The organism is Mycolicibacterium psychrotolerans (assembly GCF_010729305.1).
Lineage (GTDB): Bacteria > Actinomycetota > Actinomycetes > Mycobacteriales > Mycobacteriaceae > Mycobacterium > Mycobacterium psychrotolerans.
On sequence record NZ_AP022574.1, the window covers coordinates 1,865,440 to 1,923,110 of the forward strand.

Annotated in this window: 49 protein-coding genes and 2 pseudogenes (2 of these 51 only partly in view); 30 read left to right on the top strand and 21 right to left on the bottom strand. The window is 69.1% G+C overall.

Translation table 11 applies throughout. The features are described 5' to 3' along the window. Together G6N45_RS09230 and G6N45_RS09235 are read right to left on the bottom strand one after the other, a co-directional pair. Positions 1–1,237: the 5' portion of a phytoene desaturase family protein gene (locus G6N45_RS09230; protein WP_163728105.1), read on the bottom strand. The gene continues 332 nt to the left of window position 1, outside the view; 1,237 of the gene's 1,569 nt are visible here — the first part of the coding sequence; it begins with the start codon at positions 1,235–1,237; its stop codon lies off the left edge, out of view. Then, on the bottom strand, positions 1,234–1,482 hold the full coding sequence (locus G6N45_RS09235) for a DUF2630 family protein (protein WP_163721818.1): 249 nt from the start codon (positions 1,480–1,482) through the stop codon (positions 1,234–1,236). The genes G6N45_RS09230 and G6N45_RS09235 overlap by 4 nt, the downstream gene beginning before the upstream one ends. A gap of 89 nt (positions 1,483–1,571) precedes the next feature. Between G6N45_RS09235 and G6N45_RS09240 the strand changes: the two genes are divergently transcribed. After that, complete coding sequence (locus G6N45_RS09240) at positions 1,572–1,934, top strand: FKBP-type peptidyl-prolyl cis-trans isomerase (protein WP_048419756.1); 363 nt, start codon at positions 1,572–1,574, stop codon at positions 1,932–1,934. A gap of 66 nt (positions 1,935–2,000) precedes the next feature. On the opposite strand, the pseudogene G6N45_RS28450 reads toward G6N45_RS09240, so the two are convergent. The 4 genes and pseudogenes from G6N45_RS28450 to G6N45_RS09265 all read right to left on the bottom strand — a co-directional run bounded on the left by G6N45_RS28450 (position 2,001) and on the right by G6N45_RS09265 (position 6,130). Continuing rightward, positions 2,001–3,134, bottom strand: a pseudogene (locus G6N45_RS28450) (IS30 family transposase). A gap of 86 nt (positions 3,135–3,220) precedes the next feature. Next, a complete protein-coding gene (locus tag G6N45_RS09255) occupies positions 3,221–4,564 on the bottom strand; it encodes a HAMP domain-containing sensor histidine kinase (protein ID WP_163721819.1) in 1,344 nt (447 codons plus the stop codon). Positions 4,565–4,600: 36 nt separating this feature from the next. Then, positions 4,601–5,311 (bottom strand): two-component system response regulator PrrA, encoded by a 711-nt coding sequence (prrA, locus tag G6N45_RS09260; RefSeq protein WP_163728108.1) that lies wholly within the window; start codon positions 5,309–5,311, stop codon positions 4,601–4,603. Positions 5,312–5,380: 69 nt separating this feature from the next. Further along, a complete protein-coding gene (locus G6N45_RS09265; protein WP_246228931.1) occupies positions 5,381–6,130 on the bottom strand; it encodes a potassium channel family protein in 750 nt (249 codons plus the stop codon). A gap of 87 nt (positions 6,131–6,217) precedes the next feature. Here G6N45_RS09265 and G6N45_RS09270 point away from each other — a divergent pair, with 87 nt between their 5' ends. The 5 genes from G6N45_RS09270 to G6N45_RS09290 all read left to right on the top strand — a co-directional run bounded on the left by G6N45_RS09270 (position 6,218) and on the right by G6N45_RS09290 (position 15,364). Further along, positions 6,218–8,206, top strand: a complete 1,989-nt coding sequence (locus G6N45_RS09270) for an ABC transporter ATP-binding protein (protein WP_163721821.1) — start codon at positions 6,218–6,220, stop codon at positions 8,204–8,206. Then, positions 8,199–10,103: an ABC transporter ATP-binding protein gene (locus tag G6N45_RS09275; protein WP_163721822.1), complete on the top strand. Its 1,905-nt coding sequence runs from the start codon at positions 8,199–8,201 to the stop codon at positions 10,101–10,103. The genes G6N45_RS09270 and G6N45_RS09275 overlap by 8 nt, the downstream gene beginning before the upstream one ends. Next, entirely contained in the window at positions 10,100–11,920 is a 1,821-nt protein-coding gene (locus tag G6N45_RS09280) for an ABC transporter ATP-binding protein (RefSeq protein WP_163721823.1), read from the top strand. Before G6N45_RS09275 ends, G6N45_RS09280 begins: the two co-directional genes overlap by 4 nt. Before the next feature lie 115 nt (positions 11,921–12,035). Next, positions 12,036–13,730: an AMP-binding protein gene (locus G6N45_RS09285; protein WP_163721824.1), complete on the top strand. Its 1,695-nt coding sequence runs from the start codon at positions 12,036–12,038 to the stop codon at positions 13,728–13,730. 5 nt (positions 13,731–13,735) lie between these two features. Continuing rightward, on the top strand, positions 13,736–15,364 hold the full coding sequence (locus G6N45_RS09290; protein ID WP_163721825.1) for an AMP-binding protein: 1,629 nt from the start codon (positions 13,736–13,738) through the stop codon (positions 15,362–15,364). On the opposite strand, the gene G6N45_RS09295 is transcribed toward G6N45_RS09290, so the two are convergent. After that, positions 15,361–16,464, bottom strand: coding sequence for an epoxide hydrolase family protein (locus G6N45_RS09295; protein ID WP_163721826.1), 1,104 nt, complete (start codon positions 16,462–16,464; stop codon positions 15,361–15,363). The genes G6N45_RS09290 and G6N45_RS09295 overlap by 4 nt on opposite strands. A 32-nt stretch (positions 16,465–16,496) precedes the next feature. On the opposite strand from G6N45_RS09295, the gene G6N45_RS09300 reads away from it, so the two are divergent. Beyond that, positions 16,497–16,955, top strand: coding sequence for a hypothetical protein (locus G6N45_RS09300; protein ID WP_163721827.1), 459 nt, complete (start codon positions 16,497–16,499; stop codon positions 16,953–16,955). Position 16,956: 1 nt separating this feature from the next. Here the strand turns inward: G6N45_RS09300 and G6N45_RS09305 are convergent, their stop codons facing one another. Continuing rightward, entirely contained in the window at positions 16,957–17,649 is a 693-nt protein-coding gene (locus tag G6N45_RS09305; RefSeq protein ID WP_163721828.1) for a hypothetical protein, read from the bottom strand. A gap of 91 nt (positions 17,650–17,740) precedes the next feature. Here G6N45_RS09305 and G6N45_RS09310 point away from each other — a divergent pair, with 91 nt between their 5' ends. From G6N45_RS09310 to G6N45_RS09320, 3 genes are read left to right on the top strand one after another with little or no spacing between them, the layout of a single operon-like run. Further along, positions 17,741–18,391 carry an ATP-binding cassette domain-containing protein gene (locus tag G6N45_RS09310; RefSeq protein ID WP_246229057.1) on the top strand — a complete coding sequence of 217 codons (651 nt, stop codon included), beginning with the start codon at positions 17,741–17,743 and terminating at the stop codon, positions 18,389–18,391. A 14-nt stretch (positions 18,392–18,405) separates the two neighbouring features. Beyond that, a complete protein-coding gene (locus G6N45_RS09315; RefSeq protein WP_179965355.1) occupies positions 18,406–20,400 on the top strand; it encodes a YhgE/Pip domain-containing protein in 1,995 nt (664 codons plus the stop codon). 1 nt (position 20,401) lies between these two features. Further along, a complete protein-coding gene (locus tag G6N45_RS09320) occupies positions 20,402–20,662 on the top strand; it encodes a hypothetical protein (RefSeq protein WP_163721831.1) in 261 nt (86 codons plus the stop codon). Between the two features lie 69 nt (positions 20,663–20,731). Here the strand turns inward: G6N45_RS09320 and G6N45_RS09325 are convergent, their stop codons facing one another. Further along, positions 20,732–22,204 carry an acetyl-coenzyme A carboxylase carboxyl transferase subunits beta/alpha gene (locus G6N45_RS09325; protein WP_163721832.1) on the bottom strand — a complete coding sequence of 491 codons (1,473 nt, stop codon included), beginning with the start codon at positions 22,202–22,204 and terminating at the stop codon, positions 20,732–20,734. Between the two features lie 25 nt (positions 22,205–22,229). On the opposite strand from G6N45_RS09325, the gene G6N45_RS09330 reads away from it, so the two are divergent. The 4 genes from G6N45_RS09330 to G6N45_RS09345 all read left to right on the top strand — a co-directional run bounded on the left by G6N45_RS09330 (position 22,230) and on the right by G6N45_RS09345 (position 28,184). Then, positions 22,230–22,964, top strand: a complete 735-nt coding sequence (locus G6N45_RS09330; protein WP_163721833.1) for an enoyl-CoA hydratase — start codon at positions 22,230–22,232, stop codon at positions 22,962–22,964. Further along, positions 22,964–24,076 (top strand): MBL fold metallo-hydrolase, encoded by a 1,113-nt coding sequence (locus G6N45_RS09335; RefSeq protein WP_163721834.1) that lies wholly within the window; start codon positions 22,964–22,966, stop codon positions 24,074–24,076. The genes G6N45_RS09330 and G6N45_RS09335 overlap by 1 nt, the downstream gene beginning before the upstream one ends. Positions 24,077–24,103: 27 nt before the next feature. Further along, positions 24,104–25,702: a serine hydrolase gene (locus G6N45_RS09340; protein ID WP_163721835.1), complete on the top strand. Its 1,599-nt coding sequence runs from the start codon at positions 24,104–24,106 to the stop codon at positions 25,700–25,702. Between the two features lie 94 nt (positions 25,703–25,796). Next, a complete protein-coding gene (locus G6N45_RS09345) occupies positions 25,797–28,184 on the top strand; it encodes a cation-translocating P-type ATPase (RefSeq protein ID WP_163721836.1) in 2,388 nt (795 codons plus the stop codon). Positions 28,185–28,335: 151 nt separating this feature from the next. On the opposite strand, the gene G6N45_RS09350 is transcribed toward G6N45_RS09345, so the two are convergent. Genes G6N45_RS09350 through G6N45_RS09360 form a run of 3 tightly spaced genes read right to left on the bottom strand, consistent with a single transcriptional unit; the run spans position 28,336 to position 34,219 of the window. Then, entirely contained in the window at positions 28,336–29,595 is a 1,260-nt protein-coding gene (locus tag G6N45_RS09350) for a glycosyl hydrolase family 8 (RefSeq protein ID WP_163721837.1), read from the bottom strand. After that, positions 29,592–32,912 (bottom strand): glycosyltransferase family 39 protein, encoded by a 3,321-nt coding sequence (locus G6N45_RS09355; RefSeq protein ID WP_246228932.1) that lies wholly within the window; start codon positions 32,910–32,912, stop codon positions 29,592–29,594. The genes G6N45_RS09350 and G6N45_RS09355 overlap by 4 nt, the downstream gene beginning before the upstream one ends. Then, positions 32,909–34,219, bottom strand: coding sequence for a glycosyltransferase (locus G6N45_RS09360; protein WP_163721838.1), 1,311 nt, complete (start codon positions 34,217–34,219; stop codon positions 32,909–32,911). Before G6N45_RS09360 ends, G6N45_RS09355 begins: the two co-directional genes overlap by 4 nt. 1,299 nt (positions 34,220–35,518) lie before the next feature. Between G6N45_RS09360 and G6N45_RS09365 the strand changes: the two genes are divergently transcribed. The 4 genes and pseudogenes from G6N45_RS09365 to G6N45_RS09380 all read left to right on the top strand — a co-directional run bounded on the left by G6N45_RS09365 (position 35,519) and on the right by G6N45_RS09380 (position 38,059). Beyond that, positions 35,519–36,844 (top strand): DUF7159 family protein, encoded by a 1,326-nt coding sequence (locus tag G6N45_RS09365; RefSeq protein ID WP_456093957.1) that lies wholly within the window; start codon positions 35,519–35,521, stop codon positions 36,842–36,844. A gap of 136 nt (positions 36,845–36,980) precedes the next feature. Beyond that, positions 36,981–37,315: pseudogene (locus tag G6N45_RS09370) on the top strand (HAD-IC family P-type ATPase); the annotation flags it as partial. A gap of 26 nt (positions 37,316–37,341) precedes the next feature. Beyond that, positions 37,342–37,599, top strand: a complete 258-nt coding sequence (locus G6N45_RS09375; protein WP_163721840.1) for an antitoxin — start codon at positions 37,342–37,344, stop codon at positions 37,597–37,599. 13 nt (positions 37,600–37,612) lie between these two features. Next, positions 37,613–38,059 (top strand): type II toxin-antitoxin system Rv0910 family toxin, encoded by a 447-nt coding sequence (locus tag G6N45_RS09380; RefSeq protein WP_163721841.1) that lies wholly within the window; start codon positions 37,613–37,615, stop codon positions 38,057–38,059. A gap of 70 nt (positions 38,060–38,129) precedes the next feature. On the opposite strand, the gene G6N45_RS09385 is transcribed toward G6N45_RS09380, so the two are convergent. Then, the gene (locus tag G6N45_RS09385; RefSeq protein WP_163728128.1) at positions 38,130–38,780 is read right to left on the bottom strand and encodes an NAD(P)H-binding protein; all 651 of its coding nucleotides are present in this window, start codon (positions 38,778–38,780) and stop codon (positions 38,130–38,132) included. Between the two features lie 152 nt (positions 38,781–38,932). Between G6N45_RS09385 and G6N45_RS09390 the strand changes: the two genes are divergently transcribed. Next, the gene (locus G6N45_RS09390; protein ID WP_407664313.1) at positions 38,933–39,778 is read left to right on the top strand and encodes a CE1 family esterase; all 846 of its coding nucleotides are present in this window, start codon (positions 38,933–38,935) and stop codon (positions 39,776–39,778) included. A gap of 2 nt (positions 39,779–39,780) precedes the next feature. Here G6N45_RS09390 and G6N45_RS09395 read toward each other — a convergent pair whose 3' ends face one another. Continuing rightward, positions 39,781–40,389: a TetR/AcrR family transcriptional regulator gene (locus tag G6N45_RS09395; protein ID WP_163728136.1), complete on the bottom strand. Its 609-nt coding sequence runs from the start codon at positions 40,387–40,389 to the stop codon at positions 39,781–39,783. Between the two features lie 138 nt (positions 40,390–40,527). On the opposite strand from G6N45_RS09395, the gene G6N45_RS09400 reads away from it, so the two are divergent. From G6N45_RS09400 to G6N45_RS09440, 9 genes are all read left to right on the top strand, one after another. Next, positions 40,528–40,974, top strand: a complete 447-nt coding sequence (locus G6N45_RS09400) for an MmpS family transport accessory protein (RefSeq protein WP_163721842.1) — start codon at positions 40,528–40,530, stop codon at positions 40,972–40,974. Further along, the gene (locus G6N45_RS09405; RefSeq protein ID WP_163721843.1) at positions 40,971–43,838 is read left to right on the top strand and encodes an MMPL/RND family transporter; all 2,868 of its coding nucleotides are present in this window, start codon (positions 40,971–40,973) and stop codon (positions 43,836–43,838) included. The genes G6N45_RS09400 and G6N45_RS09405 overlap by 4 nt, the downstream gene beginning before the upstream one ends. 106 nt (positions 43,839–43,944) lie before the next feature. Beyond that, entirely contained in the window at positions 43,945–45,264 is a 1,320-nt protein-coding gene (locus G6N45_RS09410; RefSeq protein WP_163721844.1) for an ammonium transporter, read from the top strand. A gap of 195 nt (positions 45,265–45,459) precedes the next feature. Next, positions 45,460–46,350, top strand: coding sequence for a thiamine pyrophosphate-dependent dehydrogenase E1 component subunit alpha (locus G6N45_RS09415; RefSeq protein WP_246229059.1), 891 nt, complete (start codon positions 45,460–45,462; stop codon positions 46,348–46,350). Then, positions 46,347–47,327: an alpha-ketoacid dehydrogenase subunit beta gene (locus tag G6N45_RS09420; RefSeq protein ID WP_163721845.1), complete on the top strand. Its 981-nt coding sequence runs from the start codon at positions 46,347–46,349 to the stop codon at positions 47,325–47,327. Before G6N45_RS09415 ends, G6N45_RS09420 begins: the two co-directional genes overlap by 4 nt. Beyond that, a complete protein-coding gene (locus tag G6N45_RS09425) occupies positions 47,324–47,581 on the top strand; it encodes a biotin/lipoyl-containing protein (RefSeq protein WP_057150595.1) in 258 nt (85 codons plus the stop codon). The genes G6N45_RS09420 and G6N45_RS09425 overlap by 4 nt, the downstream gene beginning before the upstream one ends. A gap of 13 nt (positions 47,582–47,594) precedes the next feature. Further along, positions 47,595–47,843, top strand: coding sequence for an acyl carrier protein (locus tag G6N45_RS09430; protein ID WP_163721846.1), 249 nt, complete (start codon positions 47,595–47,597; stop codon positions 47,841–47,843). Further along, positions 47,840–48,775 carry a 3-oxoacyl-[acyl-carrier-protein] synthase III C-terminal domain-containing protein gene (locus tag G6N45_RS09435; RefSeq protein ID WP_163721847.1) on the top strand — a complete coding sequence of 312 codons (936 nt, stop codon included), beginning with the start codon at positions 47,840–47,842 and terminating at the stop codon, positions 48,773–48,775. The genes G6N45_RS09430 and G6N45_RS09435 overlap by 4 nt, the downstream gene beginning before the upstream one ends. Continuing rightward, on the top strand, positions 48,768–49,496 hold the full coding sequence (locus tag G6N45_RS09440) for an SDR family oxidoreductase (RefSeq protein WP_163721848.1): 729 nt from the start codon (positions 48,768–48,770) through the stop codon (positions 49,494–49,496). Before G6N45_RS09435 ends, G6N45_RS09440 begins: the two co-directional genes overlap by 8 nt. Here G6N45_RS09440 and G6N45_RS09445 read toward each other — a convergent pair. The 7 genes from G6N45_RS09445 to G6N45_RS09470 form a co-directional block, all read right to left on the bottom strand. Further along, a complete protein-coding gene (locus tag G6N45_RS09445) occupies positions 49,484–49,900 on the bottom strand; it encodes a hypothetical protein (protein ID WP_163721849.1) in 417 nt (138 codons plus the stop codon). The two genes, G6N45_RS09440 and G6N45_RS09445, sit on opposite strands and share 13 nt — an antisense overlap. A 60-nt stretch (positions 49,901–49,960) precedes the next feature. After that, positions 49,961–50,116: a hypothetical protein gene (locus tag G6N45_RS27670; RefSeq protein ID WP_156394903.1), complete on the bottom strand. Its 156-nt coding sequence runs from the start codon at positions 50,114–50,116 to the stop codon at positions 49,961–49,963. Positions 50,117–50,192: 76 nt separating this feature from the next. Further along, complete coding sequence (locus G6N45_RS09450; protein ID WP_163721850.1) at positions 50,193–51,674, bottom strand: AMP-binding protein; 1,482 nt, start codon at positions 51,672–51,674, stop codon at positions 50,193–50,195. Then, positions 51,671–52,441 carry an SDR family NAD(P)-dependent oxidoreductase gene (locus G6N45_RS09455; protein WP_163721851.1) on the bottom strand — a complete coding sequence of 257 codons (771 nt, stop codon included), beginning with the start codon at positions 52,439–52,441 and terminating at the stop codon, positions 51,671–51,673. Before G6N45_RS09455 ends, G6N45_RS09450 begins: the two co-directional genes overlap by 4 nt. 1 nt (position 52,442) lies before the next feature. Further along, on the bottom strand, positions 52,443–53,945 hold the full coding sequence (locus tag G6N45_RS09460) for an AMP-binding protein (protein WP_163721852.1): 1,503 nt from the start codon (positions 53,943–53,945) through the stop codon (positions 52,443–52,445). Continuing rightward, on the bottom strand, positions 53,942–54,685 hold the full coding sequence (locus G6N45_RS09465; protein ID WP_163721853.1) for a GntR family transcriptional regulator: 744 nt from the start codon (positions 54,683–54,685) through the stop codon (positions 53,942–53,944). Before G6N45_RS09465 ends, G6N45_RS09460 begins: the two co-directional genes overlap by 4 nt. Beyond that, positions 54,682–56,265, bottom strand: a complete 1,584-nt coding sequence (locus tag G6N45_RS09470; RefSeq protein ID WP_163721854.1) for an SMP-30/gluconolactonase/LRE family protein — start codon at positions 56,263–56,265, stop codon at positions 54,682–54,684. Before G6N45_RS09470 ends, G6N45_RS09465 begins: the two co-directional genes overlap by 4 nt. 134 nt (positions 56,266–56,399) lie before the next feature. Here G6N45_RS09470 and G6N45_RS09475 point away from each other — a divergent pair, with 134 nt between their 5' ends. Together G6N45_RS09475 and G6N45_RS09480 are read left to right on the top strand one after the other, a co-directional pair. Beyond that, positions 56,400–57,245, top strand: a complete 846-nt coding sequence (locus G6N45_RS09475) for an SDR family NAD(P)-dependent oxidoreductase (RefSeq protein WP_163721855.1) — start codon at positions 56,400–56,402, stop codon at positions 57,243–57,245. Continuing rightward, positions 57,245–57,671: the 5' portion of an aromatic ring-hydroxylating oxygenase subunit alpha gene (locus G6N45_RS09480; RefSeq protein WP_163721856.1), read on the top strand. Its footprint extends 929 nt past the window's final position; the window shows 427 of its 1,356 coding nt (coding positions 1–427); it begins with the start codon at positions 57,245–57,247; its stop codon lies off the right edge, out of view. Before G6N45_RS09475 ends, G6N45_RS09480 begins: the two co-directional genes overlap by 1 nt.

A 57,671-nucleotide genomic window follows, 5' to 3' on the forward strand; every position in this document is an offset into this window, starting at 1 on the left:
GCGCGTCGCGCATCCGGCCGGGCGTGCCCGACGCCATCAACCCGTGCGGTGTGTGCAGTCCGAACACCGTCAGCGTCTGCGCGCCGGACTCGCGCAGTTCGTCGGACAGAATCGTCGGATCGGCCAACGAGTGGCAGTAGATCTCGCACGGAAGTGGTTCGGGCACAGCGCCGCCGGCGGCCTGCCGGTAGGCGGACTCGAGCTGGCCGTAGCTCTCGTTGATGTGGAACGTCCCGCCGAAAGCCTGCTCCGGGGCGACGCTCTCGTCCCGCAGTCGCGGCAGCCGGCGCAGCATCAGGTTCACCTTCACCTGCGCGCCGGGCGCGACGTCGGGGGCGTCCTCGCCCAGCAGGCGCGCCAGCACGGCCGGCGTGACATTGGCCAGGACCCGGTCGGCGACCACCCGATGCTCGGCACCGCCGCGCCGGAAGTGCACCTCACCGTCGGGGGTGACCGACTCCACCTCGGCACCGGTGACGATGTCGGCCCCGAAACCGGCCGCGGCCGCCGCCAGCGCGCCGCTGACCGCACCCATCCCGCCGATCGGCACGTCCCAGTCACCGCTGCCGCCGCCGATGAGGTGGTAGAGGAAGCACACGTTCTGCCGCAGCGACGGGTCGTCGAGCGCCGCGAACGTGCCGATCAACGCGTCGGTGGCCATCACCCCGCGCACGAGATCGCTGTGCACCGCGGACGTGATCGCCTCGCCGATCGGACGGTCGACCATCGCCCGCCACACCGCCTCCGCGTCGGTGCCGCCTGCGGCGATGACGTCGCGGCGCATCTGGGAGCGGGTGCGCAGCGGCTGGGTCAGCGTCGGCCAGACATGCGTCGTGACGGTGCGGCAGCGCCGGTAGAACTCGTCGAAGCCCGCCTCGTCGGCCGCGGCGCCGACCGCGCCGAACGTCGACTCCGGCCCGACCAGCAGTCCGGTGCGGCCGGCGGTGGCCGGGTCGGGGGTGTAGGACGAATACCGCCGCCGCACCAGCCGGATCCGGGCGCCGAGATCGTCGACGATGCGCTGCGGCAGCAGGCTCACCAGGTAGGAGTACCGCGACAGCCGGGCGTCGATGCCGTCGAAGGCGTGCGTCGACACGGCGGCGCCGCCGACATGGTCGAGGCGTTCCAGCACGCGCACGCGACGGCCCGCCCTGGCCAGGTAGCCCGCGGCCACCAGACCGTTGTGTCCGCCGCCGACGATGACGACGTCGGCGCGGGTGTCGGTGCGGCCGCTCAGTTCAGGTAGCCCTCGACCTCGTCGGCGGGGCGGACCTGGGCGGCAGCGGGGTCGCCACCGGTCTCGCGCAGCGCGCGGCGCTGGCGCAGCAGATCCCAGCACTGGTCGAGCTGGACCTCGACGGCGCGCAGCCGCTGATGCTCTTCGGACTCGTCGATCTCGTGATGCTGCAGCTTCTCGCGGAGTTCCTTCTCCTCTGCGACGAGCTGGTTCACCTGAGCGAGGATTTCTTCGTCTTTGGCCACGGCTACCAGTGTGCCTCCCCGCGCGATCTGATGACGGGGTGGGCGCGACCCCGCCAAGCGCGACGCCCCGGCGGTCTAGGGTGAGCGGCATGGCTACCAAACCCGAGATCGACTTTCCCGAAGGCCCGCCGCCCACCGAGCTCGTGATCGAAGACCTCGTCGTGGGCGACGGTCCGGAGGCGGTGCCGGGTGCCAACGTGGAGGTGCACTACCTCGGCGTCGAGTTCGACACGGGCGAGGAGTTCGACAGTTCCTGGAACCGCGGTGAGTCCATCGAGTTCCCGCTGCGCGGCCTCATCCAGGGTTGGCAGGACGGCATCCCCGGCATGAAGGTCGGCGGCCGCCGCAAGCTGACCATCCCGCCGGAGCAGGCCTACGGCCCCGCCGGAGGCGGGCACCGGCTGTCGGGCAAGACTTTGATTTTCGTCATCGACCTGCTCGGCACCCGCTGACCTTCCCGCCGAAACTGTATTCCGCGCGACCAGAACGCCCTCAAAGTCAAGTGGTCATGACAACGGTTAGGCCGCTTGGCTAATCAGTGCGGCCATGCGTTGGGCGGGTGTGTCGAGGTCCAGAGTGGGTCTGGGTCTGCTGTTGAGTTTGGCGGCGATGATTTTGAGGTCGTCGGGGGTGTAGGTGCTCAGATCTGCGCCCTTCTCAAACCAGTGGCGGAGCAGCCGGTTGGTGTTCTCGTTGGTCCCGCGCTGCCAGGGCGAGTGCGGGTCGCAGAAGTACACCGGCGCTTGTAGTTGTAGCGAAATGTCCTGCCAGCCAGCCATTTCGCTGCCCCTGTCCCAGGCCACGGATCGGCGCAGATGATGGGGCAATTCGCTCATGGCTTCGATCATGGCTGTGGCCACCGTTTCGGCGTGGTGATCGAGCGGCAGGTGCAGCAGGATCGTGAAGCGGGTGCTGCGTTCGACCAGTGTCCCGATCGCGCTGGCGCCGCGCGCGCCGATGATCAGGTCGCCCTCCCAATGCCCGGGCACGGCCCGGTCAGCGGCCTCGGCGGGTCGTTGACTGATGGTGATCACGTCGGTGAACTTGCCCCGTCGTTCGGTCTGCGTGCGGGGTTTGCGCACTGCCCGATGTGTGGACAGGCGTTTGGACAGATCTGCGCGCAACTGGCCACAGTCTGGAGAGAGGCTTTGCTTTCGGCTCACCTGTCATCATCGGCGTCAACACCGTCGAGATCAGCACTCCATCCGTCGACGTCAAGTGACACAACCGGCGATTGTCGGCAGCTTTGGGTCGGCGGGCCCGCTCGGCAGCACGGGTATCGGCCATGGCGTGATAATCAGCCGGTTTCGTTGCACCTCGCGCCATATGACCGAGCGATCCCGGCCCAGCCGGCGTCCAATCGCGGCGTAACTGAGGCCTGCGTCGAGGCCCCGCATGATTTCCACCCGCTCGGCGGCATCGAGGCGATGCCCTCGTCCGCCGATACCCACAGGATTGCCAACAGCGGCCACACCGCCCAGGCCACAGCCACCTTTACGTAGTTTCACCCCGCCAGCGTGGCGCCACCACAGCCAACCGGTCCGTCGCGCCACGCCGACGTTCACCGAGGCTTCCGTCGTGGTCATCCCACGACAGACCAGGTCGAAAAATTCTCGCTTGACCGAACGACCAACAGCTACCCCAGAGGGCATCGCAACTCCTCAAATCACAGAATGTTGCGTTGACCGTATGAATCCGCCGCCGGAAACAGCACGCGGAATACAGTTTCGGCGGAAAACTAGCGCGGGCCCGGGAGGCGCAGCAGCAGTCGCGCCCCGCCGAGTGGGCTCGCCTCCAAAGACGCTGTGCCGCCGTGCAATTCGGCCTGCTGCGCCACCAAGGCCAGCCCCAGGCCCGAGCCCGAGTGCGACGCCGTGGAGCCGCGGGAGAACCGCTCGAACACGACCCTGCGCTCCTCCTCGGGCACCCCGACGCCGTCGTCGTCGACCGCGATCTCGACCCCTGCCCGCGAACTGACCGCCGAGAGCTGCACGCGGGTGGCGCCGCCGTGCTTGACCGCGTTGGCGATCGCGTTGTCGACCGCCAGGCGCAGGCCGGCGGGCAACCCCACGATGATCACCGTCGGCGCCGGCACCAGGGACACCTCGAGATCGGGATAGACGCGCATCGCGTCGTGGGCGGCCCGGTCGAGCAGTTCGGTGATGTCGACGGGAACGTGATCGTCCTCGGTGGACAGTTCCCCCTGCGCGAGCCGCTCCAGCGCACCCAGCGTCGCCTCGATGCGCGTCTGGGTGCGGATCACGTCGCCGACGACCTCCTTGCGCTGCTCCTCGCCGAGATCCAGCGTCGCGAGCACCTCGAGGTTGGTGCGCATCGCGGTCAGCGGGGTGCGCAGCTCGTGCGCGGACACCGACGCGAAGTCGCGCGCCGATGCCAGCGCCGCCTTGGTCCGGCCCTGCTCCTCCCAGACGCGCCCGACGAGGCCCTTGATCGCGTCGGCGATCTCGACGGCCTCGGTGGCGCCGCGGATGTCGATGTCCGGTGCCTCGTCGCCGGCGTCGATCTGCCGGGTCTGCTGCGCCAGCCGTTTGAACGGGCGCACCGCGAACGCCGCGAGCAGCCAGCCGCCGAACGTGGCCGCACCCACGGCCAGCGTGCAGATGATCAGCACCCGACGGTGCAGGTTGTTGGTGTCGGTGATCGTCGCGTCGTAGGTGGCGCCGACGGCGACGGACATCGGTTCCAGGGTGGACAGCTGCACGGTGCGCACCCGGTAGCGCACCCCGTCGACGTAGGTGTCGGCGTAGCCGGGCTCCAGCTCGGGCAGCACCACCTTGCTGTTCGAGGTCACCTGTCCGTCGCCGCGCCGCACGGTGATCACGGCGTCCTGGTCGTTGGGCGACGGGGGGATCTCGTCGAGGCCGCGCGGCAGGAACGGGATCGCGAAGCCGGCCGCCTCGTCGAGGCGACGGTCGAGGCGCTCCTTGCGGTCCTGGGTGATGCCGACCCACACGACGGTGCCGACGATGCCGACGACGATCGCCGCGGCGATCGCGGTGGCGAACGCGACCCGCGTGCGCAGCGACGGTGTGCGCCGGAAGATGCGGGACACGACGATCATCGTCGTCGGTTCTTCGCGCGAGCGCTCATCACGTGTCTATTGCTGACGAAGGACGAATCCGACGCCGCGGACGGTGTGCAGCAGGCGCGGGGCGCCGTTGGCCTCGAGCTTGCGCCGCAGGTAGCCGATGAAGACGTCGACGACGTTGGTGTCGGCGGCGAAGTCGTAGCCCCAGACCAGTTCGAGCAGCTGCGCGCGCGACAGCACCGCGGTCTTGTGTTCGGCCAGCACGGCCAGCAGGTCGAACTCGCGCTTGGTCAGGTCGACGTCCACCCCGTCGACGCGGGCGCGCCGGCCCGGGATGTCGACCTCGAGCGGGCCGACGGTGATGGTCTCCGACGAGAACGTCGCCGTGGATCCGCGCCGGCGCAGCAGCGCCTTCACCCGGGCCACCAGCTCGGCCAGCACGAATGGCTTGACCAGGTAGTCGTCCGCGCCGGCCTCCAGCCCCGCGACGCGGTCGTCGACCGAGGACCGCGCCGACAGCACACAGACCGGAACGTCGTTGTCCATCGCGCGCAGCGCGGTCACCACGGACACGCCGTCGAGCACCGGCATGTTGATGTCGAGCACGATCGCATCGGGGCGCGTCTCTGTAGCGCTGCGCAGCGCCTCGGCGCCGTCCACGGCGGTGAACACGTCGAAACCGGACAGCCGCAGGCCGCGCTCCAGAGAGGCGAGCACGTCGGGATCGTCGTCGACCACGAGCACCCGGGGCGAGCCCACTCCACTGTCCATGCCCGCAATCTTGCCTGATGCGAGCCCCGAGCTGGGGGACCCTGGCTGCTGCCATGCGCGGTGTCCGCGCGGGGCACGCTACCGGCTGGCCTCGCGGGTTTCGCTACGCAGGCGGCGGACGTCTTCACGCAGCTCGTTGATCTCGCTGAGCAGCGCGTCGACATGCGCGGTGGTCACGGCCCGGCCCTGCTCGTCATCGTCGGACACCCGCTGCACGATCCACGACGCCAGCGTCGCCGTGATCGAGCCGACCAGGCTGATCCCGCCGATCATCAGGAACACGGCGATGACCCGCCCGGTGGTCGTGACCGGCGTCAAGTCGCCGTAGCCCACGGTGGTGATCGTGGTCACCGACCACCACAGCGCCTGACCGAAGTCGGTGATGTGCGCATCCGGTTGGCCGCGTTCGGCGTCGAGGACCGCCAGGGAAGCGACGAAGACCAGCAGCAACGCGCCCGAGACTGTGTAGAGCACCACCCGTCCCCGGATGGCGTCGCCGACCGCACGCTGCAGCACCGCGATCAGAGTGACCAGTCGGAGCAGCCGCAACGGCCGCAGCATCGGCAGCACGACGATCGCGAGATCGAACAGGTGTCGGTAGAACCAGCGCCACCGGTTCGGCGCCAGGGACAGCCGGACAACGTAGTCGATCACGAAGGCGAGCCAGCTAAATCCCGTGACCAGCCCCAGTGTCCACGCCGCCGCACCCTGAGGCTGCGCGAGCACGCCGACCGCGTAGGCGGCCAGGAAAAGCACCGCCACCCCGGCCAGCGGCAACTCGGTCCGACGCTGCCAGCTCTCCAGTCTCGCCTGTCTTGACTCGGTCACAGCAACGAAAGTTACCCGCCTGAGCATGACCGAACCCGCGCGGGAAGCCTTTGACCTCACCCATTGTTGAGGTTCTACGGTGATGAGATGAGCTTGGAAACGGTTGCCCGGCAGTCGCTGTACCGGCAGACCCATGCCCGGGGCGGTGATCTGCGTTCGCTGGCGGACCGTCGGCTGTTGGCGCGGATCTGGCGGTTCGCCGGCAGGCACCACCGCATGTTGTGGGTGTTCCTGCTGGTCAGCGTCGTCAGCTCGGTACTGACGGTCGCGACGCCGCTGCTGGCGGGCCGCGTGGTCGACGAGATCACAGGCGAGGGCACCGTAGGGGTGGTCGCGCTGCTGGCGGCGGTGATCGCCGCGGTGGCGGTCGCCGAGGCGGCGATGTCGCTGCTGACCCGGTGGCTGTCGTCGACGATCGGCGAGGGGCTGATCCTGGACCTGCGAACCGCGGTGTTCGACCACGTGCAGCGGATGCCGGTGGCTTTCTTCACCAGGACCCGCACCGGCGCGCTGGTGAGCCGCCTGGGCAACGACGTGATGGGCGCGCAACGGGCCTTCTCCGACACGCTCTCAGGGGTGGTGTCCAACGTCGTCACGCTGACGCTGACGCTCGCGGTGATGATCAGCATCTCGTGGCAGGTGACGCTGGTGTCGCTGGTGCTGATGCCGCTGTTCCTGCTGCCGGCCCGGCGCATCGGATCGGCGATGGCCAAGCTCTCCCGCGAAGCCGCGGCCCACAACGCGACGATGAACACGCAGATGACCGAGCGGTTCTCCGCGCCCGGCGCCACGCTGGTCAAACTGTTCGGGGACACCGGCGTCGAATCGCGGGAGTTCGCCGTACGGGCGGGCCGGGTCCGCGACATCGGCGTGCGCACCGCGATGCTGCAGGCGACGTTCATGAACTCGTTGACGTTGATGTCGGCGCTGGCGCTCGCGCTGGTGTACGGGCTCGGCGGCGCACTGGCCCTGGGCGGTCAGATGCAGGCCGGCGCGATCGTCTCGCTGGCGCTGCTGCTGACCCGGCTGTACGCACCGCTCACCGCGCTGGCCAATGCCCGCGTCGAGATCGCCACCGCGCTCGTCAGTTTCGAGCGCGTCTTCGAGGTGCTCGACCTGGTGCCGCTGATCCGCGAACGCCCCGACGCCGTCGCGATCCCCGACGGCCCCGTCACCGTCGAGTTCGACGACGTCCACTTCTCCTACCCGGCCGCCGACAAGGTCTCGCTGGCGTCGCTGGAGGAGGTCGCCGAACTGGACGACCGCGGCGGCGACGAAGTGCTGCACGGTATCTCGTTCACCGCGCACCCCGGCCAGATGGTCGCGCTGGTGGGGTCGTCGGGGGCCGGGAAGTCGACGACGGCGTCGATGCTGGCCCGGCTCTACGATGTCGATTCCGGCGCGATCCGGCTGGGCGGCGTCGACGTGCGTGACGCGACGTTCGCCTCGCTGAAGCAGACCGTCGGGATGGTCACCCAGGACGGGCACCTCTTCCACGAATCCATCCGGGCCAACCTGGCGCTCGCCGCTCCGGAGGCGACGGACGCCGAGATCTGGGAGGCGCTGCGGCGTGCCCGGCTCGACGAAGTCGTCGCCGACATGCCCGACGGGCTCGACACCGTCGTCGGCGAGCGCGGATACCGGCTTTCCGGCGGTCAGCGGCAGCGGCTGACCATCGCGCGGCTGCTGCTGGCCGCGCCGCGGGTGGTGGTGCTCGACGAGGCGACGGCGTCGCTGGACTCGGAGTCGGAGGCAAAGGTGCAGCAGGCGCTGGCCGAGGCGCTGGCCGGCCGCACGTCGCTGGTGATCGCGCACCGGCTCTCGACGATCCGGGCCGCCGACCTGATCCTCGTCGTCGAGGACGGCCGCATCGTGGAGCGCGGCACGCACACCGAGCTGCTGGCGCGCGGCGGCCGCTACGCCGAGCTGTACCGCACCCAGTTCGGCCACCAGTCCACCTCGGACCGCCGAACGTGCATTCCGGCAGGCCCGCACTCACACGTGCGCTGCCGGAATGCGAGTTCGGCGGAGGAGTTAACCGCTTGCCAGCAGTGGGAAGATCTCCTCAGTGGCTGACATCGGAGACAACGCGTTGCGCGCGGCGCCCGCGATCGCGCCGCCGCCCCGACGGGTGAGGCCGAGCTCGGACCTGTGGCGGATGCTGCCCTACCTGCTGCCGTACCGCGGCCGGTGGATCCTGATGTTCACCGTCGCCTTCGCGAGCCTCGCGGCGACCGTGACGATCCCGCTGATGACCAAGGCCGTCATCGACGGGCCGGTCCGCCATCAGGATCAGCAGGGGCTGTGGACGCTGGGCGCGGCGGCGATGGGGGTCGGCATCGCCGAGGCGGTGCTGTGGTTCATCCGGCGATGGCTGGTGGCCCGCGCGACGATGGGCGTCGAGGCCGACATTCGCAAAGACCTCTACGCGCGGCTGCAGATCCTGCCGATGTCGTTTCACGGCCGCTGGCAGTCGGGCCAGTTGCTGTCGCGGATCATGAACGATCTCAGCACGATTCGACGCTTCATGTCGTTCGGCCTGACGTTCCTGATCCTCAACGTCCTGCAGATCACCGTGGTCACCGCGATCCTGCTGGCGATGTACTGGCCGCTGGGCGTGGTGGTGCTGGTGTCGATCATCCCGATCACGCTCACCGTGCTGCACTTCCAGCAGGAGTACACCCGGCTGTCGCGACAGGCGCAGGATCAGGCCGGGCACGTCGCCACCCACGTCGAGGAGGCCGCGCTCGGGCTGCGGGTGGTGAAGTCGTTCGGCCGCGAGGACTACGTCTACGACCGGTTCGACGAACAGCTCACCGACCTCTACGAGACCCAGGTGAACCGGGTCACGGTGTCCGCGAAATTCTGGACGCTGCTCGAGATCATCCCGAACCTGACGCTGATCCTGGTGCTCGGCTTCGGCGCCTACGCCGCCGGGCACGGGTACGTGACGATGGGCACGCTGGTCGCGTTCATCACGATGATGCTGTCGCTGGTCTGGCCGATCGCGTCGCTGGGCTTCCTGCTGTCGATGACCCAGGAGTCGTTCACGGCGGCCAATCGCATCGCCGAGATCTTCGACGCGCCGCGCGAGATCACCGACGGTCCGCGCGAGCAGAGCCCGCGCGGCGGCCGCCTCGAACTCGTCGACGTCGGATTCCGGTTCCCGGACTCCGAGGACTGGTCGCTGCGTCATGTCACCGTGACCGTCGAGCCGGGGGAGACGCTCGCGCTCGTCGGCGCGACCGGATCCGGCAAGTCCGTTCTGGTGGGCCTGCTGTCCCGGCTGTACGACGTGACCGAGGGCGAGATCCGCATCGACGCACAGGACATCCGCGAGCTCAGCCTCGACGCGCTGCGGCAGGCGGTCGCGACGGCGTTCGAGGACCCGACGCTGTTCTCGATGTCGGTCGCCGAGAACCTAGCGCTCGGCCGTGCCCCAGACAATCCAGCGTCCGAGGACGAGCTGCGCCAGGCCGTCGAGGTGGCCGCCGCGCAGTTCGTCTACGACCTGCCCTACGGCCTGGACACCCGCATCGGCGAGCAGGGCATGAGCCTGTCCGGCGGTCAGCGGCAACGCCTTTCGCTCGCCCGGGCGATCCTGGCCGGCCCCCGCATCCTGGTGCTCGACGACACCCTGTCGGCACTCGACGTGCACACCGAGGCCGTCGTCGAGGAAGCGCTGCGCCGCGTCCTGCACGCGGTCACCGGCGTCGTGGTGGCCCACCGCGCGTCGACCGTGCTGCTCGCCGACCGGGTCGCGCTGCTGCAGAACGGCACCATCACCCACGTCGGCACCCACGCCGAACTGCTGGCCGAGGTGCCCGAGTACCGCTATCTGCTGGCCGCCGACGACGAACTCGACGACGGGTGCGAGCGCGAGACGGACTGGGCGGGTGAGCCATTGGCGCTGCCCGACGACGACGATCGTCGCCCGACGCTGGAGCGCGAGATCCTGGAGCGACGGCCGTGACCACACAGCCCGACTGGCGCGGCCGGTTCGACGAACACGACGATCTGCCGATCGACGAGTCGGTGCCGCGCCGGCGCGAGGCGCGGGCCCTCCTCGGCTCGCTGCTGCGGCCGTACCGCTGGACGGTGTTGGCGCTCGCTCTCGTCGTGGTGGTGGAAAACATTGCGCGCCTATCGGTTCCGCTGCTGGTGCAGAAGGGCATCGACAACGGGATCCCCCCGCTGCTCGACGGCGGCTCGCCGCGCACGCTGATGGTGATCGTCGGGGTGCTGTGCGTCGTGGTGCTCGTCCAGGCGAGCGCCCGGATGTTCTTCCTGCGCAGGTCGGGCCGCATCGGCCAGCGCGTGCTGCGCGAACTGCGCAGGCGGGTGTTCCGGCATTTCGGCCGGCTCGACATCGCCTTCCATGACCGCTACACCTCGGGCCGCGTGGTGAGCAGGTCCACCAACGACGTCGAAGCGATCCAGGACATGCTGGAGACGGGTTTCGACAGCCTGATCACCGCGGTGCTCACGCTGTTCGGCACCTCGGTACTGCTGATCACCCTGGACACGAAGCTGGGGCTGATGTGCCTGGCCGCGTTCCCGGTGCTGGTGGCGCTCGTGGCGTGGTTCCACCGCGAGTCGTCGCGGATCTACCGCGAGGTGCGCGAGATCTCCGCGCTGGTGATCGTCCAGTTCGTCGAGACCATGACCGGCATCAAGGCGGTGCAGGCCTATCGCCGCGAGCCGCGCAACCAGCAGATCTTCGAAGACATCGCCGACCGCTACCGGGTGATCAACGAGAAGACGTTCAAACTGCTCGCGATCTTCATGCCGGGCGTGAAGCTCGTCGGCAACATCACCACGGGCGTGGTGCTGCTCTACGGCGGCTACCGGGTGCTGCACGGGCAGATGACGATCGGCACGCTGGCCGCGTTCCTGCTGTACCTGCGAATGTTCTTCGAACCGATGCAGGAGATCTCGCAGTTCTTCAACACCTTCCAGTCGGCATCGTCGGCGCTGGAGAAGCTCGCCGGAGTGCTGGCCGAGAAGCCTGGTATCGCCGATCCGGCCGAGCCGGTCGAGCTCGAGTCGGTGCGCGGTGAGATCGCCTTTCACGACGTGCGCTTCGAGTACGTCCCCAACCGGCCGGTGCTGCCGGACCTCGACCTGGTGGTGCCGGCAGGCCAGACCGTCGCGCTGGTGGGAACCACGGGCGCGGGCAAGACCACGATCGCCAAGCTGGTCACCCGGTTCTACGACCCGGTCGCGGGCAGCGTCTCTCTCGACGGAGTCGACCTACGCGACCTCCGGCAGACCGATCTGCGTCGTCACGTCGTGATGGTCACCCAGGAGAACTTCATGTTCGGCGGCACGGTCGCCGACAACATCCGCTTCGGGCGGCCGGGCGCCACCGACGAGGAGGTGGGGGCGGCGGCCCGGGCCGTCGGCGCCGACGGTTTCATCGACGCGCTGCCGGAGGGTTACGACACCGATGTCGCCAAGCGCGGCGACCGGCTGTCGGCGGGGCAGCGGCAGCTGGTCGCGTTCGCCCGGGCGTTCCTGGCCGACCCCGCGGTGCTGATCCTCGACGAGGCCACTTCCTCGCTGGACATCCCGAGCGAGCGGATGGTGCAGCGGGCGCTGGAGACGGTGCTGGCCGAGCGCACCGCGATCGTGATCGCGCACCGGCTCTCGACGGTGCAGATCGCCGATCGGGTGCTGGTACTCGAGCACGGCCGCATCGTCGAGGACGGCTCGCCGGAGGAGCTGACGGCGCGCGCCGACGGACACTACGCGGCGCTGCACCGCTCATGGGTGCAGTCACTGGCCTGACATCGCGCGGGCCGCGCCATAGGCCCCAGCCGCCGAGACTGCGCGGAGATCGCGATCGCGACGCGAACGACGATCTGCCCGCAGTCTCGGCGGCTTTCGGGGCAGTATCGACGCCATGGCGACCAACACCGACCTTTACCGCGCCGCCCGCGACCACCTGGTCGAGGTGATCGGCGACTACGACAAGGCCGTCGAGACGTTCGAATGGCCCCGGCTGACGGGGCGGTTCAACTGGGCGACCGACTGGTTCGACGTCGTCGCCGGCGACCGGCCCGACGACGTCGCGCTGTGGATCGTGGAGCAGGACGGCCGCGAGGTGAAGGCGACGTTCGCCCAGATGGCGACACGATCGGATCAGGTCGCCACCTGGTTGCGCGGCCTCGGCGTCGGCAAGGGCGACCGGGTCATCCTGATGCTCGGCAACCAGGTCGAGCTGTGGGAGTCGATGCTGGCCGTGGCCAAGCTCGGTGCGGTGATCATGCCGACGACCGCGGCGCTGGGCCACGACGACGTCGCCGACCGGCTGCGGCGCGGGCGCGCGGGCTTCGTCGTCGCCAACGCCTCGGACGCGGCGAAGTTCACCGGGGTCGACGAACCGTTCACCGGGGTGGCCGTCGGCGGGGCCGTGTCGGGCTGGCACGCCTACGCCGACGCCGCCGACGTCGCGCCGGCCGGGCCGTTCGATCCCGGCACCGCCCCGACGGATCCGCTGCTGATCTACTTCACCTCAGGCACCACCAGCAAGCCCAAGCTCGTGGAGCACTCACAGGTCAGCTATCCCGTCGGCCACCTGTCGACGATGGCGTGGCTGGGGGTGCGGCCCGGCGACGTGCACCTGGCGATCAGCTCACCGGGGTGGGCCAAGCATGCGTGGAGCTGCTTCTTCGCGCCGTGGATCGCCGAGGCGACGATCTTCGTCTACAACTACGCCCGCTTCGACGCGGACGCTCTGCTCGAGCAGCTGCACCGTGGGGCGGTCAGCACCTTCTGCGCTCCACCGACGGTGTGGCGCATGCTGATTCAGGCCGACCTCGGTGAGCGGCCACCGCACCTGCGGGAGGTTCTGGGGGCGGGCGAGCCGCTGAACCCGGACGTCATCGCGCAGGTCGAGCGGGCCTGGGGATTGACGATTCGCGATGGCTTCGGTCAGACCGAGACCACGCTGGCTGTCGGCAACACGCCCGGCCAGCCCGTCAAGTCCGGGTCGATGGGCCGGCCGATGCCCGGCGTCCCCGTCGTGCTCGTCGACCCACTCACCGGTGAGCCTGCCGAGGAGGGCGAGATCTGCCTGGACCTGAACGCGACCCCGCTGAACCTGATGAGCGGCTACCTCGACGACGAGAAGCGCAACGCAATGGTCATGCGCGACGGCCGGTACCACACCGGGGATGTCGCCACCCGCGACGACGACGGCTACATCACCTACGTCGGGCGCACCGACGACGTGTTCAAGTCCTCCGACTACAAGGTGTCGCCGTTCGAGCTGGAGAGCGTTCTGATCGAACACCCGGCCGTCGTCGAGGCCGCGGTGGTGCCCGCCCCCGACGACACCCGGCTGGCCGTCCCGAAGGCCTACATCGCCCTCGCCGCGGGCTGGAGCGCCGACGCCGAAACCGCGCGGCAGATCCTGCAGTACAGCCGCGACCACCTGGCGCCGTATCTGAAGGTCCGCCGCGTCGAGTTCGCCGAACTGCCCAAGACGATCTCGGGCAAGATCCGCCGGGTCGACCTGCGCCGCCGGGAGCAGGACGCCCACAGCGCCGGTACGCCGATCGACACGGAGTTCCGCTACGAGGACCTGGTGAGGTGAGCACTATGACCGAGCTCTCCTACGACGCGGGACCCACCGACGCACCGATCCTGGAGGAGACGATCGGCGCGAATTTCGAACGCATCGCCGCCACGTTCGCCGACACCGACGCCCTGGTCGACGTCCCCACCGGACGGTCCTGGACCTATGCCGAGCTCGACGCCGAGATCAATGTCGTGGCAAGGGGTTTGATGGCACGCGGTATCGCACCGGGCGACCGGGTCGGGATCTGGGCGCCCAACAGCGCGGAGTGGGTGATCGTGCAGTTCGCCACCGCGAAGATCGGCGCCATCCTGGTCAACGTCAACCCGGCCTACCGCACCCACGAGCTGGTCTACGTTCTCGAGCAGTCGGGGCTGCGCACGCTGTTCGCCGCGACGTCGTTCCGGTCCTCGGACTACGTCGCGATGGTCGCCGAGGTCCTCCCGCAGGTGCCCGGAGTCGAGGACGTGATCTTCTTCGGCACCGACGACTGGGCCCGCCTGCGCGAGGACGCGGACTCGGTGGGCGCCGAGGATCTGGCCCGAAGGTTGGCCGGGCTGTCCAACAACGATCCGATCAACATCCAGTACACCTCGGGGACAACGGGTTTCCCGAAGGGCGCAACGTTGTCGCACCGCAACATCCTCAACAACGGCTACTTCGTCACCGACCTGATCCGGCTCGGACCGGGGGACCGGCTGTGTATCCCGGTGCCCTTCTACCACTGCTTCGGCATGGTGATGGGGAACCTCGGGTGTACGACGCACGGCGCCACCATCGTCATCCCCGCCGCGGGCTTCGACCCGGCGGCCACCCTGCGCGCGATCGCCGCCGAGCGGTGCACCGGCGTGTACGGGGTGCCGACGATGTTCATCGTGATGCAACACCATGCCGACTTCGCGGCGACGGATCTGTCGTCGCTGCGCACGGGCATCATGGCCGGCGCAGTCTGCCCGGTCGAGGTGATGAAGCGCTGTGTCGAGGACATGCACATGACCGAGGTCGCGATCGCCTACGGGATGACCGAGACGTCACCGGTGTCGTGTCAGACCCTCATCGACGACGACCTCGACCGGCGCACGTCGTCGATCGGGCGGGCCCACCCGCACGTCGAGATCAAGATCGTCGACCCCGACACCGGGGAGACGGTGCGCCGCGGTGAGCCGGGCGAATTCTGCACGCGCGGTTACTCGCTCATGCTCGGCTACTGGCGGGACGACGAGAAGACCAGGGAGGCGATCGATCCCGACGGCTGGATGCACACCGGTGACCTGGCGGTGATGCGGGAGGACGGCTATTGCAACGTCGTCGGCCGCATCAAGGACATGGTGATCCGCGGCGGTGAGAACATCTACCCGCGTGAGATCGAGGAGTTCCTGCACACCCATCCCGACGTCGAGGACGCTCAGGTGATCGGGGTGCCGGACGCGACGTACGGCGAGGAGATCTGCGCGTGGATCCGGATGAAGCCGGGCAGACCGGCGCTCGATGCGGCCGCGCTGCGCGAGTTCGCCTCGGACAAGCTGGCGCACTACAAGATTCCGCGCTACGTCCATATCGTCGACGAGTTCCCGATGACCGTGACCGGTAAGGTCCGCAAGGTCGACATGCGCAAGGACAGCATCGACATGCTGGGCCTGGAAAAGACTTAACGGAAGTCGGCGAAGAAGGCGCTGACGTCGTCGGCGTAGAGATCGGGCTGCTCGAAGGCGGCGAAGTGGCCACCGCGCGGCATCGTGGTCCAGCGGGTGATGGTGTAGTTCGCCTCGCACCAGGCCCGCGGCGAGCGCAGGATCTCCTTCGGAAACGACGCCACACCGGTCGGAAGTTCGACCCTTCCGGGGCTGCCGAAACTGCCGAAGCTCTCCCAGTACAGCCGCGCCGACGACGTCGCGCTGGCCGTGAGCCAGTACAGCATCACGTTGTCGAGGAGTTCGTCCTTGGTCAGCACGTTCTCGGGATGGCCGTCGCAGTCCATCCAGGACCAGAACTTCTCGACGATCCACGCCATCTGCCCCACAGGCGAGTCGGTGAGCCCGTACCCCAGCGTCTGCGGACGTGTCGACTGCTGCTTGGAATAGCCGGTACCCCACTGTCGGTGCTGCGCGAGGTGCTCCAGCACGTCGCGCTCCTCCGGTGAGAGACCGGTGAGGTCCTTGGGCGGTGCGCCCAGCGGCATGTTGGTGTGGATCGCCACGCAGTGGCCCCGATTGCGGCCGATCTGCGTCGTCACCGCAGATCCCCAGTCGCCGCCCTGCGCGCCGTAGCGGCGGTACCCGAGCCGCACCATCAGCTCGTCCCACGCCGCTGCGATGCGTTCCACCCCCCACCCCGTCGCGGTCGGCTTGCCCGAGAAGCCGTACCCGGGAAGGGACGGGCACACCACGTCGAAGCCGGCATCGTTGAGCGGCTCGATCACCTTGGTGAACTCGACGATCGACCCCGGCCATCCGTGCGTGATGATCAGCGGGAAGGCGTCGTCGCGCGTCGAGCGCTGGTGGATGAAGTGGATCTTCAGCCCGTCGATGTCGGTGGTGTACTGGTCGAATCGGTTCAGTGCGGCTTCCCTTGTGCGCCAATCGTATTCGTCTCGCCAGTAGTCGGCCAGCTCGCGCGTGTACGCCAGTGGGATGCCCTGGCTCCAGTCGTCGACGCATTCGGGCTCCGGCCACCGCGTGCGACGGAGCCGATCGGCCAGATCGGCCAGGTCGGAATCAGGCACGGCGATGCGGAACGGCGTGATCTCGGCCATGGCTCATCCTGACACTTGGATAATCGGATGCTGTGTCCACCCCGACGTCGGCTCCGACGCTCGTCCTCATCGCCGCCACCACGCTGGCGGCCTGCATCTTGCTCGGCGGCGCCCTCTACGAGGCGCTCGTCGTCGACCCGTCCTGGCCCCGCCGGCCGGGCATCATCCAGTCGCGCAACGGCGGCATCGCCAGGGTGCGATTCTGGTTGCCCGCACCGGTGATCTTCGAGATCCTGCTCGTGGTCACGCTGATCGTGACGTGGGGCGACTCCGACGTCGGGGTGGCACTGCTGGTGGCTCTGATCAGTCACGCCGCGATGCGGCTGTGGGCGCTGTTCGACCTGATCCCGCAGGCGGCGGAGTTCGAGAGGAAGGACCCGGCCGACATCGACGAGGCGGCGGCGGTGCGGTGGACGCGGCGCAATCTGCTGCGGGTGCCCCTGCTGCTCGTGACCTCTTCTGCGATGCTCGCCGCTCTGGCGCTGGCCTGACTCACGCCTCCAACTCGCCGAGCACCTTGCTCTCGATCGCCGCCCGGGCGGCGGGCGGCAGCACGATCAACCCGGCCAGCTCCCTCTGCGCCCGGCCGTAGGCGTTCTGGCGTTCCTGCGGAGTGGCGGCCTCGTCGCCCGCCAGCCGCAGCAGGTGCTGGGCACGGGCCAGCCGGCCCTGATCCTCGGCGGAGAAGTCGCTGCGGCGTCGCCGGATGGCCTCGGACTCTGCGGCGTCGAAGGCCGCCACGTACTCGCCGACCGCATCGCGGTACTCGACCTGGGCGGCGCGGTCGTCGAGGATGTCGTCGAGATGCGCGGGCCGCAGCAGATCGGCGCGGCTCTTGGCCTTGTGGAACGCGAGCGTCAGCGGTTCCCGCATGTCGGTCATCACCGGGAAGTCGAGCAGCTTGGCGACGTCGATCTCGTAGGACAGCCAGCGCTGGTCGGTGGCGTCGTGCCTCTGGAGCACCCTGGCGATCTCCCGCCGGTTACCGTCCGCACGGGTTTGACCGGCCGCCTTCTCCCGGGCCAGCGCGACCTTGGTCTCCTGCTTGATCCGGTAGCGCTCCAGCCGGCGCTGAGCGCGGCGTTCGTTGGCCGCCGACACGCCCCGCACCGCGCCGCCGATCACACCGCTGAGCGGAAAGATCAGCCACCAGAAGTTTCCGGCGAAATGCAGGAGCGACTCCACATGCCCAGAATGCCACCGCCGGGTGTGGTGGGATTGCCGAGTGTCGGACGCCCCAGCTCCCGAGCCCGCCATCATCGCCCGCGGATTGACCATGCGCGGCCCGTGGGGACCGGTGTACGGCCCCGTCGACCTGGAGGTGGCGGCGGGCGGGGTGACCGTGCTGGTGTGTCCGGCCGGGTCGGGGCGCACCGCTCTGTCGATGACGCTGGCCGGCCGGATGCGCCCGAGGTCCGGCACGCTGTCGGTGTTCGGCCGCACCCGGGTGCAGGACATCTTCGCCGCCGCGGCGCTGGCCGGCATCGATGAACTCGACACCGTCGCCGAGTCCGTCACCGTGCGCGACCTGATCACCGAGCAACTGCGCTGGGATGCCCGGTGGTACAAGCTGATCCGACGCGCCGACGAGGCCGACCTGGCGCGGGTGTGCGGGCCGGTGTTCGGTGAGCTGCCGCTGCCGCCGCTCTCGGAGTACGTCGAGGAGCTCACCGAACTCGACGGCCTGCTGCTGCGCATCGCGCTGGCCAACACCAACCGCCCGCCGCTGCTTGTGGTCGGCAACCTCGAACAGGTGACCAGCGACCACAACCGGGACCTGCTGGTCGGGCGGCTCGTCGACCTCGGCCGCGACCAGACGGTGCTCACCGCCAGCGTCAACGGCGTCACCGGCCATCCGGTACGACAGGTCCCGGTCGCCAACGTCTCCCGCGCCGAGCTCGCGGGGCAGCAGAAGGGTGGTTCCTAGTGGTGCTTGCCGGTATGTCGCTGGGCACCGACCTCAAGCGGTACTCCCGCGGTCTGATGCCGCGCATCGCGCTCGTCACGATCATCCTGATGCCGCTGCTGTACGGCGCGATGTACCTGTGGGCGTTCTGGAATCCCTTCGCCGAAGTCAACAAGGTGCCGGTGGCGCTGGTGAACGAGGATCGCGGCGCCCAGGCGCAGGGCCAGCCCGTGCGTGCCGGCGACGAGGTCGCCCGCGCCCTGATCGACTCCGGCCAGCTCGACCTGACCGAGGTGTCGGCCGCCGAGGCCGCCGACGGGGTGGCCGGCGGCCGCTACTACTTCTCGATCACGTTGCCCGAGGACTTCTCCGCCCGGGTGAGCTCCCCTGCGGGTCCGGACCCGCAGCAGGCGCAGATCCGGTTCACCTTCAACGACGCCAACAACTACCTCGGCACGGTCATCGGGCAGAACGCGTCTCGCGAAATCCTCAACCAGGTCAACGCGACGATCGCCGAGCGGGGGATCGGCACCGTGGTGAACGGACTCGGCGACGCCGGTCGCGGACTGGACCAGGCCGCCGACGGCGCACAGCAATTGGCCGGGGGACTCACCACCGCGGACGACGGTGCACGCAAGCTCGCCGGCGGCGCCGACACGCTGGAGTCGGGGCTGCGCAGCGCGCAGTCCGGATCGGCACAACTGGCCGCGGGCACCCGGCGGCTGGCCGGAGCCGTCGACACCGCCACCGGGCCGCTGCTCGAATTCCTGGACCGGGTGGGCGGTTTGGGGCTGAATCCCGACGAGGTCGCCGGCGCCGCAGAGCACCTGTCCGGCGCGGTTCGCTCGACGACCGACCGGATCGCCGCGCTCAACGTCAGCAGCGCCCAGGCCGCGGCGATCGTCGACCAGACGGTTGGGTTCCTGCAGTCCAACCCCGACCCGGCAGTCCGCGACGCCGGACACGCCCTGGCCGGCGCCCAGCGTCTGCTCCGCGCCCAGGGCATCGACCCCACGACCGATGAAGGTCTGGTTCGGTTGCGCGACAGCGCCTCTCGCCTGGAGACCGAGCTCGGCGACCCGAACAGTAAGCTCCGCACGTTCCTGACCCGGTCGCTGAACGGCGGGCTGCGGGCCGACGTCGCCGCCCTGCGTGACAGTGTCGACCAACTCGATTCCGGTGCGCACCGCCTCGATGCCGGGTTGGTGCAGCTCGCCGACGGCGGAGAGCAACTGTCGTCCGGAGCGCATCAACTCGCGGACGGCACCGGCAAGCTCGCGGCCGGCGGCCAGGAGCTGGCCACCAAGCTGCGCGAGGGCGCCACGCAGATCCCGTCGTGGAACCCGCAGCAGCGCACCGCGGTGGCGCGCACCCTGGCCGCGCCGACGGGCCTCGACATGCGCAACACCCATCCCGCGGCCACCTTCGGCACCGGCTTCGCCCCGTTCTTCATGCCGTTGGCGCTGTTCATCGGGGCGCTGATCGTGTGGATGTTGTTGACGCCGTTGCAGTCCCGACCCATCGTCAACGGACTGGGTGCGCTGCGCGTGGTGCTGGCCTCCTACTGGCCCGGACTGCTGATCGTGGCGTGCCAGGTGGTGGTGATGTACGCCGTCGTGCACTTCGGGGTCGGGTTGCACGCCGAGTATCCGGTGGCCACGGTCGCGTTCCTGATCCTGGTGTCCGGCGCCTTCCTGGCCCTGATCCAGGCGTTCAACGCGGTGTTCGGTGTCGCGGTGGGCAGGGTGGTGACGCTGGCGTTCCTGATGCTGCAACTGGTCTCGGCCGGCGGCATCTATCCCGTCGAGACCACCGCCAAGCCGTTCCAGATCCTGCACCCGCTCGATCCGATGACCTACGCGGTCAACGGATTACGACAGTTGACGGTCGGCGGTGTGGACGCGCGGCTGTGGACCGCGATCGCGGTGCTCGCCGCGGTGCTGCTGGCGTCGCTGGCGGCCAGTTCGTGGGCGGCGCGGCGCAACCGGCAGTACACCATGGAGCAGCTGCACCCACCGATCGAGGTGTGAGGTGAACCGTGCGGACGACCAGCGGCTCAAGGACTTCGCCGGCACGGTGGTGCTGCTTCTGCTGCAGGGATTCGTGTGGCGGGCCGCGATGTTCCTCACCCACGGCGGCGGGCCGGTGCTGCGCTACGGCGGGTTCGCGCTGCTGATGCTCACCGTCGCGGTGTCCGTGTGGCGGGTGGCCCGGGGGCGTCCGGCCGTGTGGTTGGCCCTCGGCGGCTGTGGGGTGCAACTGGTGATCGGCGCGCTGACCCTGCTCTTCTGACGCCGAAACTGTATTCCACGTTGACTTTTCCGCGCGATATCGCCGCGCGGAATACCGTTTCGGCGGGCGTCAGGGCAGTCCGATGCGGCGGTAGCGCTCGAAACGGGCGGTCAGCCGCTGCTCGGCGGGCACCGACCTCAGCGCGTGCAATTCCGCGGCGATGGTCGCCGAGAGCCGCTCGATGAAGGCTCGGGGTTCGTCGGCCGCGTCAGGGTGCTCGGGCACCACCGAGTCGACGATGCCGTTGGCGAGCAGGTCGACAGATCGAACGCCTTGTGCCGCAGCGAGTTCGGCCGCGTGGTCGATGTCGCGGTAGACGATCGCGCTGGCCCCCTCCGGCGGCAGCGGCGCCAGCCAGCCGTGCAGCGCCGCGAGCACCCGGTCGGCGGGCACCATCGCCAGGGCGGGGCCGCCGCTGCCCTGGCCGAGGAGCACCGACACCGTCGGGGTGTCCAGCGTGACGAGATCGGCCAGGCAGCGGGCGATCTCACCGGCCAGCCCGTCCTCCTCGGCCTCGACCGAGAGCGCCGGCCCCGCGGTGTCGATGACCAGCACCAGCGGCAACTGCAGGCCGGCGGCCAGCGCCATGCCGCGTCGCGCCTCCCGCAGGGCCGCGGGCCCGACGACCCCGCCGACCACACGCTGCTGGCCCAGTACGACGGCGGGCTGGCCGCCGAACCGTGCCAGCGCCAGCAGCGTCGTCGCCGCTTCGCCCTGCCCCGTCCCGGACAGCAGCACCCGCTCGGTGGAGCCGTGGCGCAGTAGCGCGCCGACCCCGGGCCGGTCCGGTCTGCGGGACACCTCGACCGATTCCCAGGCCGGGATGTCGGGCAGCGGTTCCGCCGGGGGAGCGGGCGGAGCCTGCCCGGGTGCGTCGGCGACCACCGTCAGTGTGCGGTCGAGGGTGGCCCGCAGGATGTCCAGGGGTACCACCGCGTCGACGACGCCGTGGCGCTGCAGATTCTCCGCCGTCTGGACACCGGGCGGGAAGGGCTCGCCGTAGAGGTGTTCGTACACGCGCGGGCCCAGGAAGCCGATCAGCGCGCCCGGTTCAGCCGCGGTGACATGCCCCAGCGACCCCCAGGAGGCGAACACCCCGCCCGTGGTGGGGTGGCGCAGGTACACCAGGTAGGGAAGATGCGCCTGCTTGTGCACCTCGACCGCGGCGGTGATCTTGACCATCTGCAGGAACGCGACCGTGCCCTCCTGCATGCGGGTGCCGCCCGAGCTCGGGGAGGCCAGCAGCGGCAGGCGCTCGGCGGTGGCCCGGCGCACCGCCGCCACGATGCGCTCCGCGGCGGCCACACCGATCGACCCGGCGAGGAAGTCGAACTCGCACGCCACCAGCGCGACCCTGCGGCCGAACACGCGGCCCTCGCCGGTCAGCACCGCCTCGTCCAGACCGGTCGCGGCGGCGGCATCGGCCAGCTCCCGCCGGTAGGACTCAGAGGTCGCGACCTCGAGCGGCGGATCGTCCCAGCTGACGAACGAGCCCTGGTCGAGGAGGGTGTCGCGCAGCTCGAGGGCGCGGATCCGGCTCACAGGAAGAGGCTAATAGTCTGTGGGCATGATTGAAGCCACCCGAGACGGCAACGTGCTGACCCTGGAGATGCAGCGTCCTGAGCGGCGCAACGCGCTGAACGCGGCACTGGTCGACGGCCTGCGCGAGGCGATCGAGAAAGCGGCCGTGGAGGACGTCCGCGCGATCGTGCTCACCGGCCAGGGGCACGTGTTCAGCTCAGGGGCGGACCTGTCGGGCGGTCAGGGTGTCGCCGACGAGCTGCCGGACAAGGCGAGGGCGCTCAACCTGGCGATCGACCGGGCTCCCGTGCCGGTCATCGGCGCCGTCAACGGCCCCGCGATCGGCGCAGGCGTCATCCTGTCGATGATCTGCGATCTGCGCGTGGTGGCCCCCGAGGCCTATTTCCAGTTTCCCGTCGCCAAGTACGGCATCGCGCTGGACAACTGGAGTATCCGCCGGCTGACGTCGCTGGTGGGTGCGGGCCGGGCGCGCGGCATGCTGCTGGCCGCCGAGCGCCTCACCGCCGAGACGGCCCTGCAGACCGGGATGGCCAACCGGCTCGGCACGCTGGCCGACGCGCAGGCGTGGGCGCAGGAGATCGCGGGGTACGCGCCGCTGGCCCTGCAGCACGCCAAGCGGGTGCTCAACGACGACGGCGCCTACGAGGATCCGTGGCCCGCGCACCAGGAGTTGTTCGACCGCGCCTGGAAGAGCCAGGACATCATCGAGGCGCAGGTGGCGCGTATCGAGAAGCGCGCGCCGAAGTTCCAGGGCGCCTGATGCTCGGCGCGGCGCTGCGGTTCGGGTTCGGGACCGCGTCCCTGCTGGCCGGCGGCTGGGTGCTGCGGGCATTGCAGGGCACCCCGGAGTCGCTGGGGGCCACCCCGGCCGAGATCGCACCGGTGGCGCGGCGCTCCCCGCAGTACCGCGACGGGAAGTTCGTCAACCTCGAGGCGCCGTCGGGCATGACGGCCGACCGCGAGGCGCAGCGGATGCTGCTGCGCGATCTGGCCAACGCCGGGAACTCGGGTAAGCCGCCGGGACCGATCCCGCTCGCCGATCCTCCGGCGCCGCATCCGGCCGCCGGTCCCGCGGCGGCCAGCTGGTACGGCCACTCCAGCGCGATGATCGAAGTCGACGGGTACCGCGTGCTGGCCGACCCGGTGTGGAGCCGGCGCTGCTCGCCGTCGCGCGCCGTCGGTCCGGCGCGCATGCACGAGGTGCCGCTGCTGATCGAAGCGCTGCCCGCCGTCGACGCCGTGGTGATCAGCCACGATCACTACGACCACCTCGACATCGACACGATCGTCGCGCTGGCGCACAGTCAGCGGGCGCCGTTCCTCGTACCGCTGGGCATCGGCGCGCACCTGCGTAAGTGGGGCATTCCGGAGAGCCGGATCGTCGAGCTGGACTGGTACGAGTCCCACCGCATCGGCGACCTGACGCTGGTGTGCACCCCGGCTCGGCACTTCTCCGGCCGGCTGTTCACCCGTGACACCACGCTGTGGGCGTCGTGGGTGGTGATGGGTCCGTCGCACCGCGCCTTCTTCGGCGGCGACACCGGGTACACCAAGAGCTTCGCCGAGATCGGCGCCGAGTTCGGCCCGTTCGACCTGACGCTGCTGCCGATCGGGGCCTACCATCCGGCGTTCTCCGACATCCACATGAACCCCGAGGACGCGGTTCGCGCCCACCTGGATCTGACCGACGCAGACGCCGGCCTGATGATGCCGATCCACTGGGCGACGTTCCGGCTGGCGCCGCACCCGTGGGCCGAGCCGGCCGAACGCCTGGTCGCCGCCGCCGACGCCGAAGGTGTGCGCATCGCGGTCCCCGTTCCGGGGGGACGGGTGGACGGCGAATCGACATTCGACCCGTGGTGGCGCCTGTAGACGGTGCCGACGGGTTACCGTTCGACCATGAAACCCCGGGTGGCCGCGCTCGCGATGCTCACCGTGCTCGTCGTCGGGTGCGGCGCCGGCTCGACACCGTCCTCGTCCCAGCCCTCGACCTCGCCGTCGACCGCCGACCAGGCAGGAGACACCCCGCCCCCGCTGGTGCCCGCGATGCCCCTGCCGGAGAACGCGGTCGACGACGCGGTGGCCAGGCTCGACGAGCTGGCCGGGGACCTGATGCGCAAGTCGGGGATCCCGGGCATGGCGGTGGCCGTCGTCCACGCCGGAAAGACGGTGTACGCCAAGGGTTTCGGGGTCAAAGACGCGACGCTGCCCGAGGATCCCGGCAATCGAATCGATCCGGACACGGTCTTTCAGCTGGCTTCGGTGTCCAAGTCGCTGGCGGCCACCGTGGTGGCCCACCAGGTCGGGGTGAAGTCGGTGGACTGGAACACCCCGATCGTGGCGAAGTTGCCCTGGTTCGCGCTGTCCGACCCGGCGGTCACCCCGATGGTGACGATCGGGGACATGATGTCGCACCGCTCCGGGCTGCCCGACCACGCCGGCGACCAGCTCGAGGACCTCGGCTACGACCGCAGGCAGGTTCTCGAGAAACTGCGCGACTACCCGCTCGACCCCTTCCGGATCTCCTACGCCTACACCAATTTCGGTTTCACCGCGGGTGCGGAGGCGGCCGCGGTGGCGGCGGGCAAGCCGTGGGAGAACCTGGCCGCCGACGTGCTGTTCACCCCGCTGGGCATGACGACGGCCAGTTACCGCTACGCCGATTTCGCGAAGCGGCCCGACCGCGCGGTGGGCCACATCCACGTCGACGGCTCCTACCAACCGCGCTACATCCGCAACGCCGACGCCGAAGGGCCGGCCGGCGGGGCCAGCGCATCGGTTCAGGACATGACCCATTGGCTGGCCATGATGCTGGCCGACGGCAGCTATCAGGGCAAGCAGGTGGTCGACCGTGCCGCGCTGCTGCCTGCGGTGACCCCGCAGATCGTGTCGAGTCCCGCCGCCGAACCGGCGATGCGCTCGGGCTTCTACGGTTTCGGGTTCAACGTCGGCACCACGTCGGCGGCGCGGACCGAACTGAGTCACTCCGGGGCGTTCGAGCTGGGCGCCGGGACGAATGTGCTGATCCTGCCGTCGGCCGACGTGGCGATCGTCGCGCTGACCAACGCCACGCCGATCGGAGTCCCGGAGACGTTGACCGCCGAGTTCGCCGACCTCGTGCAGTTCGGCGAGATCCGGCAGGACTGGTACGGCCTCTACCGCAAGGCGTTCGAGGCCATGGACGTCCCGGTCGGATCGCTGACCGGCAAGACCCCGCCGCCCGATCCGGCGCCGCCGGCGCCGTTGGGCGCCTACACCGGCACGTACCGCAACGGCTTCTGGGGTGCGGCGACGGTCGCCGAGGTCGACGGCGCGCTGCGGCTGCGGCTGGGCCCTACGCTGGACGTGGAGCTGCGGCACTGGGACGGCAACGTGTTCACGTTCGCGTTCGTCACCGAGAACGCGCCGCCGGGAACGGTGTCGAAGGCGACGTTCGACGGCGACCGGCTGACGCTGGAGTACTACGACGAGGACGGCAGGGGAGTGTTCGTCCGATGACCGCCTCCACCACGACGCCCAAGCCAACGTTCGGGCGAAGAAGTACGAGAGAAACCCGCCAGAACGTCGAATTCGACGGGTGCAGGGCGCTTTCATGACCGCCGTCGTGTCCGCCGGCCTCTCCGATGCCGAGGTCGCGCAGCGCATCGCCGAGGGCAAGACCAACGACGTCCCCACGCGCGCGGCGCGCAGCGTCTCGGAGATCGTGCGCGGCAACGTGTTCACCCGCATCAACGCGATCCTGGGCGTGCTGCTGGTCATCGTGCTGTCCACCGGCTCGCTGATCAACGGTGCGTTCGGCCTGCTGATCATCGCCAACAGTGCGATCGGCATCATCCAGGAGTTGCGCGCCAAACGGACGCTGGACAAGCTCGCGATCGTCGGTCAGGCGAAACCGTTGGTGCGCAGGCAGTCTGGCACTGAGCCGCTGCTCCCCAGCGAGGTGGTACTCGACGACGTCATCGAGCTGGGGCCGGGGGACCAGATCGTCGTCGACGGCGACATTCTCGAGGCGGCCAACCTCGAGGTCGACGAGTCGCTGCTGACGGGGGAGGCCGACCCGATCACCAAAACCGCTGGCGAGCATGTGATGTCGGGCAGCTTTGTGGTCGCCGGCGGCGGCGCCTACCGGGCCACGAAGGTCGGCCGCGAGGCGTACGCCGCCAAGCTGGCCGAGGAGGCCAGCAAGTTCACGCTGGTGAAATCCGAACTGCGCAGCGGCATCAACACGATCCTGCAGTTCATCACCTACCTGCTGGTGCCGGCCGGAGCGCTGATCATCTACACCCAGCTCTTCACCACCGACGCCGGGTGGCAGGAGTCGGTGCTGCGCATGGTCGGCGCGCTGGTGCCGATGGTGCCCGAAGGCCTGGTGCTGATGACCTCGATCGCGTTCGCGGTCGGCGTGGTCCGGCTGGGCCGGCGGCAGTGCCTGGTCAACGAACTCCCCGCGATCGAGGGCCTCGCGCGGGTCGACGTGGTGTGCGCCGACAAGACCGGCACCCTCACCGAGAACGGTATGCGGGTCAGCGATCTGAAGAGACTCGACGCCTCGGGCGTGACGGAGGTCCTGGCCCAACTCGCCGCCGACGACCCCCGGCCCAACGCCAGCATGGCCGCGATCGCGGAGGCCTACCGGATGCCACCGGGCTGGAGCCCGACGGCCACCGCGCCGTTCAAGTCGGCGACCAAATGGAGCGGCACGTCCTACGGCGAGCACGGCAACTGGGTGATCGGCGCGCCGGACGTCCTGCTGGATCCGGCGTCACCGGCCGCCGAGGAGGCCGAGCGGATCGGCGCCCGCGGCCTGCGGGTGCTGCTGCTGGGCTCCAGCGACCTCCCCGTCGACGACCCCGGCGCACCCGGCACCGTCACCCCCGCCGCGTTGGTGGTGCTCGAGCAGCGCGTCCGCCCCGATGCCCGTGACACCCTCGATTACTTTGCCTCCCAACATGTGTCGGTCAAGGTGATCTCCGGGGACAACGCCGTGTCGGTCGGTGCGGTCGCCGGCTCGCTCGGTCTCACCGGCGAGACCATGGACGCGCGCCTGCTACCGGCGGAGCCCGATCGGCTGGCCGAGGCGCTGGAGGAGTACACGACGTTCGGGCGGGTACGGCCCGACCAGAAGCGGTCGATGGTGCATGCGCTGCAGTCACGCGGCCACACCGTCGCGATGACCGGCGACGGCGTCAACGACGTGCTGGCCCTCAAGGACGCCGACATCGGCGTCGCCATGGGGTCGGGAAGTTCCGCGTCACGCGCGGTGGCGCAGATCGTGTTGCTGGACAACAAGTTCGCCACCCTGCCCTACGTGGTCGGCGAGGGCCGGAGGGTGATCGGCAACATCGAACGGGTCTCCAACCTGTTCCTGACCAAGACCGTGTACTCGGTGCTGCTCGCGGTGCTCGTCGGGCTGGCGGGTCTGTCGGCCGAGATCTTCGGCACCGATCCGCTGCTGTTCCCGTTCCAGCCGATCCACGTCACGATCGCCGCGTGGTTCACGATCGGCATCCCGGCGTTCATCCTGTCGCTGGCACCCAACGCCGAACGTGCCCATCCGGGTTTCGTGCGGCGCGTGATGACCTCGGCGCTGCCGTCGGGTCTGGCCGTGGGGATCGCGACGTTCGCCTCGTATCTGCTGGCCTACCAGGGGCGGGCGGCGAGCCAGGTCGAACAGACGCAAGCCTCGACCGCGGCGCTGATCACGTTGCTGGTCTCCGCCCTGTGGGTGCTCGCCGTGGTCGCCCGGCCCTACGAGTGGTGGCGGGTGGCGCTCGTCGCGGCCTCCGCGCTCGCCTACGTGGCGATCTTCTCTCTGCCCGGCGCGCGCGAGCTGTTCATGCTCGATCCGTCGAACGTCGCGACGACGTCCACCGCGCTGGGGATCGGGGTGCTCGGCGCGGCCGCCGTCGAGGTGATCTGGTGGGTCCAGGGCGCCGTGCTGGGCGAAACCCGCAGGCTGTGGCGTTCGCCGGACCGGTGAAGAAGGGCGCATGGGGTTTGTGGACACCCGCCACCGCCGAGATCGCCAGCAGGTCGGTCCACCAGGACCACCGCGGTAATGGCCTGCACCGTCACCGGTAAGCAAGCTGTGTACCAACGGCATTGCGGTCAGTCCTCCATGATCGAGGCGCTCAACCTGCCACCGGGCATTCGCCGAGCAGCGAGGTGGTCAGCATGATGCGGCCCAGCGCCACCCATGCGGCGCCGTAATAGGTAGGCGACCGCTGCTGAAGTCGCGCCGCCGCGTCGAGGCGCTCGACGGCGCCGTCGGTATTGCCCACGCCCTGCTCGGTCGCCGCCGCGGCCACCAGGGCGACGGGATGCTGCCAATCGCTGGCAGCAGACCCATCCAGGTTCCGCAGCGCGGGAACGGCACCCGGCGCCGTGAGGATCGGGCGCATCGCACCCGCGAGGGCTCGGTCCTCTCGATCGCAGGATTCCGCGAATCGGACTGGCATTCGCGCGGCGTCGAGCCCAAAGCGTATCGGCCCCCCGCGGACGGGTCCGGTGGGCACCGCGTGCCCGACTTCGCTGACCCGGGCCCAATCGGGCGGCAGCATCCCGGCCCCGAGGAGCTGCCACGCCACCACCCGTTGGGTGCGGGTGATGTCCACCCAGCGTCGGTCGGCCGAAGCCTCGAAGGGTGATTGTTCGACGCGAGGATCGCGGTGCCAGACCGGTCCGCGCAAGGTGAGGGCACTGTCGGTCGACCGCCTGTCGGCCGACGCCTCGAAGAGCTCCCAATCGGCGCGAGGACTGAAGTACCCCGGATTGACGACGTACGGCGGCGTTCTGGCCCAGTTGCCGCCGACCAGGATGCGCCCTAGTCCTGCCACCCATACACCCGGCGGATTCAGCTCGCCTACCTTAGCCGTTGAAGTGCCAACGGCTACCGTCTCTCTCCGCAGGATCGCCTCGCCCAGCCCCTTGCCATCCTCCGTGAACTCGGGCGCATTGAAGCGTCGACCGGCCACGACCAACGCGCGCGCCGCATCGAGATCGGCATCCGCAGCGCTGTTGACATCGGTGACCTTGTCAGCGGCCCACCGCCACGCGAGCAAACCGTCGGCGCGGCGCAGATGGGTCTTCGTCCACTCCCATATCGACCGGAACCGCGCCTGGTCGTCAACCGCGACTGCGATGAGCATCGCGTAAGCCTGTCCCTCGCTCACAACGTCACCACCCTCGTCGCGGCGGACGACCCGCCCGTCGGGTTCGACGTACTCATCCAGGAACTGTCGACCAGTGGTGCGCGCAGTATCCTCGCGCATGCGGGCAACGCCCGCCGCGTCGAGCCGCGGATCGATCGCATTCGCGACCCACCAACCGGCGCCGACCACCAACACCAGCAGCAGCGCAAGGGCCGGCCCGCTGCTCAGCCGCCGCCTCACCTGGGCCCCCGAGGAACCGAAAGATCACCGGTCGTCAGGTCCGTATTCATTGGCGCGGTGTCGTCAACACCCAGAAGCATTCGAGCGGTGTCGTCGACCGGGCGTGCGCGGCGAACCACATCTCGCCAGTGCGCCCGCACGGATTGGTGCAGCGGAGGATCGGTGCGGTGTCTCGGCGGCGACACCGCAACCGAAAGCGTTACGGCAGACCTGTCCGAGTCCAGTCGCGCTGTCCGGTCACCGTCCGGATTCAGTCGCGCTGTTCGGTCACCGTCCGGATTCAGTCGCGCTGTCCGGTCACCGTCCGGATTCAGTCGCGCTGTCCGGTCACCGTCCGGATTCAGTCGCGCTGTCTGGTCACCATCCCAGTCTCGCCCTGCAATCTCGTCAACCGGTCGTTCGCGGCGAACTACCTGACGCCAGCGCGCCCGCACCCCGTGGTGCTCCGCCGCATCCGTTTGCGGTTCAGGCCGCCGCGGCGGTCGCGCCCTGACCCGCAGGACCGCTGCGCCCACGATGGCGAGGACGAACAGCAGGACCGCGATCCGCTTTCCGCCTGAGCGTTCGATTGACGCGGGCATCGTCGTTTTCGCTTTGTCCACTGCATCTCCGCCGGCGGGCATCGTCAAGGTTGGTGGATTCAGTGCGGTGGGGGCCTCGGGAACGTCCCGCAGCGTGCGCAGCAGAGGACCATCCGGCCCGTCGGTAAGCAGGAGACTCATCGGCTGACCACGCAGGAATTCAACGGGTTGGCGCCATTCCCGGCCATTTGCCGTCATAACGGCCTGGTACCGCCCCGCGGGGACCGTGGCGTACCCGGTGATCAGACCGTACGCAGCCTGATTCACCAGCACCATCGGCTCATTCTTCTGCGGCAGCGCGAGCGCGACGTAGACAGATCCCGCAGCATTGGCGGCGTCCAGCACCCGCACAGCGGAGTCGGGCCCTAGCCCGCCCGGCGGCCCGTCCGGTGCGAGTTGCGCCGCGACACGGCTGGTGTCGGCCGCGGAGAACAGTGCGAGTGTGTAGGTCGCCCCCGGCGAGAGCGTGATCACCTGCCGGATCACCGGCGTACCACCGGCACGGTTCGTGACCACCACGTACGTCCCGGCAGGCATCGACCGATAGCCGGAGGGATTCGCGGCGTCGCTCGCCTCGAGCGAGCCGGCGGCGGTGCCGTCGATGCCCACCACGGTGAGTTGCTCGGCCGGTCGGTCACGGCGCAGATCGGCGACCCGCAGCGCCGCCGGAGCGTCCTGCCGCGGCGTCGGCCCTGTGCCCAAACCGACATCCCAGCCGCGCGCCGGAAATCGAACTTCGAGTCCGTTCGAAGTCAGATCCACCGACTCGACCGCGAACGGTCCTTCTTGGTGTTGGAAAAATGCCGCCACACCTTCCAGCTGTCGGCGCGGGCCGCCCAGTGTGATTTCGCGTCGCGGCGTGCCGGCGTCGCTCTCTCCTGCGATGGTCGAAACCGCCTCGACGCGAACGGGTTGCGTTGCAGCGACCACAGCCAGCGTCGCAAGCACACGTTGGTCTATCGTCGGAGATTGCAGAACCGCGAGTACCTCGGCGTCGGTGGTACCGGCCAGGTGCGCCGCCAGTTGACCGCCGAACGCCGCAGCCGCGGGCGGCGGCGGCTTCGAGTTCGGTCGGCCGTTGTCGACACGAAGCACCTCCACTCGGGTTCCACTCGAGCCGAATATCGCGGCTGGATGTGAGTGTGCAACCGCCTCTGTGAGTACACCTTTCGGCGGCATGTTGGCACGCAGCGACGCCGTCGACACGACCCATTGGTAGTCGGTCCAGCCGTGCGGGGCCCAGCCCTTCACCTGTCCGTCGGTATCCACCTTGTAGGCCCACACGACGTTGCGCCGGTCTCGGCCGTCCCGGATGAAGTCCAGCCAGAACGCATCATCGACGATCAGACGGTCGGTCTTCGGCACGTTCTGCGAGACCCACTGCTGCGTCTGCCGCATCGACGCGTCTTCATCGGACTCCATCAAGCCGTGATAGACCGGCAGCCACAATGACACGGCGATGGACACGATGAGCGTCCCAGCGGCAAGCACCGGAAAACGGAAGCGCCGCAGGCCGATCGATCGCTGCTCGACGTTGCGGCAGACATAGCGCAGCGCGACCTCGCCGGTGGCCGCGGCAAGAAGCGCTGTCAGCGGCAGCGCGGACAGGATGAATGGCACCGGCAGATATCCGGGCCGCAGAACAATGACGATGAGCACGACCAACCCGACCGCGAAAGCCCGGAGGCGCTTGACGAACAGAGCGGCCAGGGCGATCGCGACGGCCAAGAACGGAAGACTCGGATCAAGCCGGAGCCATTCCTCAACGGTATGGCGCTTGAGCGAATAGGGGTCATCGAGCGTGCCGCCGGGCGTGCGCTGCCACAGCTGGAAACTGATGCCATCCCAGAGACTGACATGGCCGGGCCCGGGGACCAGCTCACCCCGCAGGACAGCCATCAGCAGGTAGCTGCTCACCACCACTCCGAACAGGGCGACGAACACGGCGAGCGCGTACCGGCGAGTCACCGGCGCCGGCCTGGTCCACACCAGCCAGGCGAACGTCGGCAGCAGCAGCAGCATGGTCTCTTTGGTCAGCACCGCTACGCCGAGACATATTGCTGCGCCGAACACTGCCGAAAGCCGGCGCCGGGGTGAGCACAGAAGCACCAGCGCGCCCAGCACCCAAGCGATGGCGAGATTGTCCAGATAGACCGTGCGGGTCAATGAGATAGACAATGGAGACAACGCGAAGATCGCGACAGCCACCGCGGCTGCCCACCGCGACATCTCGATTCGGCGCGCCAAGGCCCACAGCAGGGCAGCGGTGACCACGGCGACGATGACCATCAGGTATCTGCCGGCAGCGACTGCATTCCCGCCGAAGTCGGGACCTGTAATCACAGTCCACAGTGCCAACTGCAGCCAGCCGGCCGGCGGATGGTCGTACCAGTAGGTGTAGTGGGCGAGTTCACCCCATTCAGACACGGCGTAGGCCTGGGCCATATACGTGCCTTCGTCGTCGAGTCGGGCAGGCGACCCGGTCAGGTTCATCAACCGCACCAGTCCGGTGAGGATCAACAAGATCCCGAGTATCGGGATCGAGGGATTCAGACCGATTGCGCGAATCTTGAGACCCGGTCGTGCGCGGCGAACCACGTCGCCGCCGCGCGTGTCCACAGCGTCGTGCGGTGAAACGTGGTTCGGCGGTGTCGCCGTGGCCCTGTACTCGTCGGACCTTCGATCAAGATCTCGTCGCGCCGTGTCGTCAGGAATCAGGTCGAGTCGCGCAGTCATGCCGAAGCCCGCCGCTCGGATGTGCCGGTGCGATGGGCATTGGTATGAGTGGTCTTCTCCCAGCCGCCGTGTCCGCGGCTCTCGCGCCACACCGACCGCACGGCTGCAACGGCGAGGAGCAGCTGGTACGGGAATGTGCCCAGCATCAGTCGCGCGTGATCACGCACACGTATTCGGATGCCGAATTCGCGCCCGAACTCGCCAAGTGCGGCCGCCTCGACCGCCATCATGACGAACGTCGGCGCCAGCGGCAGAAACGTCACCAAGGCAGTCGGCACCGGAACCTTCAACACGAACATCGACGCAAGCGACACGGGCAACAACACTCCCGTCGCCGCCTGCAGGAAGGGCATCGCCAGCGTGTAGCGGGCCAACAGCCGCTGCCGCCGGCCAGGCAGCTTGCGCCACTCGCCCTTCCGATAAACCTGCAGAAACCCCTGATCCCATCGGGTGCGCTGCTTGACGAGGGAGCTGATGGATCCCGGAGTTTCTTCCCGCGTGACCGTTTGTGGGTCATACGCGACGGCCACCCGGGCACCGCGCGTCGACAGCCGCACCCCGATCTCGCAGTCCTCGGCCAGACAGTCACGATCCCAGCCGCCCACCTCCCGTAACAGCTTCGTCTTGGTGAACACGGTGTTGCCGCCGAGCGGAATGAATCGCTGATCGGCGTGGAAATGCAGTCGCGACCGGAACCAGAAGTAATACTCGAGGCAGTTGCGCAGCGACCACCAACTCGTCTGGACGTTCATCAGCTGCACGCCGGCCTGCACCACATCTGCGCCGGATTCCTCGAAGCGCGCTTCGACCAGACGCAGCAGTCCCGGATGCACCTCGTCCTCGGCGTCGAAGACACCGACGATGTCGCCGCGGCATGCGGGCAGCGCGGTGTTCAGTGCCTTCGGTTTGTTCTTCGGCATGTTGTGGTCCATGACCACCCTGACGATCCCCGGGTGGCGCGCCGCCCCCGCGCGCGCTACCGAATCAGTCTGCGGGTCGTCATGGCCGATGATCACGATCACCTCGTACCTGGGGTGGTCGAGCCGGGCCATCGCATCGATGGTGTCGCCCAGGACATCCTGTTCGTGGCGAGCCGGTAGCAGCAAAGAGAACGAGCGCGGTGCACCGGCTGCGCGACGCCGAAAACCCGTTGCTGCCAACGCTTCTGGACTGCGCCACGCATGCAGCATCCACCACAGGGTAGTGCCGGAGATGGTCACCAAACCCAGTGACAGAGCCGCCAGCACGCCGTTGAGCAGGAGCTGCGGCCACAATGCCGGACGGCTTTTGCTCTGCTCTTGGGGCATCAACGTCGGGGGGTGCTCAGCGCCGCCTGGAAATGCTTGTATGCCTTGGGCCGGCGGCAGTGCGCCGCTGGATTGGTTCGCGGGATGCCCACCAGAAGGCCCGGGTGGCATCGCTCCCGGCCCCTTGTCCGTCGCGGCAGATGACCCGCCGCCATTGGCCGATGGCACCGCTGGCTGTTGCGTGGGTTGGTGAGTGCCTCCAAAGGGCCGCCCGCTGAAGACGACCAAAGCGACGAAGAACAGAACGGCGCCGAACGCCACGGCAGTTCGCTTGACCCGCAGCCCCCAAAGATGTGTCTCATCAACAGTTACCGATTCATGCAGTGCGGCGTGGTTGTGCAATCTCCTCGATACCGGAGGCTTATGGGCCCTGCGGCGAAGGCGCTCAGTGTCGTCGACGGGTCGTGGACGGTGAACCACCTCATCGGCGCGCCTAGCCGAACGCACCGACTGCTGCCGCGAATGATCGGTATGGGGTCTCGGCGATCTCGTCGGTATCGGAGGCTTGTCGGCCCTGCGGCGAAGGCGCTCAGTGCCGTCGACGGGTCGTGGGCGGCGAACCAACTCACCGGCGCGCCTCGCCGCCCTCACCGACCGTTGCGGCGAACGATCGGTATGGAGTCCCAGCACAACCGAAGACATGACCGGCCTGACCCGGTCCGGTCGCGCGGTGTCGTCAACGTCGGGATCGAGTGGCGTGGTGTCGTCGGCACGTGGGTGCTGTCGCGCGGTGTCGCCATCCGATCCTGCGCGGCGAACCAGCTCACGCCAGTGCGCCCGCACCGATTCGTGCACTGCGGCATTGTCGTGCTGTCTCGGCCGCCGCAGCGGATCCGAAGGCTTAACGGCCACCGTTTCCTGATCTCATCGAGTGCTGTCCGTCGTCCGCAGCGAACCAGTTCGCAGACGCGCCGTAGCGTCCGTGCCGCTCCGCTGCCGATCGGTATCATCTTGTCAACTTCACGTGATGCGCGTGTGCGGTTTAGCGGCCGTTGATACCCCCCGGCGGGCACTGAAACCACACCTGCCCCAAGCAATCGCGCTGCTACGCAATCGCACCAGTTCGGGTGGCCGCACCACCTCGATCGGTGGGCCCTCAATAATTCTTTCCACGTCACTGGACTCGGCGAAACGAGTAGGGTTCGTCCCATAGGGCCAATGCGAGCACTAGTCCGCGTGGTCCGCTGAAAATGGTCAGCTCGGTGGCGGTGGGATGCCACGGTTTGTGTAGGGCGCGTTGACCGCCCGCCCGATGGTCGCGCAAATTGTCTTGGAGGGGCGGTGGAGTTCGTACTTGGTGTGTCAATGACATCGACGGCGGTCAGCATCGCACTTGTTGAGGGCGAAAAGGCCGACGGTGTCATCGTGGAGCACGATGTTCTGGACTTCACCACGGTCGATGCCTCGGCGGCGTTGAGCCCGTCCGATCACGTCGTCGCCGCGGTCCTGGGTACCCAGGAGGGCGCGTTGGCCGGCGGCCACCATCTGGTATCCACCGGAGTCGCGTGGACCGACCACACCGAAGCAGCCCTGCTGAGGCAGGCGTTGGTCGCCCGCGGCCTCGACGATGTACTGCTGGTGTCGGAGCTGCACGCCGCCGCGGCACTCACCCAACAAACAGGTCGGGCGCTGGGGTACCGCAAGACCGCACTGATGTTCGTCGGGCGCGACACCGCGACGCTGGCGATCGTCGATACCGTCGACGGCTCAGTGTTCGCGATACTCAGCCAAAGTCTGGCCGGCGAAGATGCGGCCACCGTCGTGGCCGGCATGGTCACCAGCCTTCAGGCCAGGGAACCAGCGGCCCAGGGCCTGTGCGTCGTCGGCTCCGGCGTGGACGTATCCGCGGTCAAGGCACGTTTGCAGGCCCTTGTCGCGGTGCCGGTCATCGCCCCGGAGAAGCCCCATCTGGCATTAGCCCGCGGCGCTGCGCTGGCATCGGCCCAAGCGCCCCGCTTCGATACGACCACTATCGGCTTGGCCTACTCACAGGATCCCGGCGACACGGTGATCCACCCAGCGGCCTACCCGATTGCGCTTGCCTATGACGCGACCACGCGCCTCGGCCATGATGAGGCTTCCTTGGGCGCCGCCTACACCGCTTCGGAACGCGGCGACGTGCCGCAACCCAGCAAGCCGTTCCTGATGATGGGCAGTTCGCTGACCGCCGTGTTTGCGGTCGGAATTACGGCACTGGCCATTGCGATGGCGATCAGTTTCCAGCCGAGTAAAAACGGGACGACGCTGCATTCCGGCGGTGTGATGCAGTCCCCGGCTTCGGCGGGCGCACCGCCCGCCGCGCCGCAACGGGTTCCCACACCGGCCGCCGACCCCGCGCCGACGGCGCCACCACCTGCGGCGGCCGTCGCCGAGATGGCACGGTTGAAGGTCCCGCCCTCCCCGCCGCCGCGGGTGGTGCGCAACGCAGCGCCCGCCCCGCAGGCCCCACCCGCCCCGCCAGCGCCGCCCCCGCGAGTTGCCTTGCCGCCCGTTGTGTTTCCGCCACTGGTCACCTGGCTACCTCCGATCCTTCAGCCGCCCCACATCTTCAGCCCGCCCAAACCGAAGCCTGGCCACGGCGGCGGCAGGGGTCACGGTGGCTCAGGGCGTGGCCACGGTGACTAGCGCAGGGAGTCGTTGAACGGCAGGCCCCGCAGTCACTCGTCGCCTTACTCGCGTGTCGCTTACAAACTCACGCCACTGGCAGGTGACAGGGCTTCGCTCCGTCATCGCGGAGGCCCCGGATGCCGCCGGGCTGGAGCTCGACGCCCGCGACACCCTCGATTACTCTGCCTCGCAACATGTCTCGGTCACGGTGATCTCCGGGGACGTCGCGGTCTCAGTCGGCCTCACCGGGGAGGCGATGGACGCACGCCGACTGCCGGCGGAGCCGATCGGCTGGCCGAGGCGCTAAAGGAGTACACGACATTCGGGCGAGTGCGGCCCGACCGGAAGCGGTCGATGGTGCATGCGCTGCAGTCACGCGGCCACACCGTCGCGATGACCGGTGACGGCGTCAACGACGTGCTGGCACTCAAGGACGCCGACATCGGCGTCGCCATGGGGTCGGGGAGCTCGGCGTCGCAGGCTGTGGCGTTCGCCGGACCGGTAAAGTCGGGCGCATGGGATTTCTGGACAAGGCGAAGGATCTTCTTTCCAAGAACGCCGACAAGGTGGACACCGTGATCGGCAAGGCCGGTGACCTCGTGGCCAAGAAGACGCAGGGCAAGTACGCCTCGACCGTCGACAAGGTGCAGGACGCCGCCAGGAAGGCAGTCGCCGACCAGGTCGCGCCGCAACAGCCCCCGGTGCCTCCGCAACCGCAGCAGCCCCCGGTGCCTCCGCAGCAGGAGCCCCCGACGGCTCCTCCGGTGTCGTAGGGCCGCCCGCGGTATGGCCAAGCTGTCGGTCTCGGTCGACGTGCCGCTGCCCCCCGAGCGGGCGTGGGAGAGCGCGTCGGACCTGTCCCGGTACAAGGAGTGGCTGTCCATTCACCGGGTGTGGCGCTCCCCGCTGCCCGACACCATCGACAAGGGCACCACGCTCGACTCGATCGTCGAGGTCAAGGGCATGCTCAACCGCGTGCGCTGGACCGTCGTGCACTACAAGCCACCGGAGGCGATGACGCTCAACGGTGACGGCCGCGGCGGCGTCAAGGTCAAGCTGATCGGCAAGGTCAAGGCGGCCCCTCAGGATCCGGCCGTCTCGACCGTGCAGTTCGACGTCCACCTCGGCGGGCCCGCGCTGTTCGGGCCGATCGGGATGGTCGTCGCCGGGGCTCTCAAGAGCGACATCCAGGAGTCGCTGAACCGCTTCAAGGCGGTCTTCGCGCCCTCCTGACCTCCCCGCGAGCAGACACGAACTCGTACGGATCGCGCCCGGAACGGCCGAGTTTGCGTCTGCTCGCGGTTCAGGACAGTGCGTCGGCGATCGGGGTGTCGCCGGAGATCAGGTCGAAGGTGCGGCCCGCCGTGTGCGGCGCATCGAGCACCCCGACGATCACCGCGGCGACGTCGGCGCGGGGGACCGCGCCGCGTCCGGTGCGCTCGGCGATGGTGACGTTGCCGGTCGGCGGGTCGTCGGTGAGCCGTCCCGGCCGCACGATGGTGGCGGAAAGTCCTCGGCGAGAACGGATCTCGTCATCGGCAGCGCCCTTGGCGCGCAGGTAGGCGACGAAGACCTCGTCCGCCGCGTCGTCGGGCGTGTCGACATCGGCCCCCATGGCCGAGATCATCACGTAGCGACCCACCCCTGCGGCCTCGGCGGCATCGGCCAGCAGGATCGCCGCGTCACAGTCCACGGTCTGCTTGCGCGCCGCCCCACTGCCCGGCCCCGCACCGGCGGCGAAGACCACCGCGTCGGCTCCGCGCAGGTGCGCCGCCACGTCGTCGACGGTCGAGTGCTCCAGGTCGATCACCACGGGTTCGGCGCCCGCCGCGGTCAGATCGGCGGCGTGTTCGGGATTGCGGATCAGCCCGGCGACCGAGTCGCCCCTGGCGCTGAGCAACGCCTCGGTGAGCAGTGCGATCTTGCCGTGTCCTCCTGCGATGACGACGCGCACGCGGACCTCCTTCTCGTCGAACGACACCACCCCCGTGTCTACCACCGTCGGCGCGGGGCGAAGATGAAGCCGTGTCGCACCTCACCGGTCGACGTCGCCGCGATGTCTGCCGTTCCGTTTCGGTCCATGTTGTTGTGTCAATACTTGCGCCCGTGCACTTGACCGCCGCTCGCCTCGTCACCCTGATCGCCACGTTGCTCGGCATCGCCGCCGCCCCGGCCGGGCTGTCTGCCGCGGCGCCTGCCGGCGTGCAGGGCCTGCTCGACATCGGCGGCATGCAGCGCACCTACGTCGTGCACGTGCCGCCCGGAGCGGCCAACGGCCTGGTGATCAATCTGCACGGTGCGGGTCTGACGGGCCGCGACCAGGCAGCGGCGACGAACTACGACGCCATCGCCGACCGGTACGGATTCGTCGTCGCCTACCCCGACGGCATCGACCTGAGCTGGGCTGACGGCCGCGGAGCGTCGGTCCCTGACCGGCAGGGCGTCGACGACGTCGGCTTCCTGTCCACGCTCATCACCGAGCTGACCCGGCAGTACGCCATCAGCCCGGGCCGGGTGTTCGTGACGGGGATGTCGGCCGGCGGGTTCATGGCCCAGCGGCTGGCCTGCGACCGGGCCGATCTGGTGGCAGCGGTGATGCCCGTCGCCGGCACGCTCGGCGCGGCCGTCCCGTGTGCGCCGTCGCGGCCGGTGTCGGTGCTCGAAGTGCACGGGGACGCCGACCCGGTGGTGCCGTTCACCGGCGGACCGATGGTCGGCCGCGGCGGCCCCAGCGACATCCTCTCCGCCCCGGCGATGGCCGACCGGTGGCGGGCGATCAACGGCTGCCCGCCGCCCGTCACGACGCCCGGCCGCTCGGTGTCGACCGGATGCGCAGACGGCACCGAGGTCGACTTCGTGACGATCCCGGGCGGCGGCCACGTCTGGCCCATGAGCTGGCCGTTCGACGCCTCTCAGGCGAGCGCCGACTTCTTCGCCGCGCACGGGCGCTGACGTCAGGTCCGGGTGCGCTGCAGGGCGGGAAGCACGACTTCGTCGACGAGCATGCGAACGGTCTCGTCGGTTGGCGGGCGGTCGGACATCAGACTGCGGAACACCAGGTAGCCGGGCAGCACGTCCCAGATCTCGGGGTTGATCGCGTCGGTGCCGATCTCGCCACGCGCGGCGGCCGTCGCCAGCACCTCTTCCATCATCGTGTGCCGGTGCCGGACGAACTTGTCCTGCATCGCCGCCCGCAGGTCCGCGCTGTGCGACATCTCGTTGAGCACTGCCCGCATCGTGCTCGCGTGTTCCCGGGAATGCGCGGCCACTGACGTACCGATCGCGATCAGATCCTCGCGGAGACTTCCGGTGTTGGGTGCTACCGCCGACTCCCGGGTGCCCTCGATGAACGCCGCGAGCACGAGGTCGGCTTTCGAGGGCCACCGGCGGTACATCGTGGCCTTGCTCGCCTTGGCTTCGGTGGCGACCGCGTCGACGGTCAGCCGGTCGTAACCATGTGACTGCAGCAGCCGCAGGGTGACCGTCAGCAGCTCGGCTTCCCGCTCGGTCCAGCAGTACTGCTCCGGTTCCGAGGCGCCGGACTTCGCCGAGTCGGGTACCACGCGTTCCACCGTATGCCTCTCCGCTGTCACCGCGCCGGAACCGCCAGCGCTTGCAGGGGACAGTACCGTACCGTACCGTTTCGTTCCGGCCACTCGGGTGTGCGGCGGCCGTCGGGGCGATCGGAAGTGGGCTCGCGGATGAGCAGGGTGTCGGTCGGAAGAGTCGTCAGACAACGGTGGACGATCATCGTCACCGTCGTCGTCGTCGCGATCGTCGGATTCAGTGTCTATCGTCTGCACGGCATCTTCGGCTCGACCAACACCGTGTCACGACCCAGCGCCGACGCCCTGGAGAACACCGGCTACAACCCCAAGCGGGTCCGCCTCGACGTGTTCGGCTCGCCCGGCACGGTGGCGACGATCAACTACCTCGACGCCGACGCCCAACCGCAGCGGGCCGACGACGTCACCCTGCCGTGGTCGACGACGTTGGCCACCGACGACCCCACGCTGTTCGCCGACCTGCGCGCGCAGGGCGACGGCGCCCAGATCGGTTGCCGCATCACGGTCAACGGTGTCGTCACCGACGAGAGGACCACCGACAACGTGAACGGATACATCGCCTGCATGGACAAGTCGGCGTGAGCGAGCGTCACTCCGTCGCCGAGCAGTCGAGGGTCGCGCGTCTGATCCGGGTGCTGGCCGTGCCGATCCTGCTGGTGTGGATCGCCGTCGCGGCACTGACGAACATCGCCGCACCGCAGCTCGAGGTCGTCGGCGCCGAACGCTCGGTGTCGATGAACGCCCCGGATGCGCCGTCGATCATGGCGAGGCGGCACATCGGCCAGGTCTTCGACGAATTCGATTCCGACAGTGCGGCCATGATCGTGCTCGAAGGGGACGAACCGCTCGGCGCCGACGCCCACCGCTACTACGACACCCTGGTCAAGCGGCTGGCGCAGGACACCACCCACGTGCAGCACATCCAGGACTTCTGGGGCGATCCGCTCACCGCGGGCGGCTCGCAGAGCAAGGACGGCAAGGCCGCGCTGGTGCAGGTGTACCTCGCCGGCAACCAGGGCGAGGCGCTGGCCAACCAATCCGTCGACGCGGTCCGCGACATCGTCGCCGAGGTGCCGGCGCCGCCGGGCGTCAAGGCCTACGTCACCGGTGCCGCTCCGCTGATCACCGACAACTTCGAAGTGGGCAGCGCGGGCACGCACAAGGTCACCGCCATCACGTTCCTCGTCATCGCGATCATGCTGCTCATCGTCTACCGATCCGTGGTCACGATGCTGATCGTGCTCGTGACGGTGGCCATCGAGCTGGCGGCCGCGCGCGGGGTCGTCGCGGTGCTCGCGAATTACGGGTTCATCGGCCTGTCCACCTATTCGACCAACCTGCTGACGCTCCTCGCGATCGCGGCAGGCACCGACTGGGCGATCTTCCTCGTCGGCCGCTACCACGAGGCCCGCAGTGCGGGCGAAGACCGAAAACCGGCGTACTACACCATGTTCCGCGGCACCGTGCACGTCATCGTCGGCTCCGGGTTGACGATTGCGGGCGCAGTGGCCTGCCTGTACTTCACCCGGCTGCCCTATTTCCAGACGCTCGGGGTGCCCGCGGCGATCGGTGTGCTGGTGACGCTGGCCGCCGCGCTGACGCTGGGTCCCGCGGTGCTCGTGATGACCGGCCGGTTCGGGCTGATGGAACCCAAGCGGGCGATGCGGACCAGGGGGTGGCGGCGCATCGGCACCGTGATCGTGCGCTGGCCGGGTCCGATCCTGGTGGTGACGTGCGCGATCGCCCTGATCGGACTGTTGGCGCTGCCCGGGTACAAGACCAGCTACGACGCACGGCCCTACCTGCCCGACACCGCCCCGGCGGTCGTCGGATACGCCGCGGCAGAACGGCACTTCTCCGAAGCCCGGCTCAACCCCGAACTGCTGATGATCGAGACCGATCACGACATGCGCAACCCGGCGGACATGCTGATCCTCGAGCGTGTCGCCAAGGCCGTGCTGCACACCCAGGGTGTGGCGCTGGTGCAGTCGATCACGCGGCCGCTGGGCACGCCGATCAGCCACAGCTCCATCCCGTTTCAGATCAGCGCGCAGAGTGCCAGCCAGATCATGAACCTGAGCTACCAGAAGGATCGCGCCGCCGACCTGATGAAGCAGGCGGCGGAGATCAGCAACACGATCGACATCCTCAAGCAGCAGCTCACCTTGCAGCAGGCGAGCGCGGCGGCGACCCACGAGCAGACCCAGGCCTTCCACGACACCGTCACGATCGTGACCGACCTGCGGGACAAGCTCGCGAACTTCGACGACCAGTTCCGGCCGCTGCGCAACTACTTCTACTGGGAGCCGCACTGTTTCGACATCCCGATGTGCGCGGCGCTGCGGTCGGTGTTCGACTCGCTCGACGGCATCAGCGCGCTCACCGATCAGTTCACCAGCATCACGGCCAGCCTCGACAAGCTCGACGCGCTGCAGCCGCAACTGCTCGCGTTGCTGCCGCCGCAGATCGCGATCCAGGAGCGCAACCGCGACCTGACGCTGTCCAACTATGCGACCACCGGTGGCACCAACGCCCAGAGCGAGGAAGCGTTGCGCAACGCCACCGCGATGGGTCAGGCGTTCGACACCGCCAAGAACGACGACTCGTTCTACCTGCCGCCCGAAGCCTTCGACAACCCCGACTTCAAGCGGGGGCTCAAGCTGTTCCTCTCACCCGACGGCAAGGCCGCCCGGATGACCATCACCCACCAGGGCAACCCGGCGACCCCCGAGGGGATCTCGCACATCGACTCGATCCGCGACTCGGCGTTCGACGCCATCAAGGCCACGCCGCTGTCCGACGCGAAGATCTATGTGGCGGGGGTCGCCGCCACCTACAAGGACGTCCAGGACGGTGCGAAGTACGACCTTCTGATCGTTGCCCTCGCGGCGCTCGCGCTCATCCTGCTGATCATGATGTTCATCACCCGCAGCCTCGTCGCGGCCACCGTCATCGTCGGCACCGTGGTGCTCTCGCTCGGTGCGTCCTTCGGGCTGTCGGTTCTGGTGTGGCAGTACATCTTCGGTATCCAGCTGTACTGGATCGTGCTCGCGCTGGCGGTGATCCTGCTGCTCGCGGTCGGCGCGGACTACAACCTGTTGTTGATCTCCCGGTTCAAAGAGGAGGTCGGAGCGGGCCTGAAGACCGGCAGCATCCGTGCGATGGCCGGCACCGGCGGGGTCGTCACCGCCGCCGGCTTGGTGTTCGCGGCGACCATGTCGTCGTTCGTCTTCAGCGACCTGGTGGTGCTCGGCCAGATCGGCACCACCATCGGCCTGGGTCTGCTGTTCGACACCCTGATCGTCCGGTCCTTCATGACCCCGTCGATCGCGGTCCTGCTCGGCCGCTGGTTCTGGTGGCCGCAGATCGTGCGCACCCGCCCGGCCAGCCAGATGCTGCGCCCCTACGGTCCGCGGCGGGCGGTGCGCGACCTGCTCGGCGGGTGAGACGGGAGGCGATCACCGGGACGGCGCGAAACATGGCCGAAACATGATCGCCGCCTGCCCGAAACGCGGAGCCGACATTCTCGTTCGGGACAAAGGAGTGCCGACCGTGAACCAGCTCGATCCCGCCGCGACCGCATGGCTGTTGGCCAGCACCGCTCTGGTGCTCCTCATGACGCCGGGTCTGGCGATCTTCTACGGCGGCATGGTGCGTACCACCGGCGTGCTGAACATGATCATGATGAGCTTCATCGCGATCCCGCTGGTGACGGTGACGTGGCTACTCCTCGGATACAGCCTCGCCTTCTCCGGCACGGGCGTCCACGGGGTGATCGGCGATCTGGCCCACGCCGGGATGAGCGGGATCGCGCCGGACACGCTGCACGGACAGGTGCCGGAGCTGTTGTTCGTGACGTTCCAGCTCAGCTTCGCGATCATCACCGCGGCTCTGGTCAGTGGCGCGATCGCCGACCGGGCCAAGTTCGCGGCGTGGGTGGTGTTCGTCCCGCTGTGGGTGGTGGTGGTGTACGCCGTTGTGGCGCACTGGGTGTGGGCGCCCGGCGGCTGGATGTTCCGGTGGGGTGTGCTCGACTACGCGGGCGGGCTCGTCGTCGAAATCGTCTCAGGCTCCTCGGCTTTGGCCCTGGCGCTGGTGCTCGGACCGCGCATCGGGTTCAAGAAGGACGCCATGCGGCCGCACAATCTGCCGTTCGTGCTGCTCGGCGTGGGGCTGCTGTGGTTCGGCTGGTTCGGGTTCAACGCCGGGTCGGCGCTGGCGGCCAACGGCACGGCCGCGGCGATCTTCCTCAACACCCTGGTGGCCGGCTGTCTGGGCATGCTGGGCTGGCTGACGGTCGAACAACTGCGCGACGGGAAGCCGACGACGTTCGGCGCGGCCTCCGGTGTGGTCGCCGGTCTGGTGGCCATCACACCGGCGTGCGGCACCGTCAACACCCTCGGCGCCGTCGTGGTCGGGTTGGCGGCAGGGGTGGTGTGCGCCTTCGCCATCGGGCTGAAATTCCGCCTGGGGTATGACGATTCGCTCGACGTCGTCGGGGTGCACTTCGTCGGCGGCGTGGTCGGCGTGCTGCTCATCGGGCTGCTCGCCACCGACGTGATGACCGGCGGCGCGAACGGTCTGTTCTACGGCGGCGGGCCGGCTCAGCTCGGGAGGCAGCTGGTGGCCGTGCTGGTGGTCGCGGCGTACGCGTTCGCGGCATCGTTCGCGCTCGCCACGCTGATCGACCGGGTGATCGGATTCCGGATCAGCGCCGAGGACGAGGTGTCGGGTGTCGACTTCTCCCAGCACGCTGAAACCGCCTACGCCGAGGGCGTTCACGGGCACGGTGCGCCTCCGCGGTCCGGTCTGTTCGGTGCCTCGGGGACGACGGCGCCGCGCCAGGCGGCATCGGAGGACACCGCCGGCTGACCGTGCCGGCGACGCCCCGCAGTCGCAGAAGAGCGCCGCGAGATTTTCGACGATGCGGTAAGTTGCAGTGCCTAAGAAGTTGAACCAAAGGTCAGCCTCACGGTGCGTCGGGCAGTAGGGCCGGACGCGGGTGGGCCGGATGTTGGGAGCGGTCGCAATGCTGACACCGACGGGGACGGTGCTGAATTGACCGATGTGGCAACGTCAGTGGACGTGGAGACCAGCCGTGCCATGCTGCGCCACATGCTCGTGGCCCGCGGCATCGACGACGAAGCCGTCCGGCTGCAGAATCAGGGCAGGGTTGACCTGTGGTTGTCCTGTCGGGGCCAGGAGGCGGCGCAGGTCGCCTCGGCGATGGCCATCGGTGACGCGGCGACGATCTTCCCCAGTTACCGCGACCACGCCGTCGCGGTCGTCCGTGGTATCGATGGCGTGGCGCTGGTCGCGCAGTGGGCCGGCCGCACCTTCTGCGGGTGGAATCCGCGCCGGCACCGGTTCTTCCCCTACACACTGGTGGTCGCGGCGCAGACGCTGCACGCCGTCGGTTACGCGATCGGGCGCAGGCTTCAGGACCGCACCGAGACGGTCGTCGTCTATCTCGGCGACGGGGCCACCAGCGAGGGCGACGTCTCGGAGGCGATGAACCTGGCAGCGGTCGAGTCCGCGCCGGTGCTGTTCGTGGTGCAGAACAACGGCTGGGCGATCTCCAAACCGAGTCACGAGCAGATGCTGACCTCGGTCGCCACCCGGGCGCGTGGCTTCGGCATCACCTCATGGTCGGTGGCCGACGACGATCCCGACGACACCTACCTGCAGTGTCTGACCGCCAGGCGGCACGTCGAGAGCACCGGCACGCCCGCGCTGGTCGAGCTGCACACCACCCGCACCGCGGGGCACAGCAGCTCCGACGCCCACACCGTCTACCGCGACCGGGACGAACTCTCGGCCGCCGCGTCGCGCGATCCGGTGCTGCGTTACCGGCAGAGGCTGCACACCGCCGGCCTGGTGGACGAACCCTGGCTGGACGACGTCGCGCACGACGTCGCCGCGCAGAGCCGGGCCATGGTGGAGGCCTTCGGGCGATGACCACCGGCGCACGGCCCCACTGCCTGGCCGAGTCACTCAATGGCGCGCTGCGCGGGCTGATGGCCGACGACGCGTCGGTGGTGCTGATCGGGCAGGACATCGGCCGTCTCGGCGGGGTCTTCCGCGTGACGAGAGGCCTGCAGGAACACTTCGGCTCGGGCCGGGTCCGCGATGCGGTGCTGGCGGAGTCGTCGATCGTCGGGCAGGCGATCGGCATGTCCATCGCGGGACTGAAACCGATCTGCGAGATCCAGTTCGACGGCTTCGTCTACCTCGCGATGAACCAGATCGTCACCCAGGCGGCGAGGATGCGCGACCGGTGGAACGGTGAGCTCGATCTGCATCTGGTGGTGCGGGTTCCGGTGGGCGGAGGAATCCGCGCCGTCGAGCACCACAGCGAGTCCAACGAGGCGCTGTTCGCCCACACCCCCGGCCTGCATGTCGCCTACCCGTCGGACCCCGAGGACGCGGCCGGCATGCTCGAGCACTCCTGCCGCCTCGGATCGCCGGTGGTCTTCTTCGAACCCAAGCGGCTGTACTGGAACCGCAGGCGTCAGGAGCGTCTCGCGGAGCCGGTCTCGGCGTTCGGCGCCCGCATCGTGCGCCGCGGATCCGACGTCACCGTCGCCGGATACGGGGCGGTCCTCGAGGACGTGCTCGCGGCGGCCGACGCGCTGGCAGGCACCGTCGACGTCGAGGTGATCGACCTGCGCTGGATCGCGCCGATGGACGTCGACGCGGTACTCGCCTCCGTCGCCCGCACCACCCGCCTGCTGGTGGTGCACGAGGCGGTCGGGTTCTGCGGTGTGGGAGCCGAATTGGCGGCCACCGTCGCCGAACGTGCCTGGCACCACCTGAGCGCACCGGTGCGACGGGTGGCCCCCCGCCGCGCCACCTATCCGCCCGCCGACCGCGAGACCGACCATCTGATCGGCGTGCCGGAGATCACCCACGCGATCGAGGAGATGTGCCGGTGAGCGGCGCCGAGAACAGCATCGACATCCACGTGCCCGACTTCGGGCATGGCCTCACCGATGCCCTCGTGGTCGAATGGCTGGTGTCGGTCGGCGACGTGGTCGAGCGGGGGGACGTGGTCGCCGTGCTGGAGACCGACAAGAGCAGTGTCGAGCTGATGGCCGAGAGAGCGGGCACGGTGGCCGAGATCGTCGTGGGCGCGCGGTCGATCACCACCTCAGGTTCGGTGCTGTACAAACTCGACGAGCGACGGTGAAAGGTCGGAGACGATGGCATCCATCGATGAACGTATGAACACGATCGTGCTCAAGATCGTGCGACGGCGATCTCCCGAGGCCGGCGTCGAGGATCTCGGCACCGCGATCTGGGACCTGGATCTGGACTCCCTTGACGTCGCCGAACTCACCGAACTCCTCGAGAAGGAATTCGGCGTCGAGGCGGACCTCGAACGGCTCGACGAGTGTGTCAGCCCCGCCGACATCAAGACGTACTTCCTGGGACTGATCGGCACTCCGTGAACGCCGGCATCGTCGACATCGTCACGGAGACAAGCGGAGAACACGTCCCCAACGCGTACTTCGATGCCATCGGGCTCACCGACGAGTGGATCCGCCGCCGCACGGGCGTGGGTGCGCGCTGGTGGATGGACGACTCCGAGCCGCTCGACGAGGTGGCCGCCCGGGTGTGCGCCCCCCTGGTCGCCCGCCACGGCGAGGGCAGGATCTCCGCGCTGCTGGTGGTGAGCAGCTCCGCGGGCGGCGCCGTGCCCGGCATCGCGCAGCGGGTCGCGACGAAGGCCGGATTGCCGAACGACATCCTGGCTTTCGACATGTCCGCGGCCTGCAGCGGGTTCATCTACGGGCTGATCTCGGGACTGTCGTTGTGCGACGCCGGCGACGGCGCCGGGGTCATCGTCTGCTGCGTCGAGGCGATGTCGCGGATGCTCGACAAGACCGACCGCAACACCGGGCCCCTGTTCGGGGACGGCGCCGCGGCGGTGCTACTGCAACCGCGGCCGACGTTCCGCAAGCACCGCTGGCACGCCGGGTCGGACGGCGCCGGCGCCGACCTGATGCGCGGACAGATCGGCAAGGGCATCGCGCTCGACGGCATCCGGGTCTACCACCGCGCCGTCCGGACGATGACCGAGACCGCGAAGATCCTGCGCGACAACGATGTCGAACCGTCGATCGTGATCGGACATCAGGCCAACTCGCGGATCCTGCAGCGGGTGCGTGACGAGGCCGACATCGGCTCGGCCGTGTTCGTGGACTGCGTCGAGAACTTCGGCAACACCTCGGCGGCCTCGATTCCGCTGGCGCTGGGCGCATCGCTGGCAGACGGCACGATCCCGGCGAGCGGCAGGGCGCTGCTCGTCGCCTACGGCGCGGGTGAGGCGTGGGGCGGCGTGATGGTCGACTACGACCTCACCGACACGCCGCATGACTGAACGGCCCGAGGTCGTCCTGGTCACCGGCGCTTCCCGCGGAGTCGGCGCCGAGGTCGCCCGCATGCTCGCCCGCCCCGGGCGTCACATCGTCGTCAATTACCGCGAGAAGGATCGCCGCGCCACCGAGGTCGTCGACGGCGTCCGCGCTGCGGGCGCCGACGCGTGGGGCGCGCGGGCGGATCTGTGTGACGAGCGTGCCGTCACCGCGATGTTCGACGACATCGATGAGCGGCTCGGCGGTCTGGATGTGCTGGTACTCAACGCTTCCGGGGGATTGGAGCGGCACGCCGAGGCCGGCTACGCAATGCGGCTCAACCGCGACGCCCAGGTGGCGGTGGCCCGCCGCGCGGTGGCGTCGATGTCCGGTAAAGGGCTCGTCGTCTTCGTCACGAGCCATCCGGCGCACTTCTACGGGCGGATACCGGTTCCGATCGCCGGTTATGAGCCGGTGGCGGAGAGCAAACACGCCGGTGAACGCGCGCTGCGTGCCGAGATGGCCGCCGAAGATGTTGCACTGGTGGTGGTTTCGGGGGATCTGCTGGAGGGGAGCGTCACGCTGCGTGTGCTCGAGCGGAGTGACCGCGACGGGGTCGCGGCGCGGCGCGCGGCGGGGCCGTTGCCCAGTGTGGAAGAGTTCGCCGCCGCGATCGTCGCGGCGATCGACGCCCCGCCACCGGACGGCACGACCATGTACGTCGGGGGATCGGGCTACGTCGACTGAGGCTTCGACCGGGAGGTGCGTCGCCGGGTCGGCTTCTCCTCGCGGGGCGGTTCGTTCCCGCCGCGGTTGGTGAACCGGCCCAGCGTCGACACACCGGGCATCGACGACACCGCGCGGTAGACGTCGTTGCCGGTCGCGACCAATGCTTCGAGTTGGGGCAGCAGCGCATCCATCGTGCGCAGCATCGGGTCGGCGAGCGCCAGGTAGCGCTCGGCACGGTCGATGACGGCATTGAGCCGCTGGGTCGCGGTCGCGAGATTCTCGATCAGATCGGGCATCTCGGCGGCGAGCTGGATGGAGGCAGGCGGAATGCGCAGGGCGGTCGATGCCACCGTCTGGGCGGCATCGGCCGCTGCCTGCGCAGCCGCTCTGATCTCTTTAGGGCTTGGAACCTTGTGTGTCATGGATCAACGATGCCGCACAACGTCGCGGCACCGGGGGCTTTGGCCGAACGTGTCGGCCGGTCAGTACCAGACTTTTCGGCCACCGACCGGGCGGCCCACCGCGCCGAGGATCCACAGCACGACTCCGACCACGACAAGGATCGCTCCGATCGTGTAGAGGATCGACAGGCTGGTGAAGTAGCCGATCAACAGGAGGATGATGCCGAGCACAATCATGATCAATTCCGATCTTCAGATGTGGGAGCGTTCGTCTTCCCAGCAGGAATTACCCATTCCGTCAAAACCAAACCGGTCAATTCAGCCGGGCCCTCAGCTCGCGCTTGAGCACCTTGCCGTAGCTGTTCTTCGGCAGCTCGTCGAGATACAGGTACCGCTTGGGTCGCTTGAAGCGAGCGATGCGCTCGAGCAGGTGGGCGTCCAGCTCGGCCGGGGGCGCCTGCCCGACGATGAACGCCACCACGACCTCGCCCCACTCCGGATCCGGCGCTCCGACCACACCGGCCTCGACGACGCCAGGGTGCTCGAGCAGGACCTCCTCCACCTCGCGGGGGTAGATGTTGCTGCCCCCGCTGATGACCACGTCCTTGGACCGGTCGCGCAACGTCAGGTGACCGGCGGCGTCGAAGGCGCCCATGTCGCCGGTGTGCAGCCAGCCGTCGCGCAGCGTGGCCGCGGTCGCCTTGGGATCGTTCCAGTAACCCGCCATCACCACGTCTCCACGGCAGACGACCTCGCCCACCTCGCCGACGGCGGCGGGTCGCCCGTCGGCGGCGAGCACGGCGACGTCGACACCTGAGCGTGCGTAACCCACCGAGCCGAGCACCGAATCAGGTGCCAGCCCTTCGTTGCCGAGATGATCGCGACGGCGCAGCCCGGTGATCGTCATGGGCGCTTCGCCCTGCCCGTACAGCTGAACGAAGACGGGCCCGAACGCGGCCATCGCCTTCTTCAGGCTCTCGACGTACATCGGCCCGCCCCCGTAGACGATCGTGCGCAGGTTCTCCGGCCGGCCCCGGCCCGTCTGGACCAGCCGGGCGACCATCGTGGGCGCCAGGAACGCACTGCACCCGGGGTGGGCGGTGCACAGGTCGAGGAACTCCGCCGGGTCGAACACCCCCGATGCCGGCACCACCTGCCGCGCACCGCGTGCGACGTAGGGCGGGACGTAGAGCCCGGACCCGTGCGACATCGGGGCGCCGTGGACCAGGCTGCAGTTCTCGTCGGGGGAGTCGAAGTCCGCCAGGTGCGCCACCGTCATGGCCATCAGGTTGCGGTGGGAGAGCATCGCACCCTTGGACCGTCCGGTGGTGCCGCTGGTGTAGAACAGCCACGCCAGGGCGGCCGGGTCGGTGTGCCGGGGTGCGACGGCCGTCGTTGCGCTGCAACGGGATCGGTACTCCGGACCGCCGAGGGTCTCGATCGGGACCGTGCTCACGCGGGCGAGCGCGGCGCCGATCGTCGGCGAGGCGAACACCACGGCGGCGCCGGCGTCGGCGAGGATCTGCTCCATCTCGCGGGGATGCAGTTTGGCGTTGATCGGCACCAGAACCGCCTCGGCGGCCCAGGTCGCGAACATCACCTCGACGATCTCCGGTCGGTTCTCGCTGGCCACCGCGATGCGCGCGGCGGGGCCGAGGCCGCGCAGCGTCGACGCGATCCGCAGCGCGCGCTCGCGCAGCTCCGCCCACGTGTGCACCTGGTGTTCACCGAGATAGACGGCACCTCGGTCGCCGTGGCGCGCGGTCGTCTGATCCAGCAGCGAGAACAGGTTCACCTTTCGATCCACTGCGAGTTCAGCGCGACGTCGGACAGATACTTCGTCGAACTCCAGCCACCGTCGACCACGATCGTCTGCCCGTTGATGAAACTGCCGCCGTCGGAACACAGGAACGCCACCGTGGCGGCGATGTCCTCGACCCGTCCGAGCCGCTGGTGCGGTGTCATCTCGGTGTTGATCTTGCGGAACCGCTCGTCGTCGAGCCGCGCGGCGACCATAGGTGTGAGCGTGACGCCGGGAGCCACGGCGTTGCAGCGGATGCCGAGGGCGCCGTACTGGCAGGCGATGTGAGTGGTCAGCGCCGTCAAACCGCCTTTGGCGGCTGAGTACGCGCCGCCACGCAGTCCGCCCACCACCGCGAACGTCGAGGTGATGTTGATGATCGCCGAGCCGGGCCCCATGTGCGCGATCGCGTCCCGGGCCAGCCGGAACGGCGCCCGTAGCATGACGCCGAGGAAGCGGTCCAGCATCTCGTCGTCGGTCTCGTGCAACGGTTTCGGGCTGCCGATGCCTGCGTTGTTGATCAGGAAGTCGATGCGGCCCCACCGCTGCAGTGCCGCGGCGACGATGCGCTGCGGCGCGTCGTCCTCGGTCAGGTCGACGGCGACCGTCGCGAGGCGTTCGCCTCCCACCGCCTTTTCCAGTGCGGCGAGCCGATCGGTGTCCCGTCCTGTGCCCAGCACCGCCATGCCCTGCCCGGCAAGCGTTGTCGCACAGGCGAAGCCGATGCCACTGCTGGCGCCCGTGACGATCGCCACCTGCATGTCACGCCTCCTCGGTCAAAGCGGCCTTGATGCGGTGCTTGAGCACCTTGCCGGCGTCGTTTCTCGGTAGTTCCCCGACCAGCACCACCTGTTCGGGCGCCTTGAACCTCGCGACGCCGCGGCCGGTCAGGAAATCCTCTAGGGTGCCGACGTCGGGGCGGGCGCGGCCGTTCGGCACGATCACCGCGCAGGCCCGTTCACCGGTCCGGCCGTCGGGCACCCCCACGACCGCGATCTCCGCGATCTGCGGATGCGTGATGAGAAGGTCCTCGATCTCCTTGGGCGAGATGTTCTCGCCGTTGCGGATGATGATGTCCTTACGGCGTCCCGTCACCACCAGGTGGCCGTCCTCGGTCCAACGGCCGAGATCACCGGTGCGGAAATAGCCTGCCTGGTCGAAGGATTCGCGGTCGTCCTCTGGGTGCAGGTATCCGGTGAGCATCTGCGGGCCGCGCGCGCGGATCTCCCCGTCGACGAGCACGACGTCGGCGATGCCGGGGCGACCGTCGGTGTCGGCGGCGCGGTCGGCGTCGTCGAGCGAACCCACGGTGGTCACAGGCACCTCCGTCGACCCGTACACCCTGCTGACCGCAGCATTCTCGAAGTACGCGGCGGCACGGCGGATCAGCGACGGCGGGACCGACGCACCGCCGCAGATGAACACCTTCAGGTCGGGCAGGCGCGTGCCCGCCCGCTGCGCCGCGGTGAGGATCCCGTCGAGGAACGGGGTGGCGCCCGCGACGTGCGTGCACCGGTGCTCGACCATCAACGCGACGGCGGCCTCGGCGTCCCAGCGGTCCATGAGCACCGCCTCGGTGCCCAGCAGCAAGGGGCATTCGAAGGCGTAGATCGATCCGCCGATGTGAGCGATCGGGGAGGGCACCAGGAAGGTGTCTCCTGGCTCGATCCGCCAGTGGCTGCCGAGCTGAGTGATCAGCGCATGGAGCGATTCATGGCTGTGCCGAACGCCTTTCGGTCGGCCGGTGGTGCCGGAGGTGTACAGGACCATTTGGGTCGCGTGCGGGCGCAGCGTCGGCAGCGGGCCGCCGGCGGGTTCGGTGAGCAGGTCCGACAACGAGGTGTGCGAGCCCGCGTGCCCGCGCACCACCACCACGTCCGGCGGCGAAGCCAGCTGCGCGGTGACCCGGTCGAGCATCGCGACGTAGTCGTGCCCGGCGACGCGGTGCGGGACGAACACCGCGCGACTGCCCGAATCGGACAGCAGATAGGACAACTCGTGATCGCGCAGCGACGGCAGGATCGGATTGACCACCATGCCCGCCAGCGTGGCGCCGAGGTAGATCACGGCCGCCTCGGGCCAGTTCGGCACCATGAACGACACAACGCTGCCTGCCGGCATGCGACCGAGGAGCGCCTGCGCCACAGCATCTGCCTGCTCCAGCAGCCCGGCGCAGCTGACGGTGTGCCCGTCGCCGCGGATCAGAATGCGGTCCGGGGTGCAGCGTGCCGCGTCGCGCAGCGCGTCGGCCAGCGTGGGGCTCACGGCGTGTCCCGGATCCTGCGCATCGTCATCGAGTGCCGGAAGCGGGCCGACGGGTGCGTGTTGACGGTGACCTGGGCCGTCTCGCCGTCGGAGGTGGTGTAGGTGCGCTGCATCTGCAATGCGGCCGAACCGGATTCGGCCTCCAGCCGGTCGGCCGGCTCGCCCGACAGCACGACCGCGCAGATCTGCTGGTGCACCTCCACCACGCTGACGCCGAACAGGTCCTCGATCAACGGGAAGATGGGGCCGGTGTGGTGCTGCAGGAGCCTGCCCACCGCGGCGAAGCTGCGGTTGATGTAGTACTCCGTGCGGCACATCGGCGCACTGTGGTCGTCCACGCGCCGATATCCCGACACCACAAGCCATTCCGTGCCGGTCGTCAGTCCGGTCCGGTCGGCGAGCTCGTCGTCGAGGGTGAGCATGGCATTGGTCTCGATCGCGAACCGGGCGCCCTGCGCGAAGGCCAGCAGGTCGTCGATCGACATCACGTCCTGGGCGTAGGAACTGGTGCCCGGCCGGGGCACCACCAGCGTGCCCGCCCGCGGCCGCGACGACACCAGGTTGTCCTCGCGCAACCGGCGCAGCGCCTCGCGAATGGTGTAGCGGCTCACCGCGAACCGCTCGCACAGTTCGTGCTCGGTGGGCAGATGCGAGCCGACCGGGAACACGCCGTCGACGATCTCCTTGCGCAACGTGCGCGCCACCTGCAGGTAGCGGTGATCACCGGTGGTCGCGGTCATGCCCGCAGCACCGCGAGCACGCTGCCGTCGCCGTCGGCCGAGATGAAGAGCGTGCCGTCCGGAGCCGCGGCGATGCCCGCGAACGGCCCCTGCGGCCCGGAGAACGGCGGCATTCCCCGAAGCGGTTTGGGCTCGACTCCGGGTGGCGCACCGACCGGCAGGGCCGATGCGATCGTCGTGCGCGCCGCGGTCCCGAGGTCCACCTCGACGAGCTCCTTGGCGCCGGCGTCGACGATGTAGAGCAGGCCGTCGCGGACCGCGATGCCCTGCGGATGGTGCAGTCCGTCGACCACCGTGTCGGCGCCTGCGCTGGTGAGCCGCACGACGCGGCCCGCCCCCGACTCGGCGACCAGGGGCACGCCGTCGGTGTCGAACGCGATGCCGACCGGATCGCGCAGACCGGTCGCGAGTGTCTCGACGGTGCCGCCGTGCAGACGGTGCACCCGGCCGGTGCCCAACTCGGCGACCACGACACCGCCGTGGGCGTCGACGGCAACACCGTAGAGCTGATCGAATCCGGTTGCCAGGTAGTCGGATTCGCCCGCTCCCGGCCGGTAACGGGCGACCTGTCCGCCCGAGGTCGTGACGACGAACTCGTCGGCGCCGACGGCGGTGACCCCGCGCAGGAAGCCGGGATAACCGGGGGAGAACAGCATGCCGACCGTCTCCAGCGCACCGGAGGGGCTCACGGCGTAGAAGTAGGTGCCGTCGGCGACATGGAGTCGGCCGCCGGCGACCGTGAGGTCCAGCGGCCAGTTCAGGCCGCCCGGCAACACGGTCGACGCGACGCCGTCCGGGCCGATCTCGGTGATCTCGCCGGTGAAGTTCGACACCACCAGCCGCCCGTCGACGAAGGTCAGGTTGTCCAGGCCCGGCGACAGCTGCGCCACCACGCTGCTGTCGCCCGTGCGTGGGTCGATGCGCAGCACCTCACCGGTGGCCACCTGCGTGGACACCAGGAATCCCTCGGCGTCGAATTTCACCGCGTCCGGCACCCCGAGGCCGGCCGCCACCCGCTGCGGCTCACCAGATCCGTCCGGGTCGACCCGCCAGATCTCGTTGGCGGTCATCAGCGGGTAGTACAGCAATCCGTCCGGCCCCACCTCCATCGCGTTGGGGGAGGGCAACTCGTCGAGCAGGACCCTGGGTGGGCCGCCGTCGAGGGGGAGTTCCATCAGCCGGCCGCCGTCGCGGCACTCCCCGACGAACAGCCGGCCCCGATGCACGGTGATGCCGTTGGCGCACGGCAGATCGTCGCGCAGCACGCGGGTCCGCCCGCCGGTGTCACGTGCGCTGACCCTGCCGTCCATCACCTCGGTCGCATACAGCGTGCCGTCGTCGCCGAAGGCCACGTCGTCGGGTGCGACGATGTCGCCGCCCTGGGCGCTGACGGTGTCCACCGTGCCCGTCGCGACGTCGAGGGCGCTGATCTGACTGCCCGTCACCTGGGCGATGTAGACCCGTCCGTCGGGTCCGGTGCGCAAGCCGTTCGCACCGTAGAGCCGACTCGGTGCGGTGACGCGCCGGACCTGCCAGCCGAACGCAGCGGTCAACGGCTGCGCGGGGTACCGGGCGATCATGGCTCCGCACGTTAGCAAGCCGCAGTAGTCCAGACAATAGCGTGCAGAGCGCTCTTGACGAGCTAAATACGCTGCGGAATAGTGTTCTCCGATATGCAGAGTCATGTTATTTGTCCGGACAAGGAGCTGCCGTAATGGGCGTCTCGCTGCAGCTCGAGGGCCGCGTGGTGGTGGTCTCCGGCGCGGGCGGCGGCGGCATCGGCACGACGGTGACCCGGATGGCAGCCCAGGCGGGCGCCACCGTGGTGGCGGTCAGCCGCTCGCGCGACAATCTCGACGAACACGTCGTCCCGCTCGCGGACGCCGGCCTGGCGGTTCTGCCGGTCGCCGCCGACGCATCCACCGACGACGGCATCGCGACAGTGCTCGACCACGCGCGCCGCGCCGACGGCACGCTCTACGGACTGGTCAACGTCGCGGGCGGTGCCGCACCGGCCACGTGGATGCCGTCCACCCGCGTCACCCGGGAGGACTGGCGCGCACTGTTCACCGCCAACCTGGAGACGGCGTTCTTCATGAGCCAGGCCGTCAGCCGGGAACTGCGGACCCGCGGCCTGGCGGGCTCGATCGTCTCGGTGTCCTCGATCAGCGGCATGAACACCGCACCGTTCCACATCGCGTACGGCACCGCCAAGGCAGCGGTCACGGCGATGACGCGGACGATGGCCGTCGAACTCGCCGCCGACGGCATCCGCGTCAACGCCGTGGCCCCCGGGGTCACCCGTACCGCCGCGTCGGCCACCTACGTCGACGACGATCCCGAGCGGGACCGCACCGCGATCGCGATGGGACGCCGGGGAACCCCCGAGGAACAGGCGGGCGCGATCCTCTTCCTGCTGTCCGACCTGTCGAGCTACATCACCGGCCAGACCCTGCTCGTCGACGGCGGGCTGAACCTGAAGTGGACCCACCTGGGCGCGGACAACACGTCGCTGTTCCTCAGAGACGAGTCCTTCCGAGACACCATCAGGAGCATGTGATGACCGACGTGGACGCCACCGAGGAGCTGTCCGAACCGATGACCATCGGGGTCGAGGCGTATGTCTCCGAGGAGTACGCCCGCGCCGAGCGGGATCGCCTGTGGCGCAAGGTGTGGCTGCAGGTGGGCCGCGTCGAGGAACTGCCCGACGTGGGCAGCTACCTGACCTACGACATCCTCGATGACTCGATCGTCGTCGTGCGCACGGGTCCCGCGGACTTTGCAGCCCACCACAACGTGTGCATGCACCGCGGCAGGCGGCTCATCGACACCCCCGAGGGCGCCAAGAACGCGGTCGGGCGGGCGCGCAAGTCGTTCGTGTGCGGCTTCCACGGCTGGACCTACGGTCTCGACGGCGCCTGCACCCACATCCGCGAACAGGACGACTGGCAGGGCAAGCTCGCTGCGCGCAACACCCACCTCGCCC

Bases quoted from the DNA above. Each gene is read 5' to 3' on its own strand.
- G6N45_RS09455 (WP_163721851.1), bottom strand. From the start codon at position 52,441: ATGCAGGTGGCGATCGTCACGGGCGCCAGCAGTGGCATCGGCTTCGCC.
- G6N45_RS27670 (WP_156394903.1), bottom strand. From the start codon at position 50,116: ATGATTGTGCTCGGCATCATCCTCCTGTTGATCGGCTACTTCACCAGC.
- G6N45_RS09420 (WP_163721845.1), top strand. From the start codon at position 46,347: ATGACCACCGGCGCACGGCCCCACTGCCTGGCCGAGTCACTCAATGGC.
- G6N45_RS09240 (WP_048419756.1), top strand. From the start codon at position 1,572: ATGGCTACCAAACCCGAGATCGACTTTCCCGAAGGCCCGCCGCCCACC.
- G6N45_RS09440 (WP_163721848.1), top strand. From the start codon at position 48,768: ATGACTGAACGGCCCGAGGTCGTCCTGGTCACCGGCGCTTCCCGCGGA.
- G6N45_RS09475 (WP_163721855.1), top strand. From the start codon at position 56,400: ATGGGCGTCTCGCTGCAGCTCGAGGGCCGCGTGGTGGTGGTCTCCGGC.
- G6N45_RS09310 (WP_246229057.1), top strand. From the start codon at position 17,741: ATGCGCGGCCCGTGGGGACCGGTGTACGGCCCCGTCGACCTGGAGGTG.
- G6N45_RS09470 (WP_163721854.1), bottom strand. From the start codon at position 56,265: ATGATCGCCCGGTACCCCGCGCAGCCGTTGACCGCTGCGTTCGGCTGG.
- G6N45_RS09375 (WP_163721840.1), top strand. From the start codon at position 37,342: ATGGGATTTCTGGACAAGGCGAAGGATCTTCTTTCCAAGAACGCCGAC.
- G6N45_RS09445 (WP_163721849.1), bottom strand. From the start codon at position 49,900: ATGACACACAAGGTTCCAAGCCCTAAAGAGATCAGAGCGGCTGCGCAG.
- G6N45_RS09340 (WP_163721835.1), top strand. From the start codon at position 24,104: ATGAAACCCCGGGTGGCCGCGCTCGCGATGCTCACCGTGCTCGTCGTC.
- G6N45_RS09345 (WP_163721836.1), top strand. From the start codon at position 25,797: ATGACCGCCGTCGTGTCCGCCGGCCTCTCCGATGCCGAGGTCGCGCAG.
- G6N45_RS09430 (WP_163721846.1), top strand. From the start codon at position 47,595: ATGGCATCCATCGATGAACGTATGAACACGATCGTGCTCAAGATCGTG.
- G6N45_RS09255 (WP_163721819.1), bottom strand. From the start codon at position 4,564: ATGATCGTCGTGTCCCGCATCTTCCGGCGCACACCGTCGCTGCGCACG.
- G6N45_RS09465 (WP_163721853.1), bottom strand. From the start codon at position 54,685: ATGACCGCGACCACCGGTGATCACCGCTACCTGCAGGTGGCGCGCACG.
- G6N45_RS09315 (WP_179965355.1), top strand. From the start codon at position 18,406: ATGTCGCTGGGCACCGACCTCAAGCGGTACTCCCGCGGTCTGATGCCG.
- G6N45_RS09355 (WP_246228932.1), bottom strand. From the start codon at position 32,912: ATGACTGCGCGACTCGACCTGATTCCTGACGACACGGCGCGACGAGAT.
- G6N45_RS09330 (WP_163721833.1), top strand. From the start codon at position 22,230: ATGATTGAAGCCACCCGAGACGGCAACGTGCTGACCCTGGAGATGCAG.
- G6N45_RS09380 (WP_163721841.1), top strand. From the start codon at position 37,613: ATGGCCAAGCTGTCGGTCTCGGTCGACGTGCCGCTGCCCCCCGAGCGG.
- G6N45_RS09295 (WP_163721826.1), bottom strand. From the start codon at position 16,464: ATGGCCGAGATCACGCCGTTCCGCATCGCCGTGCCTGATTCCGACCTG.
- G6N45_RS09285 (WP_163721824.1), top strand. From the start codon at position 12,036: ATGGCGACCAACACCGACCTTTACCGCGCCGCCCGCGACCACCTGGTC.
- G6N45_RS09270 (WP_163721821.1), top strand. From the start codon at position 6,218: ATGAGCTTGGAAACGGTTGCCCGGCAGTCGCTGTACCGGCAGACCCAT.
- G6N45_RS09335 (WP_163721834.1), top strand. From the start codon at position 22,964: ATGCTCGGCGCGGCGCTGCGGTTCGGGTTCGGGACCGCGTCCCTGCTG.
- G6N45_RS09290 (WP_163721825.1), top strand. From the start codon at position 13,736: ATGACCGAGCTCTCCTACGACGCGGGACCCACCGACGCACCGATCCTG.
- G6N45_RS09400 (WP_163721842.1), top strand. From the start codon at position 40,528: ATGAGCAGGGTGTCGGTCGGAAGAGTCGTCAGACAACGGTGGACGATC.
- G6N45_RS09360 (WP_163721838.1), bottom strand. From the start codon at position 34,219: ATGCCCCAAGAGCAGAGCAAAAGCCGTCCGGCATTGTGGCCGCAGCTC.